This is a genomic window from Halorubellus amylolyticus (assembly GCF_034808145.1).
Classification (GTDB): domain Archaea; phylum Halobacteriota; class Halobacteria; order Halobacteriales; family Natrialbaceae; genus Halorubellus.
In genome coordinates this window covers 71,598-128,048 of record NZ_JAXHGM010000004.1, presented here as the reverse complement: position 1 = coordinate 128,048, position 56,451 = coordinate 71,598, and the positions used below count along the sequence as shown (strand labels likewise).

Sequence of the window (56,451 nt, the reverse complement as noted above, 5' to 3'; positions counted from 1 at the left end):
TCCTCGATCCCCGCGAGCGCCGACTATCCCGTCCTGAACCTCGGGCAGGCCGCGACCGTCACGCTCTACGAGATGCGGGAGGGGACGGTCCGCGAGACCCAGCACCCCGACCGGGAGCGCGAACGCGCCAGCGAGCAGGAGATCGAACGGCTCTACACGGAGTTCGAGGGCGTCCTCGACGCCATCAACCATCCGGAAGCGAAGCGCCGGAAGACGACGCGGATGATACGCCGCCTGCTCTCGCGCACCCACCCGACCGAGCGCGAGGTGTCGACGCTCACCGGTATCTTCCGGCGCGCGAGCGAACGCCCCGAGCGCGACGACGACTGACCGCGAGACCGGTCCGAGCGGCCCGTCGCTTTACGGTCCTCGGGCGCGGACCTGTGAGTGTATGAGCGAGACAGCGGTGCGCACGCTCGCCGAACACGTCGGCCTGGCGGCGGCCGTCCTCGACGCGGACGGCCGTATCGCGTACGCCAATCCCGCGTTCGAGGCGGCGTTCCCGGCGACGGTCGGCGCGGACGTCGGTACCATGCTCGCCGACGCGACCGAGCAGGCCGCGGGCGTGGACCGCGTCCGCGACGCGATTACGGCGGTCGTCGGCGACGGCGTCGACGAGGCCGAGGCGGAACTGACGGTGACGGCCGACGTCCCACGCGTGTACCACTTCAACGTCACTGCGGTCGACGACGCGGACGCCGCGGCGGTCCTCGAAGCGTGCAACGTCACGGACCGACTGGAGAGCACGCCTCGCGTCGGCACCATCCTCGGCCGTATCTCGGAGTCGTTCTACGCGGTCGACGACGAGTGGCGCATCACGTACTGGAACGACAAGATGGCCGAACGCACCGGCGTGCCACCCGAGGAGATAATCGGCGAGGTCGCGTGGGACGTCTTCCCCGGCCTCGACGGTAGCGAACTGCAGGCGCGCTACGAGGCGGCGATGGCGTCGGGCGAGCCGACGACGTTCCGGACGCACCTCCCCGACCCCTTCGACTACTGGGTGGAGGCGCGCGTCTACCCGGACGACCACGGGATGAGCGTGTTCTCGAAGGACGTCACCGACGAGGTCGAACGCGAGCGCGAGCTCGAACGCTACGAGACCATCGTCGAGAACGCGAACGACGCCGTGATGATGAAGGACCGCGAGGGCCGGTACCGGCTCGCGAACGACACCGTCGCGGAGTACACGGGCCGTGAGGCCGCAGCTATCGTCGGGCGGACCGACGTGGAACTGTTCGGCCCGGACGTCGGCGGCCGCATCCGGGAACGCGAACGCCCCGCACTCGACGAGGAACGACGCGTCACGTACGAGGAACGCATCCCGATGGACGACGGCGACGTCGTGTTCGAGACGACGCGCATCCCGTTCTACGAGGACGACGCGCTCGCGGGCACCATCGGTATCTGTCGGGACGTCACCGAACAGGTCGCGTACGAGGGGCGGCTCGAAGCGCGCTCGGAGAAGCTCGAACTCCTGAACCGCATCCTTAGACACGACATCCGCAACGACATGACCGTCGTCCTCGCCGTCCTCGACCTGCTCGCCGAACACGTCACCGACGACGAGGGCGCGGACCTCGTCGCGGAGGTCGGCGAGCGCGCCCAGCACGTCGTCGACCTCACCGCGACCCTCCAGGACCTCATGACGGTCGTGCTCGACGAAGCCAACCACCTCCAGCCCGTCTCGGTCGCGTCCGTCGTCGAGGACGAGCTCGCGGACGTCGACGCCGCGTTCCCGCGCGCCATCACGCGCATCGACGGCGACCTCCCCGACGTCGCGGTGCGCGCGAACGAGATGCTGCACTCGGTGTTCCGGAACCTCCTGAAGAACGCCGTCCAGCACAACGACCGGGACCTCCCGGAGGTCGTCGTGTCCGCGACCGCGACCGACGACGTCGTGACGATCAGGGTCGCCGACGACGGCCCCGGTATCCCCGACGACCGAAAGAGCGACGTGTTCGGTCGGGACGAGAAGGGCCTGGAGTCCTCCGGGACCGGCGTCGGCCTCTACCTCGTCGACCGACTCGTCGACGAGTTCGATGGGAGCGTGCGCGTCGAGGACAACGACCCGCGCGGCGCCGTGTTCGTCGTCAAACTCCCACGGTGGACCGAGGACGCGCCTCTCGAGACACCCTGACCCGGTCATCGAGACCGGCCGGGCTGCTCGCCGAGACCACCCGATTCACTCGGCGGTCACGCGCGAGCCTGGATCTCCTCGCGCAGCACCTCGCTGACGAGGTCGCCGTCGGCCTTCCCGCGGAGTGCGCCCATGCACTCGCCCATGAGCGCCGAGAACGCACCCATCCCCTGCTCGTCGACCTGGCCGGCGTTCCGTTCGACGACCTCGACGACCGCCTCGCGGACCTCGTCCTCGGCGACGCCACCGAGGTCCTCCGCCTCGACCGCCTCCTCTGCCGACCACGCCGGATTGCGCGCGAGCGCCGACAGCAGGTCCTCCAGGCCCTCGTTCGGGACGTCGCCCGCGTCCACGAGCGCGACGGCGTCCCGGAGGTGCGAGTCGGTGAGCGCGCCCGTCGGCACGTCGTCGCGACGGAGCGCGGTGAGCGTCGACTCGAGCGTCGTCGCCGCGAGCGTCGGGTCGACGCCGTCGTCGTCGACGAGGGACTCGAACAACGGCATGTACTCGCCGTACGCGACCTGCTCGGCGACGCCCGCGTCCAGCCCGTACTCGTCCTGATAGCGGTCGACCTTCTCCGTGAGCAGCTCCGGTTCGTCGACGTCGCTCGGGTCGAGGTGCACCGGCGGCACGTCCGTCTCCGGGTACATCCGGGCCGCGCCGGGGAGCGGCCGCAGGTACCGCGTCGTCCCGTCGTCGTTCGCGCCCCGGGTCTCCTCGGGGACGCCCTCCAGTGCGGTGCGTGCGCGGTCCGCCGCCGCCTCGACCGCGTCCCTCGCCACCTCGGCGCCGGCGGCGACCATCGCCACCGCGTCCTCGCCCCCGGCGTCCACGGCGTCCCGGAGCGCGTCGACCTCCTCGTCGGTGACGCCGTACGCCGGCAGCTCGTCCGTGTGGAAGATACCGCCCGCACCGTGGCGCTTCGCGTGGTCCGACAGCTCCGTCCCGAGCCGCCGGTCCGGCTGGATCTCCTCGCCGACGATACCGTCGAAGCCCTCGAGACGCACCGCCCACACCTCGCCGCCGGAATCGAGCGCGCCGCGAACGACGCCGCTGTCCGTGTCCGCGAACGTCTCCGTCACCTCGACGGCGTCGCCGACGCTGGCGTCGCGCTCCCGGAGCCGGTCGCGCTGGTCGAGCAACGCCACCTGCCGGCCGACCTCGTTCCGCACGATGTCGTCGATGTCGTCCAGGCTCTGCACGCCCTTCACCTCGACGCGCGCCCCGTCCGCGACCGAGATGTTCACGTCCTGCCGGATCGTCCCCAGCCCGCGCTTGACGTGCCCCGTCGACCGCAGCAGCATCCCGATGCGCTCCGCGGCCTCCCGCGCCTGCTCGGGCGAGGAGATGTCCGGCTTCGTCCCGATCTCCACGAGCGGGATACCCAACCTGTCGAGCGAGTACGTCACGCCGTCCTCGCGCTCCTCGACGCGCTGCGCGCTCTCCTCCTCGAGCATCAGGTCCGCGACGCGCACCGCGCCCTCGCTCGTCTCGATCTCGCCGTCGGTCGCCACCTGCATCGACCGCTGGAACCCGCTCGTGTTCGACCCGTCCACGACCAGCTTCCGCATCACGTGCGCGACGTCAACCGGCGTCATGTCCATGAGCTGCGCGATCTCCAGGACGACCGACAGCGCCTCCGAGTCGACGCGGGCCGGCGGTTCGTCGTCCTCCTCGACGAGACACGTCGTGTCGTACGCGAGGTACTCGAACACGCGTTCGACCTGGCTCTCCTCCAAGGCCGCCTCGTCTATCTCGCCGAGCTCGCTCTTCGTCGGATGCAGGTAGCGCTCGAACGAACGAACCGATTCCTCGGGCTCGCGAAGCTCCGTCGGACACGAACAGAACAGCTTCGTCGCCGTGTCCAACTGCTGGTGTATCTCCAGGCCGGCGACGAGTCCGAGCTCGTCGTAATCGTACTCGGTCATTACGAGAAGGTCCGCGGTCGAACGGTAAAAAACCGTCCAGTTCCGGCCGGGGTCGCCTTCGCCACAGCGGCGACCCCCTGCTCGGTGACTGCGACGACGGCCGCGCTCGTTGCGTCGGCCGTGGTCGTCCCCGCGTCGGCGCGTGCCAGCACTCGCTGTCGACGTGCTATCGCCGTCCGGGTCGTGCGCGGTCGGTCGTGTGGTCGGCCCGGGCGCGGGCTCGTCGACGTCGGTCGCGTCCGCCGGTCACTGCGTCGCGGCGCGGATGTCCTCGATGCGCTTGATGTGGTCGCCGATTCCCTGTCCCTCGCAGTCCTCGGTCGGGCAGGTATAGTGCCAGCCGTCTCGCGTCGCCGCGGACTCGCGGAATCGCTTCCCGCATACCTCACAGAAGAGGTCGGCCTGCTCGCAGGTGTCTCGGTGAAGTTCGAGCGCGAGTTCTGTGGCGAAGCTCTCGTTGCAGTCACGGCAGGTGTGCATGGCTGAAGTATCTCACTCGCAGGTAATAACACCCGTGGATTGTTCGGGTCCACGGCGGCGTTCGGTTACGATTCGTAAGTCGACGCCGTCGGTCGTTTCGAACCCGTCGGGTGCGACAATCCGTCACTCATAAAGCTTTCTCCGTCGCGACTGGTTGCATCGGCGTCCGCTCGCACCGGACCAGGGACGTCGCGACGTCGACAACACGTAGAAACCCCAACTGTTAGGAGCGGCGCGCTCTCCGTTCCTGTCGATGCGACGTCGACGTCTCCTCGCCTCGCTGGTCGCCGCCGGCACCGCCGGCTGTCTCGAACTCGAATCGGCGGAGTCGACCGCCGCGCGTCGGACGACGGCGCGCACCCGCGCCACCACGCGACCCGCCGCCGGAGACGGGACCGGCGAGGCGACGAACGCCGAGGAACCGACCGACGAAGAGACCACGACCGAGGAGCCACGCGAGTACACCGAACCGGCGTGGACGTTCGCTCCCGAGGGCGAACTCGTCCGTCCACCGGTCGTCGTCGACGACGCCGTCGTCACCGCCGCCGAACGCGAGCCAGCGTACGCGCTCGATGCCGAGAACGGGAGCGAGCGGTGGACCACCGACGCGGACGTCGCCGGGCGCCGGCGTCCGGTCGTCGTCGACGACACCGTCGTCTTCTCGAACGTCCGAGGGATGACCGCGGTGGCCGCCGGCGACGGCCGGGAGCGCTGGCGCGCCGACGCCAACATCTCGTCCCGGCCCGCGGTCGACGGACGCACGCTGTACGCGTACGGCTTCGAGTACAGCCAGGAACTCGCCGCGGTCGACGTCGACACCGGGAGCGTCCAGTGGTCGCGCGAACCCGAGTCGGGCCTCGGCGGCGCACGGTCGACGGTGTTCGTCGACGGCGTCGTCGTCGACACCCACTACAAGGACGCCGTGTACGGGTTCGACGCCGCGAACGGCGACCAGCTATGGTCGTTCCCGAACCCGAAGGACGGCACCGAACCCATCGACCTCGCGACCGACGGCACCCGCGTCTTCGCCACGTACAGTAACAGCACGAGCGGCGGCGCCGGCCCGCTCGTCGCGCTCGACCCCGCCGACGGCTCGCTGCAGTGGTCCCAGCACGAGGACGGCGAGACCCTCGAGAGTTCCCCGTATCTCGTCGCGCACGACGACACGCTGTACGTCAGCCACACTGGACTGCACGCCGTCGACCCCACCAACGGGTTCACGAAGTGGTTCAACGAGGACGTCCACGGTATCGTCACCCCGGCCGACGGCACGGTCTACGTCGGTTCCGGAGGCCACGACGGCGTCGTTCTGTACGCCCTGAACCCCGAGACCGGACGCATCACCGGGCGAGTGCACGCAGCGTACGCCGACGCCTGGGGGCTTCGACCGGCCATCGCGGACGACCGCGCGTACCTCCTCGAGACGACCGCCGACGGCAACCGGCTCGCAGCCTACGACCTCCCGAACTGAGACGCGGTACACGACCGCGGGCGCGGCGTCACGCGACGGCGTCGAACGCGCGAACCGCCGTCGGCGACGGCGCGACGAACAGCGTCCCGCCGGCCACCTCGAACCCGAACAGATCGTTCGTCTCCGCGGAGAACCGACCGATCATCTCGCCGTCGCCCGTCGTCGCGTCGACGCGATGCACCGCGGTCTCGGTCCCGAACCAGACCGCGTCGTCGTCGACGGCGACGAGTCCGTTCGCGCTCTCCGGAACGTCGTAGACCCACGCGATGTCGCCGGTCTGCGCGCGGACGGCGACGAGGCCGCCCATCGACGTCGGAACGTAGAGGACGTCGTCCCGCAGCACCAACCGGTCACCGGGAGAGCGACCTTGGAACCGGTCGGCGCCGTCGGGTGGCCGAGACTCCCACTCGACGGTGCCGGTGTCCACGTCGAACGCGAGGACGCGGTTGTAGACGGGAACGTACGCCGTCCCGTTCCGAACGAGCGGCGTCATCGCCGGGTGGCTCTCTTCGGACAGCCACCGTCGCGTCCCCGTCTGGAGGTCCTGGCACTGGACGGTCGGCCCGCCGGTCGTCCCGAAGACGACGACGTCGTCTCCGGGCGGGGAGAGCTCGCTGACCGCGTTCTCGGTCTCGACCCGCCAGCGCTCCGTGCCGTCTGCCGCGTCTAGGCACACGACCGCGCCGCCGTCCCCGCGCTCCTCGCCGAAGACGACCGACGACGACCCCGTTCGAACCCCCGAATCGAGGTCCGTGCCCGCGTACCGCCAGCGCTCGCTCCGGGTCGCCAGGTCGATGGCGACCACCTGGCCGTCTTCGGTGCCGACGAAGAGGGCGTCGCCCTCGACCGCGAAGTGACGGACGTGGTCGTCGGGGTGCGGCTGCCACCGCTCGAACCCTCGGGCGCGGTCGAGTGCTATCACTCCCTCTTTTGCCACGAAGACGTCGTCGTCGTGGACCGCCATGCCGCTCGCGTACTCCGGCCCCTTCCAGCGACGGTCGAGCGCGTCCGCGTCAGCGAGCAGCGGCGCGTTCGGCGCCGTCGTCGTCTCCTCGGCGGCCGTGGTGGTCGCTGCGGGCGCCGTCGTCGACGCCCCGGTCGTCCGTGTCGCCGTTCGCCGTGTGGCCGTGTCCTCGCCCGCGAGCCGCAGGCAGCCTGCCGTCCCACCGATACCAACCAGTGCCAGGAAACGACGCCGTCTCATCGTCCGATGCCTCGCCACGGCACCGCTAAAAGGTTGGCTATCCGTCAACTGACGCGACCGGCGCGACCGTCTCGACGCCGCGCCGACAGTCGGGAGCGCTCAGTCGTCGCCGAGGATGACGCGCTCGGTCATCGCGACCGGGTCCAGGACCTCCTCGACCTCGTCCTCGTCGAGATAGCCCTTCTCGAGAACGACCTCCTTCACGGTCTTGCCCTCCTTGAGCGCGGTCTTCGCGACCTCGCTCGCCTTGTCGTACCCGATAGCGGGGTTGAGCGCGGTCGCGAGCGCCATCGACTGCTCGACCTGCTCCTCGCAATGGGCCTCGTTCGCCTCCAGCTTCGCGACGAACCGGCGCGCGAACGTCTCGCTCGCGTTCGACAGCATCTCCGCGGACTCGAGGAAGTTGTGCGCGAGCACCGGCTTGTAGAGGTTCAGGTCGATCTGGCCCTCCGCGGCACCCGCCGAGACGGCGGCGTCGTTCCCGACGACCTGCTTGTGCACCTGGTTCACGGCCTCGGCGACGACCGGGTTGATCTTCCCGGGCATGATAGAGGACCCGGGCTGGTTCTCGGGCTGCTCGAGCTCGCCGAGCCCGTTACGCGGCCCCGACGCGAGCAGGCGGAGGTCGTTCGCGATTTTGTTCAGCGACCCCGCGACGGTCCGCAGCGCGCCGTGTGCTTCGCTCATCGCGTCGTGCGCGGCCTGCGCCTCGAAGTGCGAGTCGGCCTCGCGGAACTGGACGCCCGTCTCCTTCGTGATGTACTCCGCCGCGAGTCCGGGGAAGTCCGGGTGCGTGTTCAGCCCGGTGCCGACCGCCGTCCCGCCGAGCGCGAGTTCGGCGAGGTGTTCGCGGACGTTGTCGACGCGCACCAGGCCCTTCTCGACCTGCGTCCGGTAGCCATCGAACTCCTGCCCGAGCCGGATCGGCGTCGCGTCCTGGAGGTGCGTCCGTCCGGTCTTCACGACGTCGTCGAACTCCTCGGCCTTCTCGTCGAGCACGTCGCGGAGCGTGTCGAGCGCCGGGATGACGTCCTTCTCGACGGCTTCGAGGCTCGCGACGTGCATCGCCGTCGGGATGACGTCGTTACTGGACTGGCCGTAGTTCACGTGGTCGTTCGGGTGGACGACGCGGTCGCCGACCTCCGCGCCCTTCAGTTCCGCGGCGCGGTTCGCGATGACCTCGTTCGCGTTCATGTTCGAGGACGTCCCCGACCCCGTCTGGAAGACGTCCACGGGGAACTGGTCGTCGTGCTCGCCCGCGATGACCTCGTCCGCCGCCTCGACGATGACGTCGGCGGTCTCCTCGTCGAGGAGGCCGAGGTCGCGGTTCGCCTGCGCGGACGCCTTCTTCACGACGCCGAGTGCGCGCACGAACCGTCGGCCGAACGAGATGCCGGAGATGGGGAAGTTCTCGACCGCGCGCTGGGTCTGCGCGCCCCAGTACGCGTCCGCCGGTACCTGCATCTCACCGAGACTGTCCCGTTCCGTACGGTAGTCCTCGTCGTCTGCCATACGCGAAGCGTCGACTCGCCCGGCGTAAAAGCCATCGGTCCGCGGCAGCCGGGACGCCCGCGTCGACAATCGCTGCGCTACCGTCCGCGATTAGCGACTGCCCTCGTCGACGGCACCGCCGGCGGTCTGGGCGTTACGGTCGGACGCCCCTTCGACGATTCCGCTCATCCGCGTCGGCTCGACGCGAACGATGCGGAACTCGACGTCCGTCGCCGGCCGCTCGTGCACCTGATAGTACGGGATGTCCAGTCCTTCCATCGCCTCGACCATGGCCGCGTCCAGCGAGTCGGAGCCGAGGGTCTCGGCACTTCCCTCGACGACGACGCTCTTCCAGCCGTCGTCGGTGTCGGCGTACACGACGAACGACAGGTGGTCGGTGTCCTCGAGGTACCGCCGCTTCTGGCTCCCGGGCGCGAACCCCATCCGGAAGTAGATCGCTTCCTCGTCCTCGTCGAACGTGTACGACACGGGGATCGCGTACGCGTCGCCGTCGCTGGCGAGCGCGAGGACGCCCGTGCCGTGGTCCTCGAGGAACGATGCGATGTCGAGCGCGTCCATGCTGGTGGCTTGCTTCCCGGACATGCATGCTACTTGGTACCGCGACACAATAACCGTGCCTCGTCGTTCCCGACTCCTGGGACTCACTCACCGGCTCGCGCACGCGCCGGCAACCGGTCCGACTGCAATCACCGGCCCAACCGCCTCCACCAGTCCGACCGGCCGCACCGCTCCCATCGGTCGACCGCACCAACCATCAGAGAACCGCACGCGGAGTGCGTAGGAGTCAGCGTAACACAACCCTTTTCGCTCGCTCGCCCCGACGAACGCGCATGGACGAAGACGCCATCCGCGACGCGCTCCGGGACGTCACCGACCCGGACCTCGGCGACGACATCGTCTCCCTCGGCCTCGTCAACAGCATCGACGTGGACGACGACACGGTCCACGTCGACCTCGCCCTCGGCGCCCCGTACTCGCCGACCGAGACCGGTATCGCCGACGCCGTCCGCGACGCCATCGGGACCGTCGACCGCGAAGTGAACCTGTCCGCGAGCATCGACACCGGCGTCGCCGCGGACGACGACGTCCTCGCGAACGTCGAGAACGTCATCGCCGTCGCCTCCGGGAAAGGCGGCGTCGGGAAGTCGACGATGGCCGTCAACATCGCCGCCGGCCTCAGCGACATGGGCGCGCGCGTCGGCCTGTTCGACGCCGACGTCTACGGCCCGAACGTCCCCCGGATGGTCGACGCCGACGAACCACCGGGCGCGACGCGCGACGAGACCCTCGTCCCGCCCGAGAAGTACGGGATGAAGCTGATGTCGATGGCGTTCCTCGTCGGCGAGGACGACCCCGTCATCTGGCGCGGCCCGATGGTCCACAAGGTCCTCACGCAGCTCTGGGAGGACGTCGAATGGGGCCACCTTGACTACATGGTCGTCGACCTTCCCCCGGGCACCGGCGACACCCAGCTGACGCTCCTCCAGACCGTCCCCGTCACGGGGAGCGTCATCGTCACCACGCCCCAGGACGTCGCGCTGGACGACGCCCGCAAGGGCCTAGAGATGTTCGGGAAACACGACACGAACGTCCTCGGCATCGCCGAGAACATGGGGACGTTCAAGTGCCCGGACTGCGGCGGCCAGCACGCCATCTTCGGCGAAGGCGGCGGCGAACGGTTCGCTGACGTCCACGACATGCCGTTCCTCGGGAGCGTCCCGCTCGACCCCGACGTCAGGACCGGCGGCGACGAGGGCGCGCCCATCGTCCTCGACGATGACTCCGCGACCGGCGAAGCATTCCGCGAGATCGCGCGGAACGTCGCGAACAACACCGGCATCGTCCGCCGCCGCGAGCACACCACGCGAACCTCAGCGAGCCGCTGACGCATGCCCGGCGACGATACTCCCAGCGATGACGCCGGCAACGACGCTTCCGGCCAGGACGCCGACGCGGAGCCTCCCGGCCGAGACCCGAGCGTCGACGCCGACGCGAACGACGACGGGCTCGAGACCGACCCCGAGCGCGCCGCGCTCCTCCGCGAGATCGCCGACGACGTCCGCGGCGACACCAGCGAATCCGAACAGCTCGCGAACGTCCTCTACCGGACGAGCGACATCTACGCGCCCGACGAGGACACCACGCCCGAAGAGGTGATGCAGAACGTGAAGTTCATCCTCGAGGTCAAGGAACGAGGCGGCCTCGGCCGCTGAACCGCCCGGCGCCGTCCACCACGACCGCAGTCAGTCCGCGGCCGGCTGCGGGCCCGTGCGCTCGACGACGAAGTCGCAGTGCTCGCCGCCCTCGAGCTGGCAGGGCCCGTGCCGTATCTCGTAGGACTCGCCGTAGTGGTCCGCGACGCCGTCGATGATGCCTTCCGCGAGCATACAGAGCTCGCGGTCCGAGCCGTACCTGACGACGGCGGTGTCCTCGTCGACGCGCTTCGCGCGGAGCTCCGGGGGCGTGAAATTCGACAGGCGCTTCGCGCGCAACGCCTCGTGGATGTACGTCTCCACGTTCGCGAGCAGATCCAGGCCCGTCCACTCGCCCTCGACGTGAACGCCGTAGGTCTCCACGAGCGGGCCGACGATGTACCCGCCGAACGCGTACAGCAACTCGCCCTCGGACAGCTCGGAGAGCTCGGTCGCCGCGTCCACGAGCGCCAGCGCCTCCGCGTCGTCGTACTCCGACACCGGCACGTAGAGCTTCCCGCCCAGGCCGGCCTCCTCCTGGATCGCGCGCCACGTCGCCTCGTCGTACGTCTCAACTACGAAATCCTTCATCGCCTTCATGACGATTCCGTGCATTCCTGGCCCGGTCGACGGACCGTCCACGCAAGGAACGACCGCCAAGAGACATAGGTCTCAATGGCCTCAGCTGCCCGGGTACGAACGTGTTCGGCTCGGCGTGTCTCTCGAGGAGCCCCCGCGAGGACGCTGGTCGTCGTCGTCGACCGCGTCTCGACGACCCCGGGCCGGGCCCGCGACCGTCGGAATCCTGTGGACTTATCGGCGCGAGACGCCTTCGTGGAGCCGTGGACGCGAACCAGCTGGAGACCTCGAACCCGTTCGGGATGGACGAGGAGTGCCGGAACTGTCCCGCCCTCTGTGAGACCCGCGAGCACGTCGTCCACGGCTACGGCGACGTCGGCGCGGACTTCCTGTTCGTCGTCGACGCGCCCGGCGCGGGCGCCGACGAGTCCGCCATTCCGGCGTTCCACGACGCCGGCGGCGAACGCTTCCGGCGAGTCCTCGAACGCTGCATGCTCTGCGCGAGCGCCAGCCCCGAGGCCGAACCCGACCTCTCGAACGCGTACGTCACCTCCATCGCACGCTGCCATCACCCCGACCGCGACCCCAGCGACGAGGAGGTCGGGAACTGCGAGCCGTACCTGAACGCCGAACTCCGCATGATCAACCCCGAGATACTCGTCCCCGTCGGCGAACGCGCACTCGCCGAGCTCGCCGCGGAGTACACGACCACGCCCGCGAGCGAACTCTCCGTCGACGACCACCACGCGACGAGCGTCCGCGGCCGCGGCTTCGAACTCGCACCCATGAAGGCGCCCGCCGCGATGACCGACGACGACGAACAGGCGTTCGTCGAGTTCTTCGCCGAACTCATGGCGTCTGACTACCGCCAGACGAAGGGGCGCCAGGAACGATAGCTCGGCGAGCCGTCACCCGGCGTCGACAACCAGTCCGTCGTCTACCAGTACGTCGTCGTCTTCGTGAGCGCGCCGACGCGACCGAGCGCGACGACGCCGACGGCCACGACCACCACCAGCCCGGAGACGGCGCCGGTCGAGACCACGCGGAAGTCGCCCGCACGCAGGCCGAACGCGGCGAGCGCACCCACGCCACCCAGTACGACGAGGAGCGACCCGAGGAACCCGAGGAGTCGAAGTCGATTCATACCCATCGGTACCGTCAGCGCGGACATAAAACGGCGGGTTGAAGGACGGCGCGACCCGACGCTCCGCCATGACTCTCGTTGCCGTCCTCGCGGACCCGGCACGCCCCGGACTCGTCCTGCCCTCGCTCGTCGACGACGGCCCGCTCGACGCCGACGAGGCCGCCGACCTCTACGAAGCGAGCCTCCTCGACACCGTCGCCGCCGCCGCCAACTCCGGCGCGAAGACGCTCGTGAACTACCGCGGCGACGACACGCTCCCCGACGAGCACGTCACCGACACGCCCGCCGAAGCCGAGGTGCGTGCGCTCGCGAGCGAGGTCGTCGACCTCGGCGCCGACGACGTCCGGTTCGAGGTTCAGGTCGGGTCGACGTTCGACGCGCGCGTCGGGAACACCGTCACGCACCTCCTGCGCGACGACCCGGACGTCTCCAGCGTCCTCGCGACCGACGCCGTCGCCCCGCTGCTCGGTCGGAAAGACGTCGACTCCACGAGCATGAAGCTCCGGCGCTCGGACGTCGTCATCGGCCCGAGCACCGACGGGACCGTCTGGGGAGGCGCGTTCAACGACTCCATCGACTTCGACGGCGCGTACACCACGCCCGCCGTCGAGACGCTCGCCCAACGCGGCGTCGACGCCGGCCTCGACGTCGGGTTCGCACCCACCTACCCCCGTATCGACACCGTCCCCGGCCTCCGCACCACCGTCGCCCAGATCCGCGCCCGCCAGCGCGCCGACCGCGCCGTGCCCACGGCGACCGCCCAGGTAATCGGTTACCTCGGCCTCGCCGTCCGCGACGGCGACGACGGCGCCGAACTCGTCCGCGAGTGACCGCCCGAGAGAACACCGCCTAACCGACAGGCCTAATGGCGTTCTCGCAGAAACACCGACCGAGGTGGGATGGCAGAGCGGCCTATTGCGCCTGCCTTGAAAGCAGGTGGCGTCAGCCTCCTGGGTTCGAATCCCAGTCCCACCGTTCTCCACGCGAACGAGCTCGCCGAGCGGCAGCGATCGCGTGGGCTCGTGAGCGCACTCGAGAGCCACGTGTGTTCAGGTGCACTGGATCTCGCGTTCGAGGGTGACGGTGACGGCGTCGCCGCTGGCGTGGATGACGACTGTCTCCCCGCAGGTGACGTTCTCGATGGTCGCGCTGGTGGTGTCGCCGCCGTCGAGCGAGCCGTCGCCGGGTGTCAGCGAGGTGCTGTCGCCCTCGTCGGTGGCGGTGACGGTGGTCAGCGCTATGTCGCCCGGGAGCTGGTTGGTGACGGTCACGGTAGCGGTCGTCGTGTTGTTCGTCGCGTTTCCGGTGACCGAGACGCCGAGGTACGCGCTCTGGTCGTCGGCGACGTCAATCTGGACGCTACGGTCGAGGCTGGCCGCGGAGAACGCACTCGTGCCTGCCGTCGTCGCGAGGACGACGAGTGCGGCTGCGAGGACGAGCCAGCCGCGGCGCGTCACGGGTCTCGCACCTCCGCGGGCCGTTCGCGCGCGCCGAGCCGCATCCGATAGTAGTTGTCGTAGCAGTGCCCGACCGCGGACACGAGCAGTGCGACGGCGAGGAACAACCCGCACGCCCCGGGCGACACCCACGAGAACGGCGGCACGCCGAAGGACGTACCGGCCACGGCAACGAGCGCGACGACGGAGAACCCGAGGTAGTACACGCCCCACGGGACGTCCCCGCCCGTGAGCGAATCCACGTAGAAGTTCTTCCGCGCCGCCTCGTCCGAGAGCGACACCCGCCCGCGCTGCGCGTCGAACTCGATGAACCCGTAGTCCGCCATCTTCGACAGGTGGAACTGCCGGAGCGCGTTCCGCACGCGCTTTCGCTCCCGATGATCGAGCTTCTCGATCGGCTTGTCGTACTCCCAGCTCGCAACGCGCTCCGCGAGCTCGCTCACCGACAGCTCGCGGTCGGCCTGCTTGAGCGCGTGAATCACGAACCGCCGACGCTGGTTACTCAGCATCTCCAGAACCGCGTCGCGAGAGAACGTCGCCGACGTCGGCCCTTCAGCGTCCGCTGTCCCCCCGACAGCGGACGACGACGACTGCGTCTTGCTCATCGCCCTTCACTCTCCCCAGACGTGGTTCCTTCCCGATACCGCAAGCCAAACAAGAACTGCTTCCCCCTCATGCCGGAGAAACCCACGCAAGACGAGCAAATTGTTATACAGACAATATGCAAGACTGCGGTTCGTTCCAGAGAGCTCGCGCGCAATCCGGTTCAGCGCTCACACTCCTTGGGAGCGTACGCCGTCGAGTGATTCTGCTGTCCAACCAGTTACCGAGCAGTTCCCACGGACTGATCACTCCGTTCAGGGCCATCTGCGGTAATCTTTCCGCAGTAGGGCACGTCTGTCACACCCACATGCAACGTTCGCAATCCGACTGACGGTCTGTGCGGGTAAGCCCAATCGCGATTGCACCGTCGCGTGATACCCTCCGCGATTTCACGCCCTGTATATTCCAATACTGGACCCCGTTCACGTTGGAAACACGCGCTCCGCGACAACGTGGCACACCTAATCTGGGGAACGAGGGGCGCGAAAAAACAGATAACAGAACTATGGACCGCAGAAAATTCATGCTCGGACTTGGATCGCTCGCCGCAGGCGGCGCGGCCGCAATGGGGACCGGTGCGTTTGGAAGTGTTGAGGCAACGCGTACGGTCAACGTCGATGTGGTGGGTGACCAGTCAGCTTACCTGGGACTGGATGCTGACTCACCCTATGCGAAGAACGTTGGCAAGCAACTGAAGCTGGACTTCGGGCCCAACGGACATGGCGGTCAAGGAGTTAACGCGGATGCGGTGACTTCGTTTGATGGAGTCTTTCGGATGGACAACAACGGGCCGAACGAGCTCGACATCACGATAGACAAATCTGGGTTGGCGAACCCCGATAAGTGGCATTTCGTCCCGAAGGAAGTGTACGACGAGTACAGTGGCAGCTACCCCGAAGACAGCTTCTATCCAAGCTGGGACAACTTCGGGGGGTACGAATCGACCAACGCGAGTGGCGGTGGACTCAATCCTGGCGACTCGACGCTAGTCGGTGTGGCAATCGACACCCGGGACAAAGGAAGTCTGCCGGGTGGTGAAATTCGGTACGCCGTCACGGATGCCGATGGCCCGTACGGGAGCAACTAGACATTCCAACAACTGGACCGACCGCATCCGACTTACTTCCTTTTTCGCCCGACGCATAAGCCTAGTTCTGCGTCCTCGCCTTCTTCTGAAACCTCTGTATAACAATGCCTCGCAGGTCCATCGGTACTCTCGTTATGGGGTTGAGGAAGACGGGATCGGTAGTTCTGCAGATCATGCTTGTCTTTGCCGTAATCTCACTACTCGCTGGAGCGGCCCTTGGTCAACCTATCCTACTGAGTTACGTCGAGACCGAGAGCATGTCTCCGACGCTCGAACCGGGTGATGGGTTCATCGCGGTACCGGCACAAATCGAATCTTCCGTGGCAGAAGGCGACGTCGTCGTATTTCGTGCAAAGGAACTCCACGGTGGTGGACTAACCACACACCGGGTCGTGGACGAGACCGAACAGGGATTCATCACCAAAGGAGATGCGAACCCCTTCACTGACCTCGAAAGCGGGGAACCACCAGTCAAGCGCGCGCAAGTCGTTGCAACCGCTCTTCAGATTGATGGGGAAGTACTCGTCATTCCGTACCTCGGTACAACCATTGAAACGACACGCTCGCTGTTGTCGATGGTACAAGCTCGGCTCTCTGCTGCCTTGGGGATGCCTTCGCTGCTCGGGACCGGGGGGCTCGCGTACCTGCTCTTTGCGGGGACCGTGCTCTGGTATGTGCTGGGAGAGTGGCGCGCCGAGAGTGATAACCAACCGGACCGCGTGACGTCACGGAGGACGGGTATCGATGGCCGGGTCGTGATAGGAACCTTCGCAGCTATTCTCGTCCTAGGGGCGACGGCAGCGATGGTCGTACCCGCGGGTACCCAGCAGTACGAGGTCGTGAGCGCAGAGTTCACGTCCGAGCGTCCGAACGTCATTCCGATGGGCGAGTCGAAGAGCCAGCGGTACGCGGTCGGGAACGGCGGGTTCCTCCCAGTCGTGACGTATCTTGAACCTGCGAGCGATGGCGTCGACGTCGACCCGCAGGAGTTGTACGTGGAGGGTAAGAGCGTGGTGAACGCAACTGTGACCTTACACGCACCGCCGGAGACCGGCTACTATCGGCGATTCGTGGTCGAGCACCGCTATCTCGCTGTCCTCCCACAGCCCGTGATACGGGGACTCTACCAGATTCACCCGTGGGCGCCTATCGTGAGCATCGACGCGTTGATTGCGGTGCCCTTCTACCTCGTCGGCGTAGCGCTCGTCGGCGGCGGCCGGATTCGTGACCGGTCACGCGATTCCGAGCGTTCCATATCGAGCCGTATTCGCCGTTCGCTGAGGCCGTAGCGATCTCCAGATAACATTTGATCCTATCTAAGAACAGGTTCTCACGGCTGTTGGTCAGCGTATTCAAACTGTTTTCAGAACGTCGAATTGTCCACCGTAACGTTCCTGGACCCACTCGTCGAGGACCTCGTCTAACTGACTGTCGGCGGTCTCGAGGTCCGACGCGTCCGTGGAGGCAAGCAGTCGCCACTGTTCTTGGGTGTCGTCGAAGCCGAGTGCGTGGGCGGTGCCGCCGGTCTGCATCTTGACCGCGTAGATGTCGACCTCGCCCCCGGCGGGGATGCCACCGTATGGTGCGATCCGCACCCCTTGCTCGTCGAGCGTGGCGATGTCCTGTTGCCCAAGCGGTCTGGTCGGGAGGCTCGTGATGGGTCGCATTGGAAGAATCGTACGCTACGCGAAGACTGCCAATCACAAAGTTATAGACACCAAACGAGTTGAAACGCTTGCCACAATGGGGCCTTCCCAGCGACGAAATCACGGGTCAGTGTGTAGTGACGATATCTCTTGATTCGGTTCGGCAGGACAGACCCTGCTCAGGAATCGGCCTGTATACCATTATTCGGCTATCGACCGAGTTAGAACCCGCCGCAAACAGTGTTTGTCGGCGCTCTCCCGGATATAACAGGCTTGTACGGCTTCAAATCCGTTGGATAACTAATTGACTGCGCCCTGAACAGGGCGGTCATGACTGATCGTTCGCTGCGGATTCGTGCGCTGCTTGATGCGCAGTTCGCGGTGATCGTGGCGGTCTTGGTCGTGTTGGCGCTCACTGGTGGATGGGTGGTTTATACGACGCACGTTGAACCGGGGACTGAGGGCGTGGAGCAAACGGCGTCGTCGTGGGAGACGGCGAGCGAGTTCCAGCATCACGCTGTCGTGACGGCGGTGAATCCGCTGTACGAGGTCGGGTCGAACCTTACCGGTCGGTCGGTGTACTTCGCGGAAGTGACGCCGCGGTTCGAGGGTGCTTACGAGTACTCGTATGACGCCACCGGCGATGGGGAGTTGAACGCGTCGGTCGAACTGGCGGTGGTGATGCGTGGCGTCGAGCAGGCGGATCGGTCGGAGAACGTCACCGTTGTATGGGAGCGAACGCGCCGGCTGAACGCAGAGCACTGGGAATCGCTGTCGCCAGGGGAAGCGGTGTCGGTGCCGTTCTCGGTGAACGCGACGAAGCTCGCGAACCGCACCGGGCAAATCGAGCAGAGTCTCGGTGAGCCCTCGGACGAGACCGAACTGTTCCTGCGCGCGACGGTCAACGCGTCGGGGTCGGTGAACGGGCAGTCGGTCGAGCGGTCGCGAGTTCACGCGATGGCGCTCGCGTTCGGTGGCGGAACGTATCGCGTGCGTGACGCAGGCCCGAACGTCGAGTCGTTCGAACGCACCGAGACGGTGTTTCGCGAGCAGTCCTACGGTGTGGTGCGGGCCGCTGGTGGCCCACTCCTGCTGCTGGCTGGCTTGGGCGGACTCGGCGTGCTCGGGGTCGCCCGGCGACGCGACCGAATCGCTCTCTCGGCTGCGGAGCACGAGCGCCTCGCGTACCTGGACGACAGGCACGGGTTCGACGAGTGGATCTCGGAGATTGGGTTGCCGCCGCAGGCGTTCGAGCTTCCGACGGCCGAGGCGTCGTCGCTCGGCTCGCTCGTCGACTTTGCGATCGATACCGACAACGGCGTCGTGGAGGCGCCGGACGAGGAGGCGTTCTACGTCGTGCACGACGGGTATTTGTACGAGTATCGGCCACCCGACCTAGACGAGGAGGAGGGTACTGAATCGAGCGTCGAAGCCGACGACCCTGAGGTTGTCGACCTCGACGAATCTCGGTTCGAGGACTTCGAACGGGACGTCGACGAGGAGGAGGTGCCGTCCGGGGTCGCGAGCGACGGCGCGGAGGACTGACGGGCCGGGTCGATAGCGAGCGCCGTCAGTTAGTCGTCGCTCTGGCCGTAGGATTCGAACTGCTGGAGGACGACGTCGAGCTGGTCGTCGGTAAGTTCGTGGGGCTCGCCGCCGATGGCTTTGGCGCGGAGGTAGAGCTCGCAGAGCGATTCGACGTGGTGGGTGTTCTCGATGGCGGTGGGGAGGTCGGGGCCGGTGACGACGAGGCCGTGGTTCTCGATGAGGGTCGCCGTCGAGTCGGCGTCACGCATGGCGTCGACGGCGTTCTTCGCGAGGGCTTCGGTGCCGTAGGGCGCGTACTCGGCGACGGGCACGCGTTTGCCGACCGCGACGATCATGTAGTGGATCGGGGGGAGTTCCTCGTGGAGGGTGGCGAGCGTGGTGGCGTACGGCGAGTGCGTGTGGACGATGGCGCCGGGGTCGTCGAACCGGTAGATGTGGCGGTGCATGGGGACCTCGCTGCTGGGGTCCATCGCGCCGTCGAGGTGCTCGCCGTCCATCGAGAGGACGGGGACGTCCGAGGTGTCGAAGCTGTCGTAGGGGACGCCGGTGGGCGTGATGGCGAACGCGTCGCCGTCGCGGACGGAGAGGTTCCCGGTGCGGCCGGGGGTGAGCGCGGCGAGCTCGGGGGCGTGATGGACGACGGCGTCGCGGATGGCGTCGTGAGTCATAGCAGGACGTCGGTTACGGCCGCGAAGTCGTGAATGTGGTGGTCTGGCGTCATGCGGCCGTCGAGGTCGTCGTGTTCGCGCCGTGGGTCGAAGAGGACGGTCTCGAGGCCGACGGCGTTCCCGCCTTCGATGTCGGCGGTCGGGTTGTCGCCGACGAACGCGGCGTCGCTCGGGCGCGTGTTCAGTTGGGCGAGCGGGTCGGTGAACATCACGCCACTGGGTTTCTCGCGCCCGGTCTCCTCGCTCGTCAGGAGGAGGTCGACGTACGGTTCGATGCCGAGGTGGTGTATCTTCTTCAACTGGATGCGCGTGGTGAGGTTCGTGACGATACCGACGTCGACGTCGGCGTTCTGGAGCGTGCGGAAGACGGATTCGACGTGGTCGTAGATCTCCATCTCGTGGACGTACGCGTCCCAGTACGCTTCGCCGAGTTCGAGCGCGTGCTCGGACTTGTGCGTGCCGGTGTGGATCTGGATGGCGCGCTTGAAGTACAGGAAGCGTTCGTGCGCGCTGGCGGTACCGGCGAGCTCGCGCTTGGTCTCGCGGCGGCCGTCCTGGTAGAGCGTCTCGAAGGATTCGCGGTCGAGGTCGTACCCGAGTTCGAGTGCGGTGCGCCACGCTTCGCGTTTCCCCGCTGCGTTGCAGGGCGCGTACGGGTAGAGGGTGTCGTCGAGGTCGAAGAGTACGACGTCAGTCGGCATACTTCCGGCGTTGACCGAGGGAACGATTAGGTTCTTCGGACCGCAGCGGTCCTTTCGTTCGGGTCGTCGGTGTTCGTGCACGCGTCGAGGGTTGCGTTTCGATGCGGTTCGGTCCGGGCTTGATGTAATCGCTGCGGCGGGTGTGCTAACGGGTAGTTACTTGCGTAACGGCAAGTTACTTTTTCGCATGGTTTCCGGGGGTGTTTCGGGTAGTGGTCGCGTCGTGGTGGTGGACGACGAGGAGCGGGTCGCGGACGTGTACGCGACGTTCCTGTCTGACGAGCACGACGTCGAGGTGGCGTACGACGGCGACGCCGCACTCGACGTCGTCGACGCGGACGTCGACGTCGTCCTCCTCGACCGTCGGATGCCGGGGATGCACGGCGACGAGGTCCTCGACCGCCTCCGCGACCGCGGGTACGACGGTCGCGTCGTCATGGTGACCGCGCTCAACCCCGGGTACGACGTCGTCGACATGGCGTTCGAGCAGTACGTCTGCAAGCCCATCGCGCGCGAGGAACTCCGGACGGTCGTTCGACGCGAGTTGCTGCGGTCGAACTACGACGACGCGCTCCAGGAGTACCTCCGCGTGCAGTCGAAGGTGACGACGATCGCGGAGAACCACCCGGACCCGGCCGCCGTCGAGCATCCGCGCGTGCGAGCGCTCCGCGAGCGCCTCGACGAGATACGGGACGGCCTGCTGGAGACGCTCGTCGAGCACGCCGAGCTCGAGTACGAGTCCGAGAGCGGCCCCGTCGTCTGAGCGACGCGGGGGTTCGAGAAGCGAACGCTCTCTCAGCGCGTCCAGTCGGTGTCCAGGTCGAGCGCTCGGTCGACGAGCGCGTCGTCGTAGACGTCCCCGGTCTGGTCGGGGTGACGGGCGTGGATGGTGCGGACCGTCTCGACGGTGTTCGCGAAGTTCTTGAACGTCGCCTCGTCGACCATCTGGCCGTCGACGGTCACCGCACCGGTGCCCTCGGCCTTCGCGGCGTTGAACCGCTCTATCTTCGAGACGTCCCTGTCGAGCTCCTCGGGCGTCGGCATGTGGATGCGGTTCGCCTGAACGGTCTGCTTGGGGTAGAGGCTCCAGGAGCCGTCGAGGCCGACCGCGGCCTCGCGCTCGACCTGGTCGGCGTACGCCGGAGCGTTGTAGTACGTCACGCCGGCGCGTTCCTCGAAGAGCTTGTCGAACGGCCCGCCGACGGCGACGACGTCGTTCGCGCTCGCCTCGTTCGAGAGCGCTTCCAGGAGGCCGTCCCAGCGCGGGCGGTCGCCGTCGATGGCGCGCCCGCCGAGTTCGGCGGTGTAGTCCACGGGCCCGAAGACGAGGCCCGCCAGGCGGCCGCCGCCCTCGGCGTCGTCGTCGCCGAGCATCGCGATCTCGCGGAGGTCCGACCGCGCCGCGGCGGTCTCGACGATGACGGCGAGCTCCATCGAGCCCTCGGGGAGGCCGGCGGCGGTCTCGGCGCGTTCGAGCACCTCGATCGCGCGTTCGACGTCCGCCGCGCGGCCGACCTTCGGGACGACGACGCCCGTCAGTTCCTCGCCGACCGCTTCGAGGAGCGTCCGTATCTCCTCCTCGCCGCGGTCCCGGAGCGTCGCGTCGTCGTACGCCCACTGGACGCGCGGCCATATCTCGCCGGAGAACGCGACACCGCCGTCGAGCCGGTCGATGGTGTTCTCCAGCCCCTCGGCCTTCATGTCCGGGGCGGTCCCGTCCTCGAGGTCGGGGACGAGCCAGTCCGGGGCCTGGAAGCCCTCCGAGGCGAGCGCGGAGTCGAGGTACTTCGCCGTGTTCTCCTTGGGGACGGCGGCCGGTGCGGTCTGGAAGGTGCGTGCGATTCTCATCTGTATCAGTTGCCTGCGTTCGTCGTCGAGCGTCTCTGTATCCGTGCGGTCCGGGTCCCCGAGTAGACGGGGTCGTCGTCCTGGTTGAACGCGACGTGCTCGAACTCGACGGTGCCGTAGCGTTCGTCGGCGTCCTCGTCGCGGGCGTCGCGGACGTGCGTGAAGCAGTACACGGTGTCGCCGGGCGTGACGAACGTGTGGAAGCGCTCGTCGTCGAACCCGACCTCGCGCCACGTCGCCTCGTCGCTGCGGGCGTTCCCGAGCGCGGTCGACCGCGTCACGTCGCCGTACGCGACGAGGTCGCCGGACGGCGAGTCCGCCATGACGTTCGCGTCGTGATGCTGCTTCGCGGTGTTCAGCGTCATCAGCGGGAGCTGGCTGACGGTGACGGCGTCCATCGTCCGCCCGCGCTCGTGGCGGTACGCGACCGCCGCGTCGCCCCCATGCGTGTCTTCGGTCGTCGCGAGCGCCGCCGCGAAGTCCTCGAAGTGCCCGCCGTCAGGTTCGACGAACGTCCCCGGGAGGCCGAGATCACGGTCGTCGGTCTCGGGAGGCTCGTCGACGGACTCGTGCTCGCCGCCGTCGGCCGCGGGCGGGTTCCGGCGCGGGATCATGTTCGTGCGTTCGTAGGAGAGCAACCGGTCGCCGGTGTCGGCGTCGACGCCCTCCGTCCGCCACGTCACGATGCCGTAGTTCGGTCGCGAGGAGGACGTCGCGGTGTCGAGCACCTCGCTGCGGACCTGGAGGGTCGTCCCGAGGTCGACCGCGTCCGCGTGGAACCGGAGGTTCGTCCGGCCGAGGAAGTACCCGCCCTTCTCCGAGAGATCCTCCACGGTCGGCCCCATCACCGCCGCGGTGACGTAATCGGGGTGCGCGGGCACCGAATCGAACCCGCGGTCGCGGGCCGCGTCCGGCCGCCAGTACGCCGGGTCGTGGTTGAGCGTCTGCCCCGCCCACGTCTCGCTGGCGTGACGCGTCAGCGTCAACCCGGGGTCGTGCTCGAGTTCGTCGCCGTCCGCGAAGTCCTCGAAGCAGTTCCCCTTCGCTTTCGTTGCGGCGCGGTCGAGTGCCGCGCGGAACGTCTCGCCGTCGGAGAGTTCGAAGTCGCCTGTCATGTGCTGGAGTCGGTAGCCGTCTGCATCAATCGTCCGCGACCGCTCTGGTCGTCGCCTCGGCGTCGTCGCGAGCGAGCGCGCGCCGCATTTCGTTCTCGACGACCATGTAGCCCTCGTCGAACCCCATCCCGGGTTTCGCGAGCACCTGGAAGGCGTCCGTCGCGAGGGCGACGTGCGCGCACGCCCGGGCCGACGTCACGGTCTCGTTGCACGTCCCGCCGAGGTACGCGCGAACGTCCGTGCCCTCGCAGTACCGGACCGCCTCGCCCGACCGCTGGATGCCGCCGAGGTCGGGCGTCTTCACCTGGACGACGTCCGCGGCGCCCGCGTCGACGAACGCCTCGACGTCCTCGAACGTGTTGCACCACTCGTCCGCGACCAGGTCGACGTCGACGTCGGCGTCCGCGAGCGCGTCCCGGAGCTCGGTCATCGCGTGGATCTGCTCGGCGCGCCCGCCGACGTCCATCGGGCCCTCTATCTGTATCGGGTGGTCGCCCGCCGCCTCGCCGAGCGACCCGAAGTAGTCGACGACCTCGGCGCGGTCGTAGGGCGCACCGAAGACGTCCCCGATGACGCCGTACACGTCCAGATGGAGGCGCGGCCGGTAGTCGTCGGGCCCGAGTTCGCTCGCGCGGTCCGTGAGCCACGCGACGTACTCGCGGAGCCCCTCGCCCTCGGCGCCGAGCTTCTCGACGCTGTTGAACAGCCCGTGCGGGAGGACGGGGACGCCCTTTATCATCATCTTCTCGGCGTTCACGTACCGGTCGTCGCCGGACTGGCCGAACACCGGAACCGGCTCCGTGGCGGGCGTCGTCCCGAGGTGGTCGGCGAGCGTTCGCGCTCGCGTCCCGCCGTTCGCGTGCGCCGCCGCCGCCAGCAGCGCCTGGGACACGCCGTACCGGACCGCAGTATGGAGTTGCTCCCGGTCGTCCTCGCCCGGCATCGCGGCGAGCTCGGCGACGTTCGTCCCGAACTCGCTCGCCGACCGACCCTCGAGTGCGTCCGCGACGCGGTCCGCGACCACCGTCTCGTAGCGGTCCGCGCGGAACAGCGGGTCGCGACCGCCCGCCCCGGAGTACTGCACTGCACAGCAGTCCCCGGAGACGGTCGTCCCGTCGCTCAGGTCGAGCTCCACGGTGAGGGCCTCGCCGGCCTCGCGGACGGCGTCGAACCCCTCGGTGACCGGGTCGCCGTCGTACGCGAACCCGTCCTGGGTCGCACCCCGCTTGATGGCGCGCTGGTCGTCGAAGAAGAACCCCGAGACGGTGGGGACGGCGCGGACGCGCTCAATCCGCACGCGACTCACCTCCGTTGGGCGCGGCGGCATCGTCGCCGGCCGCGTCACCGCCCGGGTTCGGGCGCCCGATGAGGCGACCGTCGCTGATGGCGTCGACGTCGTCAGCGACCATCTTGAACGACCGCTCCCGCCCTTCCGTTCGCGCGCGCTCGTCGAGGAAGTTCCCGTGGATCTCCTTGACGTCGTCGCTGACGTCGAGCTCCGCGAACTCGAAGATGCGGACGCGGCCGTCGTCGTCCCGCGCGGGAAGCACCGCGCCCATCGCGGCGTCGCTCGGCGCGAACGGCACGTCGAGCGCCCCGGAGGCGAACGCGTCGACGACGCCGAGTGCGACGTCGCCGTCGCCGTGCGCCTCGACGGTGTCGACGAGCTCCATCGCCGTGCGCTCGATGAGCTCCTGCTCCTCGTCGACGCCCTCGAGAGTGATCGCTTGCTCGCGGACCATGTCCAGCATCTGGCGGGTCGTCCGCAACCCCGCGGCGTTGGCCTCCTTCGTCGGGACGCCCTGGAACTCCTGGGGCGACTTGGTGATGACCTTGTCCGGTTCCGCGACCGCCGCGGTCGTCCCGCCGAGGCCGATGACGCCGTTCGCGCGCGCCTCGTCCGGCGGGAAGCCACCCATCCACTCGTGGAAGACCGTCGTCACCTCGACGCTGTCGTCGAGGTACTGCTCGCCGAGGTTCTTGAGCGCGCGGAGCGCGGCGACGTCCTGGACGAGGTTCCCGACCTGCCCGTACCCGAGCGTCAGCGAACGGACGCCCTGCGTCGCCGCGAGCTTCCCCTCGACGAGCATCACCGCGATGGCGATGCTCGGCGGGACGAGCGTCCCCGTCAGCGGCCCGAACGGCTCGCGGTTGATGGTGATACCGCGTTCTGTGTACGCGCCAGCGAGCCGGTCGACGAACTGCCAGTGCTCGATGGTGTCCGCGAGCGAGTTCTCCTTGCAGTAGGGGATGTTGTAGCTGATTGGGCCGCCCTCGAAGCTCTGGAACCCGCCCGCGAACGTGATCGCCGCGAGCAGTCGCGCGTCGGGCGTCCCGTGCCGGACCTCGATGGGGGCGTCGAGCGCCTCGACGAGCTCCCGGCAGCGTTCGACGCCGTGGTTCACCGCCGGGAACCCGTTCAGTGCGGCCTTCCCGGTCTCGCGCGCCTCCTCGAGTCCGGTCTGGGCCTTCTCGTATTGGTTGTCGCGCGTGTACGAGTCGATGGTCGTGGGCAGGAGGTCGGCCTGCCCTTCGTCCTGGAGGTGCTCCAGGAGCGAGACCTGTTCGTCGAGACGGGCGACGCCCGCTCGCGGCTGGAGGAGCGGCCGGTCGGCGTCCTCGAGGACGTCAGCGAACCGCTTGCTGGCGGGCAGGGATTCGTGAAACTCGACGGCTTCCTCGAAGTCGACGGCGCCGCCTGTCGACCAGTTCCCGCGGACGTCCGCGTCGGTGCGTCGCAACTGCTCGGCCGGGATGCGTTCGTCGCGTAACATCCGGGATCAGGCGGTGACGCGTTCTGTATCGCGCTCGCTGTGCGCGCAGTCCATCTCGAGGGCGCGGATCGCTTCCTCGGGACCGGTCTCGCTGTCGAAGACGCGGTCGAAACCCATGTCGCGGAACGTGCGTCGGGTCTCCTCGAAGTCGTTCTGGCCGACTGCGAGGTTCCCGCCGATGTACGTGACGGTGTCGACGCCCGCTTCCTCGAGGGTCTCGTGGAAGCCGCGGCAGTCCTGCTCCGCGTGACCGTAGAGCGAGGAGACGAGTACGGCGTCGGCGTCGTGGGTAGCTGCGGACTCGGCGAACTCCTCCTGGGAGGTCTGGACGCCGAGATTGTGAACCTCGAACCCTGCTGCGGAGAGGGCCTGCTCGAGGATGGTGATACCGACGACGTGCGCGTCGGACCCGATGACACCGAGAGTGACTGTCGCGGCCATGTACTCGCTTAGTTGGATGAACAATAGTTAAAGATAATGGTCTATCATGATAATATTCCTTATACACGTTGAAGGGTGCGTTTGAGAATAAACCACACCATCATTATCTATTGGGAAGGTTTTTGCGTGACGGCGTCCACGGACGCCTCATGCCAGGACGCGACGCCGGCGACGAGCCGGCCTCGACCCGCGCCGACAGCCACACCGAGCGCGACGCCCCGACCGGGACCACCGGCGACGAGGGCCCGCTCTCGGACCTCCGCGTCGTGGACCTCACGCAGGTCCTCGCCGGCCCGTACTGCACCATGCTCCTCGCCGACCTCGGCGCGGACGTCGTGAAGGTCGAACGCCCCGGCGGCGACCTCATCCGCTCGAACCCCCCGCACGTCGACGACGCCGCCGACGAACCCTACGGCGGCTACTTCCAGAGCGTCAACCGCGGGAAGCGCAGCGTCGAACTCGACCTCGGCGACGACGACGACCGCGAGGACTTCCGCTACCTCGTCGAATCTGCCGACGTCGTCGTCGAGAACTACCGCGCCGGCACCATGGAACGCCTCGGCTGCGCGTACGAGGACCTCCGCGAGCTGAACCCCGAACTGATCTACGCGAGCATCCGCGGGTTCGGCGACCCACGCACCGGCGAGACCCACCGGCAGGGCCAGCCGAGCTTCGACCTCGTCGCACAGGCGCTCGGCGGCGTCATGGAGATAACCGGGCAGGAGGACGGTCCGCCGACGAAGGTCGGCCCCGGAATCGGCGACCTCTTCACCGCCGTCCTCGAAGCCGTCGGCATCCTCGCCGCCGTCCACCGCCGCGAACGCACCGGCGAAGGCAGCTACGTCGACACCGGCATGTACGACGCCATGGTCTCGATGTGCGAACGCGCCGTCTACCACTACTCGTACGACGACGACGTCCTCACGCGCCAGGGCAACAGCCACCCGACGCTGTTCCCGTACAACGCCTTCGAGACGGACGACGGCCACGTCGTCATCGCCGCGTTCTCCGACGGCCACTGGCACGAACTCTGCGAGGCGATGGACCGCCCCGACCTCGCCGCCGACTACCCCGACGCCGCCAGTCGAGTCCGCGCCCGCGACGACCTCCGCCCCCAGATCGCGGAGTGGACGCGGACGCTGACCGCGGACGACATCGTCGACCTGCTCGACGGCCGCGTCCCCGCCGCACCCGTCCAGGACGCCGCGGACGTCTTCGACGACCCGCACGTCCACGACCGCGGGATGCTCGCGGACGTCGAACAACCGGGCGCGGACCGCGACGTCACCGTCGCCGGCTGCCCGATCAAGTTCGGCGACGCCCCCACCGGGCCCCGCGGTCGCGCCCCACTGCTGGACGAGCACCGCGACGAACTCCTCGGCGACCGCGAACGCCCGCGCGCCAGCGGCGACGACTGAGCGACCCCCTGACAGTCCCGCTATTTCTCGTTCGCGGACGTACGTCCCACCATGCACGCCAGACACGTGACCGTCGACGGCCTCGCGTGCAGCAACTGACTTCGGCGACGCGGCTCCGAACACGGACCCGCCGGTTACACCGTCGCGCGGTCGACGAACTTGTAGAACCGACTGGAGTCGACCCCTGGGTCCTCCTCGGGCTGGTAGACGAACGCCAGCCCCTCGCGTTCGAACGTCGCGAAGAACTCGCGCCACGGGACGACCGTGAACCGGTCCATCTCCGGGAACGAGAACCGGAGGGCGCCGTCACCGTTCGCGCTCGCACGCGCCGGGTTCGCGTTTCGCTGCTCGGCCCACCGACGGATCGTCTCGTGGTTCGTCGTCGCATCCCCATGACCACCGGCAGGAGAGACGGATTCGGACATTCCTACCCGCGTCTTCGACCCTCCGACGCCCAAGTCACCGGCCAAACCCCCTAGGTCATCCGACAGTCGACGTGACCGTGGCAGTCAGTAAGCCCCGCGACAGTCGACGTGACCGTGCAGTCAGTAAGCCCCGCGACAGTCGGCGGCGTCGTCGGGGAGAGAAACCCTTTTGCGCCTTCCATCCGGACGCTCTCGTATGACCGACTGGCCGTTCGACCCCGACGGAGACGAAGGCAGCGAGGGCATGCGGAAGTACGGGATGGCAATCCTCGCGAAGCGGCTCGACGAGGACGAGGACTTCCCGCTGAAGGCGGCCGACTTCGTCGACGAACACGCCGACGAACCCGTCCGCCTGAACCACCGCCGCGTCGTCAGCGTCGCCGACGTCTTCGAGCACGTCGACAAGGACGAGTTCGATGACATCGTCGACTTCCACAAGACCATCGGTCGCGCGATGCGCTCCGGGGACTTCTGGGAGTACCAGCCGAAAGCCGGCGAGTCGAACATCAAGCCGGCCTGACGGCGGACTCCTTCCAGCACGCGTCAACGACCAGCGACCACCCAGCCGTCGGCACGCGAGCGAACGACGTTCGTCGCGTTTAGGGTGACTTAAGCCGCCGGCTCCGCTACGTCCCGCCAACGTGACGAACACTCAGGTCACTCTCTTCCAGATCGATAACTACGGTCCCTGGACGGTCACGCCCGAACCGCGCCGGGAGGTCGACCTCCAGACGCTGCAATCCCGCCTGTACGCCGACCTGTCCCAGCTCGTCGGGAACCGCGGTGGGTACGTCTTCTTCACGCGGTTCGACAACATGATCGCGGTGACGAACGGGCTCGACGACGCCGACCTCGAGCTCATCCAGGAGTCGGTGCGGAACCGCTACCCGGTGACGTTGAGCGTCGCGACCGCGACCGGGACGACGCCCGCGCAGGCGCTCGTCGACGCGACCGAACTCGTGCAGGACCACGGGAGCGCGCAGGACAAGTCCCGGCGCGAGGTGCTCGCGGGGCGAACCATCGCCGGCGACCATCGACGCGAGGACGACGTCACCATCGCGCACTTCGACGTGGTGGACGCGACCGGCAAGTACACCGACGAACTCGACGCCTTCGAGACGTTCACGCACATCGAGCAGGGGTACGCGTCCCTCATGCGGCACCTCTACACCGAGTACGACGGGCTCGCGTTCTTCGTCGGCGGCGACAACGTCATCGCGACGGTCCCGGACCTCGCCGAGAGCGAGTATCGGGCGGCCATCGAGCACGTGCAGGCGGACGCCGACGTCGAGCTGCAGGTCGGCGTCAGCTCCGACCGGACCGCACACGAGGCGGGGATGGACGCCAAGCACGCGCTCGAGGACTGTCGCGCCCGCAACACGACCGTCGAGTTCCACTAGACGGCACCGAGACCGCACCGAGACGGAATCGAGACGGCACCGCCGCGCACGCCGGCGGTCACGGCGACGTCGACGCGCCGTCCGCGACGAACGAACGTCTCGCGTGACCCACTCTCCTGAGGGACGCGGACGCACTCCGACCAGCGCCGCGCCGGTCGGTTTCCGCGCCCGTATAAGCTGGAACGGGCTTAAGTCTGCTGGAGGTAGCTTTTAGAACGGTCGTGCCAATCGTTCACGTATGAATGCGGACGTGTCGATTCGCGACGTCGCAGCCAGGAACTTCGTCGGCGTCACGGAGACCGACTCCGTGAACGGCGCGGCGAAACTCATGTACGAGGACGACACCAGTTGCGCGGTCGTCCTCCGCGGCTCCGAACCCGTCGGTATCGTCACAGAACGGGACGTCGTCGGGCTCATCGCCGAGGACGGCGACCCGATGAACACCGAGGTGAGCGTCGTGATGAGCGAGCCCGTCGTCACCATCGACGCCGAGGAGTCCCTCGCGCTCGCCGCCGAACGCATGGGGACCGAGAGCATCCGTCATCTCGTCGTCACCGCGGGCGAGGAACTGTTCGGCGTGCTCGCCGCCGACGACGTCCTCGGTGCGCGCTCCGCGACCGCACCCGGGAACGCCGAGCCGACGGCCGGCGACCTCGTCGAGAACGGCGGGATGCCGGTCGCCGACGACAGGAGCCAGCCCGCCGAGGACGCCACGTACGACCCCCAGAGCATCTGCGAGGTCTGCGGATCGCTCAGCGACACGCTCACCGACCGGAACGGCCAGCTCGTCTGCGACAACTGCCTTGACGTCTGAGGGCGACTCACCGCTGCCCGACGTCGGCTCTCCCGTCGTCGCCCGTCGCTACTCGACGTCGGCTCCGGGCCGTCGCTGTCTCGACGCAGCCGCCCGAGTCGGCACGCACTGGTCGGTCGGCCAACCCCGCCGGTCGGCCGCCCATTTATACACTCGGCCCTGGAACGGCCGGATTTACCCGTTCGAGAGCCATCGGAACCACCCCACGAAACGGTGGTGGTGGGGTCAGACTTATTACACCCGCCTTTGTAAGAGACTCACATGGCACGGAACGTGCGAAGACGTGACGTACTGAGTGGCATCGGCGCGGCCGGACTCGCAAGCACCGCAGGCTGTATCGGCGGACTCGGCGGCGGCGGCGGTGGCCCCGACATGCTCACGGTCGTCGGCTACCCCGAAGACGGCATCCAGCTGTTCCGGGACTTCTACAGTTCCTACGGCGACGACACGGACATCCTCATCCCCGACGGCCTCCGCGACGGCGACCTGCCAGGACAGGTCGGGAACGACATGAGCAACATCACCGGCACCGCACCCGCCGCCGGCGGCCCGAACCAGGAGGCGTTCACGTCGCTGTTCGAGGACGAGTACGGCGAATCCCCCGGCGTGTTCTCGACGCAGTCCTACGACTCCGTCGCCATCGGCATCCTCGCGAACGCCGCAGCCGGCGAGAACAGCGGGACCGCCATCCGTGACCAGATGCGCAACGTCGCCAACCCCGGCGGCATGGAGGTCGGCGTCGAGAACTTCGTCGAAGGCGTCGAAGCCGCCGCCAACGGCGAGGACATAAACTTCCAGGGGACGTCCAGTTCGGTGAACTTCGACCAGAACGGCGACCCGGCCTCCGCCGCGTACGCCATCTGGAACTTCATCGAGGGCGGCACCGAGAGCCAGGAGGTCCAGCAGTTCCAGGGCGCTAACCCCAAGGGCAAAGGCCCGAGCGCGGACGATATGCCCGGCGGCATGGGCCGCGAGATCATGGTCGGCATCCTCCTCCCGGAGACCGGCGCGCTCGCGTCCACCGGCGCCGACATGATCCGCGCAGCACAGCTCCCCGCGATGCAGGTGAACGAGAGCGACATCGACATGGAGGTCACGACGCAGCTCGAGGACACGGAGACGAACTCCCAGTCCGGTGTCTCCGCGGCGAACTCTCTCGTGAACGCCGGGTTCCCGTACATCTGCGGGAGCGCGTCCTCCGGTGTCAACGTCCCGGTCTGCCAGGAGGTCCTCATCCCGAACGAGGTCGTCGGCTGCTCGCCGTCCTCGACGGCGCTGTCCGTCACGAACCTCGAGGACAACGACTACGTCTTCCGGACGGCACCGTCGGACCGCCTCCAGGGTCGAGTCATGGCGCAGGTCGGGAGCGAACGTCTCGAAGCGGAGAGCGCCGCGACGCTGTACGTCAACAACGACTACGGCCAGCAGCTCTCCGAGCGGTTCTCGGGCGTGTTCGAGGACGAGTTCGACGGCGAGGTCTTCCGCCAGGTCGCGTTCAACCAGGGCGAATCCTCGTACAGCTCCGTCGTCAGCGACGCGATGAGCGCACAGTAGGCGCGCGACACCACGCAGGCACGCGAATCACGCCGATTTCTTTCGACACCACGGTCGACAGCGGCGCAACCGGCTGAGCGAACCACCGGTGCTGGACCGTTATCACGTCGTTCACGAACTCGCTCGACGTTTCACGGGTGAACGGTTCACAGCCGGATGTTACGTGCGGGTAACGCGACGGCCAGTCCCTGGCGGTCGGTGTCACGACCGGATTACTCGTCGGGTCGGGTGATCGCGTCCACCCGGTGACGTCGTCGAGCCGGTCGAGTAAGCCGCGATGATGCGACGACCATCCGAGGGGGTCGGGCGTCGATGCGACGACCAGCAGCTCGTCGCTCACCGACTCGACACGCCGCGGTCGCGTCTCGGGACGCCCGCGATGGCGTGAAATCGGTAGCAGGGACGTACCTCGACCGCCCGGATTCGGGGTCGGTCGTCAGCGCGTCATAACAAAGCGACGAGCGCCACGCGTGCTTATCCGTGCGTTCACAATCCACATCGACGAAGCTGCTCGCCGTGGTACTCGCCGTCGCCCTCGCCGGGAGTACCGTGGCGTTCGCCACAGTCATCGACTCGAATCAAGCCACAGACAGCCACGAGGTGAGTCAGGACACCACGTACCTCCGCGTCGCGCACGCGTCGCCCGACGCGCCCGCCGTGGACGTCCGCGTCGAGAACCAGACGGTACTCTCGAACGTAACCTTCGGGGACGTCAGCGACTACCTCTCACTGCCCGCGGGGACGTACAACGTCTCCATCGTCGCGAACGGCACCGAGACCGCGGTGTTCGACGGGGCGGTCACGCTCGAACCGCGGACGGTGAGGACCGTCGCCGCCAGCGGTGAGGTATCCGAGGACGCCAACGCGTCCGACACGGCCTTCGCACCCGCCTTGTTCGACGACGACGCGTTCACGCCCGGCGCGAACCAGAGCGCGCTGAGCGTCGTGCACCTCTCGCCGGACGCGCCCGCCGTCGACGTCACCGCGGCGAACGGGAGCGTCGTGCTCGCGGACAACGTCACCTTCCGGAACGCCTCGGACTACGTGTCGGTTCCCGCCGGGAACTACACCGTCGAGATCAGGCCCGCGACCGCCGGGAACAACGAATCGGTCGTCGCGACCGCGAACGTCTCGCTCGACGGCGGACAGGCGTACTCCGCGCTCGCAGTCGGCTACCTGGACACCGAGGCCGCACCCGCGGACACGCCCTTCCAGGTGCTCCTCACCGAGGACGCCTCGCTCACCGTCTCCCTCCCGTCCGACGACGAGATGACGGGGAACGAGACGACTGAGACGACGACCGGCGGAGAGACGACGACCGCCGGAGAGACGGCGACTGAAGGAGAGACGACGACTGCAACGACCGCCGGAAACGAGACGACGGTCGCGTAGAGCCGACCGTCCGCGGTCGGTCTCCACCGGCGCGTGGCCGGTGGTTCCGGTTCGTTCGAAGGGCGGTGACGGTCGCTATCCGCCGAGGAAGTCCTGTCGGACCTGCGGGTCGTTCAGGAGCGTCGTCCCCTCGTCCTCGTAGCGGTTCTTCCCGTCGACGAGCACGTACCCGCGGTCGCAACGCCGCAAGGCCTCCTTCGCGTTCTGCTCGACCATCAGAATCGCCGTCCCGGCGTCGTTGATCTCGTCGATCTTGTCGAACATCTCCGCGACGAGGTCCGGCGCCAGTCCCGCGGACGGTTCGTCGAGCAGGAGGAGGTCCGGGTCGAGCATGAGCGCGCGACCCATCGCGAGCATCTGCTGTTGCCCGCCAGAGAGCGTCCCCGCCTTCTGCGTCTGGCGTTCATCCAGGATGGGGAACCGCTCGAACACCTCGGCGAGCGAGTCCTGTGGGACGTCGTCGAGTATGTACGCGCCCATCTCGAGGTTCTCGCGGACCGTGAGCGTCCCGAACACGTTGTCGTTCTGCGGGACGTACCCGAGCCCGAGGTGGATGATGTCCTCCGGACGCATCGCCGTGATGTCGTTCGTCCCGAACTGCACGGAACCACCCATGTGGCTCGTCAACCCGAACACGGACTTCATCACCGTCGACTTCCCCGCGCCGTTCGGCCCGACGATGGTGACGTACTCCTCGTCGTTCACGTCCATGTCGACGCCCGTCAGGATCTGGAGGTCGCCGTACCCCGCGTCGAGGTCGCGCACGGAGAGGATGCTCTCCTCGTAGAGCGTCACGTCGGTCGCCGCGCTCGTCGCCGCTCCACCGTCCGGCTGGAAGCCGCCGGCGGTCGCGTCCGACGCTGACTCGCTCGGCGTCGATCCGTCCGTCATACCTCACCTCCGAGGTACGCCTCGATGACGTCCTCGTTGTTCCGTACCTCCTCGGGCGTTCCCTCGGTGAGGATGCGCCCCTGATGCATGACGATGACTTTCTCGCAGTTCTGCATGATGAGATCCATGTCGTGCTCGACGATGAGGAACGTGTACCCCTGGTCGCGGAGTTCGTGGATGTGCTCCAGAAGCCGTTCCTCGAGCGTCGGGTTGACGCCCGCGAACGGCTCGTCGAGCAGGAGCATCTCCGGGTCCGTCAGAAGCGCGCGCGCCATCTCCAGGAGCTTGCGTTGCCCGCCGGAGAGGTTGCCCGCGTACTCGTTCGCGAGGTGCTCGATGTCGAAGAACTCCAGGGTCTCCCACGCGCGCTCGAGGATCTCCTCCTCTTGCTTGTTGACGTCGCCGCGCGCGAACACCGACCGCCAGAGCGTTTCGCCGCGTTGATGCATCGGTGCGACCATCATGTTCTCCAAGACGGTCATCTCCGAGAGCTCGCGTGCGATCTGGAACGTCCGCACGAGTCCGCGTTCGGCGACCTCGTACGGCTCCAGGCCCGTGATGTCCTCGCCGTTGAACTCCACGACGCCGGAGTCGGGCGTGTACGTGCCCGTGATACAGTTGAACGTCGTCGACTTCCCGGCGCCGTTCGGACCGATGAGGCCCGTCATCGAGCCCTTCTCGATCTCGAAGCCGGCGCCGTCGACGGCGGTGATACCGCCGAACGTCTTCCGGAGGTCACGGACCTTCAGCGGGACGTCGACCATGTCCGCGGTCCCGGAGACCGCGTCCAGATCGACGTCCGCGTCGGCGTCCGGGACCGTGACACCGTCCGAGTCGCCGTCGGGCGCGTCGGAGGGTTCGGCGTCACTCATTGGTCCTCACCACCGTCGGTCGCGGTCTGCTTCGCGGGGCGCGTGAGCGGGATGCTCGACGCGGCCTCCTTCCGATGCCCGAGCAGGCCGTCGGGCCGCCGATGCATGAGCCAGATGAGGACGACGCCCATCAGGAACAACTGCAGTTGGCGGATGGAATCGAGCGTGTACAGGAGCATCGGGAACACGTCACCGCCACCGAGGGGTGCCATCGCCGCGCCGAAGCTCGACGGCGCCTCGGGGTTCCCGAGCACCGTCTCGACGATGTTCTTGAAGTACCGCGGGCCCTGGAAGAGGAACGCGGCGAAGATGGCGCCACCCATGACGCTCCCGGTGTTCGACCCGGCGCCGCCGATGATGAGCGCGATCCAGATGTAGAACGTGATGCGTGGCCGGAACGTGTTCGGCGTCACCGACCCCTGCGTCCCGAACCAGAGGATGCCGATGAGACCCATGAGCGCGCAGCCGACCATGAACGACTTGATCTTGAAGACGTTCGTGTTCTTCCCGAGCGCGTTCGTCACGTCCTCGTCCTCGCGGACGGCCTTCAGGACGCGACCGAACGGCGAGCTCCCGATGCGCGTGATGAGCACGTAGAACACGCCGAGGACGAGCAGGAGGACGAACGCGTACGCGAAGTTGTCCACGACGGGCTTCGGGTTGTTCGGGATGGCGGTCCCGACGGCTTCGACGATGATGCCGAGGTAGACCTCCTCCCATAACCACCCGCCTTGTCCGGTCACGAGGTCGAACGGGACGGACGCGGTCCGGACGAACACCTCGAGCGGATCGCCGTAGTCGAGGATGATGCCGTCACCGCCGCCGAGCCCGACCTTGTAGCCGGCGAAGTTCGCGCTGCTCAGGCTGTCCGAGAGCAGGGAGAACCGGACAATCTCGGACAGAGCGATGGTGACGATCGCCAGGTAGTCCGCGCGTAGCCTGAGCGCGGGGAGTGCCGCGATGAGGCCGAGGAGTGCGGCTGCGGCCATCCCGCCGGCGATACCGACGAGGAGCGGCAGCCCGAACCCGCCGACCTCGGCGGCGCTCGTGCCCGAGCCGAACACGGGCTTCGAGAGGATTCCCGTGACGTAGACACCGGTCGCCATGAACCCGACGATCCCGATGTTGAACAGGCCCGTGTACCCCCAGTGGAGGTTCAGCGCGAGCGCCGACATCGCGAACACCGCGATCCAGAAGCTCAACTGACCGAGCTGGTTCATCAGCCCGCGGAACGGCAGGCCGATGACGACGCCGCCGATGAGGTACAGCGCGAACACGCCGACGAGGAGCGTGAGGAGCATGTACGAGTCGTTCCGGAAGTCGATGCCGAAGAGCACCGACTGTTTCTCCTCCTCGCTCTGCCCGTATCCTTTCTCGTCGCCGTTCTCGGTCTCGCTCATGCTGTCGACCTCCCTGAGAACAGTCCCTGTGGACGCGCGACCAGGACGAGGATCATGACGACGAACGCGGCGGCGCGAGCGAACCCGGACGGGATCCAGATGACCGCCGTCGACGCGGTGAGGCCGATGACGAGTCCGCCGAGGATCGCGCCGTACACCGAGCCGATGCCGCCGAGGATGACCGCTGCGAAGATGAGCAGGAGCAGCAGCCAGCCGTCGTTCCAGGACAGCGTGCCCTTCCAGAGGACGAACATGTAGCCGGCGACGCCGGTGAGGCCGCCGCCGATGATCCACGTCGAGCGGATGACGCGCTCGGTCGGGATGCCCGTGATGCGGGCGAGCGATTCGTCGTCGCTCATCGCGCGCATCGCCTTCCCGAGCTTCGTGCGCTGCAGGAGGAGGTGCACGCCGAGCATGAGACCGCCGGCGACGACGATGAGGAAGCCGTCGTGGAGCGTGACGGGGACGGTGCCGTCGAGGACGAGCGGCCGGACGTCGGGGACGGTCCCGGCGTCGGTCGTCCCGCGCGTGTCAGAGCCGAAGACGAACAGGATGAGGTACCGGAGCGCGAACGCCACCCCGATGCTCGTGATGAGCAGTGGGATGCCGCCGGCGTCCCGGATCGGCTTGAACATGAACCGGTCGATGAAGAGCGCCAGGGCGACGGTGAGCGTCCCGGCGACCACGAGCCCGGCGATGACGGCGAGCGGCGTGTTCACGACGTTGATGCCGAGGGTGCCGCCGAAGACGGAGCCGCCGGCGCCGACGAGTGCGAGCGACCCGATGTTCGCCTCGGCGCCGAAGCCACCGGCGATGAGGTAGGTCACGGACCACCCGGAGAACGCGCCGGCGGTGATGTAGTCACCGTGCGCGAAGTTCGCGAAGTTCAGGATGCTGTACGTCATCGAGAGCCCGATACCGGCGAGGCCGATGTAGAGCCCACGCATCAACCCGTCCCAGATGAGCCCGAGCATGCCGGATACCGCCAGCTCTCCCGTGAGGAGCTGACGGATCATGTCCAGCAGGAGGACGACGCCGATGAAGATGAGGGCGGCTGTCATCGGCTTCTCGACGATGAGCTCTCTACCTCTCGTTACTGATTCTGATGCTCCCATGTGTGTGGCTTACAAGGAAAGCGCGACAAGGAGATAGTTAAGTCTTGCCCGACCTACCAGATTCGATGGATATGGATTCTCCGACGGGAGGCGTCCGGTCGGCGTGTCCGTCCGACCGTAGTCGTCCGGTTACTACGTCGGGTTTCACTCGTTTCACGACCACGTCACGATTCAGGAACTACGACGAATCAAACATCCGTTTATAATAAAACAGACCGTTTCTCTGGGGTCTGGGGATGCTAGAGTATTGCCGCCAAACGCCGGGATTGAATCCCGTACGCCGGTCCCCTCCCCTGGAACGCCATGGCACACGCCGCATCTATTCAGGATGTTGTCACACCCCACGAGCGTTCCACTCGTTTCCTGGCACGCGGTAACGAACCGCTCCTGTCGAACAAAGAAAGGTCTTTCACGGGCCCCCTCGGAACCCCAACCATGCCGTTGGAGACCCTGGACGACGCCACCCTCGACGGTGCCGCCGTCGCGGTCCGCGTGGACGTGAACAGTCCACTCACAGCGGACGGCGCGCTCGCCGACGACGCGCGCCTCCAGGCCCACCACGATACGCTCGCAGAGTTGACCGACCGCGGCGCCCGCGTCGCCGTCCTCGCCCACCAGGGCCGCCCCGGCGGCGACCAGTTCTCGCAACTGCGTCCGCACGCCGACCGGTTCGACGAACTGCTCGACGCTCCCGTCTCCTACCTCGACGCGACCTACAACCAGCAGGCGCGAGAGACCGTCGACGCCCTCGAACCCGGCGAAGTGGTCGTCCTCGAGAACACGCGGTTCTACAGCGAGGAGTACATGGAGTTCGACCCCGAGGTCGCCGGCGGGACGCATCTCGTCGAGGGGCTCGTCCCCGTCCTCGATTACTACGTGAACGACGCGTTCGCCGCCGCGCACCGCTCGCAGCCGTCGCTCGTCGGCTTCCAGCAGCACCTGCCGAGCTACATGGGTCGGGTGATGGAGGAGGAGGTCTCCGTGCTCGGGAACGTCGATGACACCCCACGCCCGCGCGTGTACCTCCTCGGCGGGGCGAAGGTCTCCGATTCCGTGGACGTGGCGTGGAACGTCCTCGAATCCGGGATGGCCGACCAGGTGTTGACGACGGGCGTCGTCGGGAACGTGTTCCTGCTCGCCGACGGCGTCGACATCGGCGACGCCTCCTCGGACTTCATCTACGACCAGGGGTACTGGGAGGAGATAGATCGCGCAGCGGACCTCCTGGACGCGCACGGCGACCGCGTGCGGTTCCCGCAGGACGTCGCCGTCGAACGCGACGGTGACCGTCACGAACTCGGGCTGAACGCGCTCCCGAGTGCGGACGGCGAGGCGGCGATGGACGTGGGGAGCGAGACCATCCGTCTCTACCGGAGCGTCCTCGAGTCCGCGGAGACCGTCGTCCTGAACGGTCCAGCGGGCGTGTTCGAGGACGAGCTGTTCGGTCGCGGGACGCGCGAGCTGTACGCGGCGGCGAGCGAGGCGTCGTACAGTATCGTCGGCGGCGGCGACACCGCTGCGGCGATCCGGAAGTTCGACCTGACCGGGTTCGATCACGTGTCGACGGGTGGCGGGGCGTGCCTCCAGATGTTGACGGACGGCGAACTACCGGCGGTCGAGGCGTTGCGGGACGCGCCGTCGGTGCCGGAGGCGTAGATGCGCATCGAGCCGGCGCGCGCTCGCGACGTCGAGGCGCTCGCTGACGCGTGGGTGGCGCTCGCGGCCGAGCAGCGCGCGCACGGCTCGCACCTGGAGGCTGCGGCGAACCGGGAGCGGATCCGTGAGTCGATGGCCCATCACGTCGTCGAGGAGTCCTGCTTGGTCGCTCGTCGCGCGGACGCGTCGGACGGCGACGGGTCGGGGGGCGACGACGGGTTCGTGGGGTTCGTGACGTTCTCGGTGGACGGTGGTGGGTACGAGCTGGACGCGACGCGCGGGACCGTCGAGAACCTGTTCGTGCGAGCGGGTTCGCGGGGGGCGGGCGTCGGTGCGTCGTTGTTGTCGGCGGCGGAGGACGCGCTCGCTGCGCGTGGCGTGGACGTGGTGAGCCTCGAGGTGCTCGCGCGGAACGGTCGCGCTCGCGAGTTCTACGACCGCGAGGGGTACGTCGAACAGCGCGTCGTCGTCGAGAAGCGAGTCGATGTCGAAACGGATACAAAGGGCAACCTCGGAGAGTGAACCACGCGCCAGGAGAGCATGGGCGGTTCATGCACTCGACTTGTAATCGAGACTTCGGGGGTTCGAATCCCCCTCCTGGCTCTTCTGTCGCGAACGACGGTGAGCGACGACGAGCGAGGGGATTCGAGCCCTATCGGTCGCGGGTAGCGAACGACGTGAACGAGCACGTCTGATTCCGGTTCGAATCCCTCCTCTGGGTCTGCTGTTCTGGGAGCGTGTGCCTGTCGAGGTCGGATGGGTGTTGCTGGGGTTCGTGTCCTGGGTTCGCGTCGTGTCAGTGGTGGATGCTAGACCTATTGGTGTGATACCAATCCGCACGATGGCTGGGTGGTTCGTGGGGTGTGTCGACGCCGACGTGTCGGTTTTCGTTCCGGTCGCAACGGTGATATCGCCCGTGGCTCGGGGTCCGTCGACGGGTCCGTTGATGCCTGTTGCGGAACGACCGTCGTTCCGGCGCGGTTCGTAACTCACGTACATCCATCAGAAGATAGAACTGTGGTCGCGGCATTTATGAAGCATTGCCTCCATGGGTCGAACGTGGCAGCAAACGACGGACAAGAGGGAGGTGGTCCACCCGATGGGGGGCTCGAGGTCCTCGTCGTCGACGACGAGTCGCGCCTGGCGGACCTGTTCACCGCCTGGCTGACGACCGAGTACGAGGTAGAAGCCGCCTACGACGGCGAATCAGCACTGGAACTGATGAGCGAGTCCGTCCAGGTCGTCCTCCTCGACCGACGGATGCCCGGGCTCTCCGGCGACGAGGTCCTCGAAGAGATCCGCGACCGCGGCTACGACTGCCGCGTCGTGATGGTGACCGCCGTCGACCCCGACTTCGACATCATCGAGATGGGGTTCGACGACTACCTCGTCAAGCCCGTCTCGAAGGACGAACTCATGGAGATCGTCGAGAGCGTCCAATCGCGCTCCACGTACGAGAACGACATCCAGGAGTACTACGCGCTCGTCTCGAAGAAGAGCCTCCTCGAGTCCGAGAAGTCCGAGCGCGAACTCGCAGACAACGACGAGTACCAGGAGCTCACGGCGCGCGTCGACGAACTCCGCGGGCGCGTCGACGACGCGGTCTCCGGGATGGAGGACCACGACGACTTCGTCGGCGCGTTCCAGGACCTCCCCGGCGAACAGTAACCGACGGACGCGATCACTCTCCCTCACGCCGTTTCGACGTCGTCGAACTCGAACCGAGCGCCGCCGTCTTCGCTCTCCACGACGTTCACCGTCCAGCCGTGCGCGGACGCCACCTCGCGAACCACCCAGAGGCCGATGCCGAGGCCGTCGTCGCTCGTCGTGAACTCGGAGTCGAACGCGTGCTCGCGGATCTCAGCGGGCATCCCCGGGCCGTCGTCCGCGACGTAGAACCCCGTTCGCCTCGGCGTGTCGTCGCCCCCGAACTCGAACGCGCTCCCGTGGTCGTCCGCGAGCGGGCCGACGGTCACGGTGACGCCGGGATTCCCGTTCTCGACGGCGTCACCGGACTCCGTCCTGGTGCTCGTGGAACCGTGTTCCACGGCGTTCCGGAACAGGTTCTCGAACGACCGCAGGAGCCGCGACCGGTCCGCTCCGAACCGGAGGTCGCCCTCGACCTGGAGCGTCGCGTCCGCCGTCTCGACGTTCGACCACGCCTCGCGCGCCAGGCCGACGAGTTCGATGGGTTCGGTCTCCGTCACCGTCTGGCCCTGTCGTGCGAGCGCGAGGACGTCCCCGATGATGTCCTCCATGCGGTCGAGGCCGTCCTTGACGTGCCCGAGGTAGTCCGTGACCGACTCGTCGCTCTCCTCTCTCGCGAGATCCAGGTAGCCCTGGGAGACGCCGAGCGGATTCCGGAGGTCGTGACTGACGATGCTCGCGAACGCCTCCAGGCGCTCGTTCTGCCGTTCCAGTTCCTCCTCGCGGCGTTTCCGCTCCGTGATGTCGCGGACGACGCCGACCGTTCCGCGGAACTCGTCGTCGTACGGCAGGAGCGCGATCTGGACCTCGCCCGGGTACGGCTCGCCGGACTTCGGACGGACCTGCACCTCCTTGGTCTCCGCCGTCATCTGGTTCCGGTCGTACATCGCGCGGACGAGCTGCCGGCCGGCGTCGACCGCGTCGTTCCCGAGGATGATGGAGATGTGTTCGCCGAGCAACCCTTCGCGGCTGTACCCAGTCATCTCCATCAGGCCGTTGTTCACGGTCATGAAGTGGCCGTCCGAGTCGAGCGCGTACATGCCGTCGCCGACGGTCTCGACCAGTCGCTCGTATCGTTTCAGGATGCGTTCCTGCTGGTCGATGCGGCCGCGTATCGCCATCGTGTCGAGGACGTACGAGACGGTCCGCGAAATCTCCTCGACGCCCGAGACCTCCATGTCGCTGAACCCGTCGGGGTGCTTCGAGTACACGCCGAGGATACCGTAGAGCTCGTCCTCGACGTAGAGCGGGGCGACGAGCGCGCTCCGACAGCCGCGGTCGCTCGCCGCCCGCCGCCACGGGACCGACAGCTGGTGGTCGTCGACGTCCTGCACGACCTGTATCTCGCGCGTGCTGAGCGCGCGGTCGACGACACCGCCGGTGCCGACGGGGAACGTCGTGCTCACCGGCCAGTCGTCGATGCCCGCGGACACCCACGGGACGACTTGGCCTTCACCGCGGTCGTACTCGCCGATGAACGAGAACGCGTACCGGCCGCCGAGCGTGAGCTGCTCGCAGACCGCGGCCTCGATGTCCATCGGGGACTCCGCGTCGACGAGCGCCCGCTTGACGTCCCGGACGACGTCCTCGGGGCGGTTCCCGCCGGGTGGGGTGGCGTCGCCACCGCCGGGCGTCCGGACGACGGAGTTCGCGACCCAGCCCGCGAACGCGTCGTCGCTCCCGGGTTCGCCGATGCCGTCCAGGTACTCGACGACCTCCATGATGGCGGCGCCGTCGCCGCGCTCGGTCTCGTACTCCGCGACGACGAGGAGCGTCAGCTCCGGGTGGCGTTCCCGTGCCGCCTGCAGTATCGCTGGTGCGGCCTCGACGGTCTCCAGGTCGGTGACGACGCAGTCCGGGTCGCCCGCGGCGAGCTGGTCGATGATGCCCTCGAACCCGGCTGCGGTCTCGACGTCGACGTTCGGGTACGACCACTCGAGGGGCGCGGCGAGGCGGTCCCGTCGCTGGGCGTCGTTGCTGATGACGAGGACCGAGTTCGTCCCACTCATCTGGTCAACTCCCTGTCGGGGCTGTCGTGCGACGATGCCCCACGCTACCTACCTCCACCCTTGACCATTCCGGGTAATAATGCTTGCCGTTGCCTCGGCGACCGGACGGGAGGCGGCCGTCGTGCCGCGTTCAGGTACCGGGCCGCTGGCCGTAGATGAGGTTGCGCTGGACCTCGCTCGCGCCCTCGTAGATGACGGGGACGCGGACGTCCCGGTACACCCGGGAGATGCGGCGGTCGGTGAGGACCGACCGGCCACCGTGGAACTGCATCCCCTGCTCGGCGCAGTCCACCGCGGTCTCGGTCGCCTTCACCTTCGCCATCGCCGCCCAGTACCCGGCGTCGTCGTGCGCCCGAACCTTCTCCGCGGCCCGCCACGTGAGCGCTCGCGCGCTCTCGAACTCGACGAGCATGTCGGCGAGCCCGTGCTGGACGGCCTGGAACTCGCTCACCGGCCGACCGAACTGCTCGCGTTCGTGCGTGAAGTCCCACGCCTCCTCGATGGCGGCGGCCGCGAGCCCGAGGCCGTGTCCGGCGACGATGACCCGCCCCATGTTGAAGAACTCGGCGAGCATCAGGAAGCCGTTCCCCTCGAACCCGATGAGGTTCTCCTCCGGGATGCGCGCGTCGTCGAACGTGATGTGCGCCTGTTTCGACGCACGGAACCCCATCTTCTCGGGGATGTGCTCGGCCTCGTACCCGTCGATGTCGGTGGGGACGATGAACAGCGAGTGATTCCCGTATCGATTATCCGAATCGTCGGTGCGCGCGTACACCGTCAACCAGTCCGCTTCGACGCCGTTACCCACCCAGTACTTCTCGCCGTTGAGGACGTACTCGTCGCCGTCCTTCTCCGCGAACGTCGCGATGCTCGACAGGTCGCTCCCGACCTCCGGCTCGGACACCCCCAGCCCGGAGATCTGGTCGCCTTCCGCGACCGGCCGCAGGTACTCCTCCTTCTGCTCCTCGTTCCCGTGCTCGTAGACGATCTCGCACCCGAAGCTCGCGAGCTGGAGTGTGAGTGCGATGCCGGCGTCCGCGCGGTAGAACTCCTCGGTCATCGCGAGGATCTCCGGGACTTCGAGGCCGCGGCCGCCGTACTCCTCGGGGATGTCCTGCGCGACCAGTCCCGCCTCCTGGCCGGCTTCGAGGATGTCGTGCGGGTAGTCGCCCGTCCGGTAGTACTCCTCGGCGTTGGGCGCGATGTGCTCCTCCGCGAACGCTCGCGCCTCCTGCTTGATGTCGCGAGCTTCCTCGGGGACAATGCTGTCGTCTAGCAGTTCCATACGTCGGCTTCGGGCCTCGGATACAAATACGGTCGGGCCGCTCGCGCCCCGCCTCGACAGAAACCGACAGCTCGTTTCCACGCTGTTCAACGGGAGACTGTAGCCCGCCTAGATAAACAAACGCCTCGTTCACTAGTTCCGGGACACCCGTCGGTCGAGCGGCCCCGCTCGCTCGTCGACCGGCCGGCCCGATTCCTCAGCCGTAGGTCATCGCGTACGCGTCGCCGTCGTACGTGAACGTGAGGCCGCTGCCGTCGGGGTCTATCCAGGCGACGGTGCGCGCGATATCGTCGGGTTCGGTGTGGTAGACGACGGCGTCGACGCCGGTCGTGGCGGCTCGAAGTTCGACGATGGCGTTCCGGAGCGCGTCGCGCTGGAGGACCTGCTCGGTGACGAGGGGGGCGGCGTCGGGGGCGTCGTCGCGCTGGACGCGTTCGAGGTGGAGGGTGGCGACGGCGCTCTCGTCGGCGGTGGTGTGGAGGTGCCGGACGCCGTCGCGGTCGGTGGTGTGGTCGACGGCGCCCGTGGCGTCGACGCGCGGCGGGTTCCCGACGACCGTGAAGAGGGCGGCGGTCGGCCGGTTGCCGTAGTTGCTCGGGCCTGCCGGCGAGAGCGTCGCGGGGTACGCGAGCGCGTACTGACCCTGCCCGAGTCCACCGACGGCACGCCGGTCGTCGTCGTCCGGTGCGTCCGGGTCGGTGTGGAGGGAGAGGGCGAGCGTCGACGTCGTCCCGGGATAGACGGCCCGTTCGCCCCCGTCGTTCGCGGAGCCAGCGAGCGGTGCGATTGGATGCCAGCGGTCGTCCACGAGCTTGTACAGCGCCCACACGCTCTCGTCGACGCGGACGCGCCGGTACGACTGGTTGCGGAACGTGAACCGCGCCGTCGTCGACGGCAGCCCGACCTGCTCGCTGCGCGGCCGGAGGAACAGGTCGGTGTCGGCGTCGGCGTCGTGATACCAGCGCGTGCCCTCGAACCCAGGGAGTGACGCGACGTCGGCGTCCGCGTACGCGGAATCGTAGGGGGGTTCGCGGTCGAACGAACAGACCGAGAACCGCCAGCCGGCGTCGGCCTCGAACAGGTACGTGCCGGGCTGGAGGCAGCGGTCGCTCGCCCACGGCGTGACGAGGTAGTACTCGCGCTCGACCGCGTCGCCCGGCGAGAGCGTCCGCGTGCCAGTGGTCGCGTCCTCGGGGCCGACCGGGAGCTTCGGCCGCCAGCACGCCTGGTCGCGGCGGACGAGCGCGTCGAACTCGACGCCGGCGCGGCGCGGCACGAGGAACATCGGGCGTGACCCGCCGTCCTCGGTCTCGTGGACGCCACGGTACGCACTCAACGGTGGCGTCGACCCGACGGGGAGTTCGACGGGCGCGTCGGCGCTCGGGAGCGCCTGCACGCGGACGTAGACGCCCGCTGGCGCTTCGGTCGTCGGGCCGGCCGTGAACCCGAGCGTGACCGCGACGTCGTCCGGGATGGCCGTCGGAGTGGTGACGGCGACCCGGTGGTCGTCGTATCCGGGGACGGCGAACCCGCGACTGACGCCATCGGCGGGTGGTTCGAACGTCATCTCGGACGTCGGTTCGGCCGTGGTGTCGGACACCGCGAACGGCTCCCGCGACCGGTCGCTGTCGTCGGGCAGCGAGCAGCCCGCGGTCGCGGACGCCGAGGCGGTGAGGGCGGCGAGGAGGGCGCGGCGGCGCATACGCAACCCGTTCGAGCGCCGGCCGAAAAAGCTTCGAGGTCGACGGCCGCGCACTCGACCGACCCAGCCGACCGAACGTCGGGAGCGGACCGCCGGATGCGCGTTCGTTCGGCGCCCGGCGCTCAGTCGTCCTCGGGCGCGGCCTCGTCGGGGACCTTCCCCTCGACGAGGCTCTCGTCAGCGTACTCCTCGCGGAGCACCTTCTTGTCGAACTTCCCGGTCGCGGTCTTGGGGACCTCCTCGATGAAGAGGACGTCGTCGGGCACCCACCACTTCGGGTACTCCGCTTCGATGGTCGCGAGCACTGCCTCCTTCAGCGCGTCGCCGTCGACGCCCTCCGACGGGACGACGAACGCGACCGGTCGCTCCTGCCAGCGCTCGTGGGGCACGCCGATGACGGTCGCCTCCGCGACGTCGTCGACCGCCATCAGCGCGTTCTCCAGTTCGACGCTCGAGATCCACTCGCCGCCGGACTTGATGACGTCCTTCGCGCGGTCGACGATCTTCACGTACCCGTCCTCGTCGACGGTCACGACGTCACCGGTCTTCAACCACTTGTCCTCGAAGTCCTCCTCGTTCGCGTCCGGCCGCTCGAAGTACTCCTGGGTCACCCACGGGCCCTTCACCCAGAGTTCGCCGAAGTCCTCGCCGTTCCAGGGGACCTCGCTGCCGTCGTCGCCGACGACCTTCATCTCCAACCCGGGCACGAGCAGACCCTGCTTCGCGCGCTTCGCGTAGCGCTCCTCGTCGCTCAGCTCGTCCATCCCGGGCTTGAGGTGGCTCGCGGTGCCGAGCGGACTCATCTCCGTCATCCCCCACGCGTGGAGGACGGTGACGTCGAACTGCTCGTCGTACGTCTCGACGAGGGATTCCGGCGCCGCACTTCCGCCGATGACGATGCGGTCGAGCGACGACAGGTCGACCTCGTTCTCCTTCGCGTACTCGAGCAGGCCGAGCCAGACCGTCGGGACGCCCGCGGTCACGGTCACGCCCTCCTCCTCGATGAGCCGCGCGACGTCTGCGGGTTCCGGCGACGGCCCCGGGTAGACGTGCTTCGCGCCCGCCGCGGTGCACGTGAACGGGAGTCCCCACGCGTTCACGTGGAACATCGGGACGAGCGGCATCACGACGTCGTCCGCACCGAGGTCGAGGCCGGACTGCGGGAGCGTCGCCATCGTGTGCCCCCACAGCATCTCCTGGGTGTACTCCACGCCCTTCGGTTTCCCCGTCGTCCCCGACGTGTAACACATCCCCGCGGGCTTGTCACCCGACAGTTCCGGCCAGTCGTAGTCCGTGTCGTACCCTTCGACGAAGTCCTCGTAGTTCGTCACCGGGTCCAGCGACGTCTCCGGGGTCTCGCTGCTCGTGACGACGAACTGCTGCACGCCCTCGAACGCCTCGTCGTCCGCCGCAGCCTCCAGCTTCTCGACGAGCGAGGGACTGACGAACAGTATCTGGTCGTCGGCGTTCTCGACGATGTACTGGATGTGGTGGTCGGGCAGCAGCGGGTTGATCGTATGCAGCTGCGCACCCATGCTCGGGACGCCGAAGTACGTCTCGAAGTGCCAGTGGTCGTTCCAGCAGAACGTCGCGACGCGGTCGCCGTCCTCGATGCCCGCGTCGTCGAGCGCGTGCGCGAGTTGCGCGACCCGGCCCGCGTACTCCTCGTACCCGTAGCGTTTCTGCCCCTCGAGTGTGCGCGAGACGATCTCGCGGTCCGCGTAGAGTCGTTCGGCGCGCCACAGGAACGGTCGAAGGGTCATCGATGAGCCTCCTGGCATACCATGCACTCCACCCGGCAGCGGCTTGTGCTTTGCCCACACCCCGCGCGGTTGCCGGCACCGGAACCCGGCGTCGCTCCGGCCCTCGCTCGCTGCGGGCGCTACTCGCAGGAGTCCGGTCCCACGGCGGCGCCGGCGTCGGTTATCGTGACGTTCGTGGACGGGGTCGCGTCGCCGCAGTCGACGAGGCCGACGGCGAGGTACGTCCGCCCGTCCGGGTCGCCGTCGTGGACGACGTAGACGAACCGCGACCCCGTCTGGCTCGCGTCCGCGCTCGCCGTCCCGTTCGGGAAGACGAGAATCGCTTCGCGAGACGTGTTCTCTGGGACGAGAACCGTGGTCACGGTCGCGAGCGCGTCGACGTCGTCGGGACGCTGCGTCGTCGTCGTCCCGTCGGCGCGTTCGATCTGGACCGTCGCGTCGCTCCCGACCTGGTACACCTCGACCACGACGGTCCCGCCGCGTTCGTTCGAGACCGAGACCGTCTCCGCCGGCGGGCCACCGAGGAGGGCCAGGCCGGCGCCGGCAACGAGGAGGACGAGCAGGGCGGCCACGACGAGTCGCGGTCGGTTCACGAGCCCCCTCGACGCCTCACCGGCGTAAGCTTTTGGTGCACCGGCCGAAGTCGGGTCCGTCCGGCCACAATTCATACTTCGGCGGTCCGCGATGCGTCGGTATGAACGTCAGCGAACTGATGACGACGGACGTCGTCACGGTACAGGTCGACGACTCGATGTGGGACGCGACCGACCTGATGCTCCGGCACAGCGCGGGGAGCGCCATCGTGTACGACGGCGAGGCGCCCGAGGGCATCGTCACGCGCACCGACGCCCTCCGCGCCGCGTACCTCTCGAAGACCGCGCTCGGCGACATCGACGTGTCTCGCGAGATGAGCAGTCCGCTCGTGACGACGACCGCGACGACGAGCGTCGCGGACGCAGTCGACGAGATGGCCGCGAACGACGTCAAGCGCCTCCCCATCGAGGAGGACCTGGACGTCGTCGGCATCGTCACGACTACCGACATCGCTCGCGCACAGCCCGAGATTCTCGCCGCGTCGGCAGTCGGCGAGGACTGACCGCGCGACGGCGACGGTAGGCATCGCCGAGTCCGCCCGCGCAGCGGCCACCGGGCCGGCTGCGTCGGAACGGGAGGTCGCTATCTGCGGTGGCGGGGGTCGCCACCTGCCGCGGCGGAAACCCATTTGTCGGTTCGCCCCGCCACGTCGACCATGTACCTGCCCGACCACGCGTGGCCCGACCTCGGCGAGTACTTCGAGCGCGAGTCGCTCGCGCTCGTCCCCGTCGGCTCCACCGAGCAGCACGGCCCGCACCTCCCCGAGTCCACCGACCACGTCATCGCCGAGGCACTGGCGCGCGAAGCAGCCGACCGCGGCGACTACCTCTGCACCGCGCCCGTGAAGGTCGGCGTCAGCACGCATCACATGCAGTTCCACGGGACGATGAGCGTCGACCCGCCCGCGTTCCGCGACTACGTGGAGAGCCTGACGCGGAACCTCACCGCGCACGGTATCGACCGCGTCGTGTACGTGAACGCCCACGGCGGGAACATGCAGCACCTCCGCGAGGTCGGGCGCCGCCTCCGCGAGGACCGCGACGCGTACGCCGTCGAGTGGATGTGGGACGAGTCCATCCCGGACCTCGTCGACGACCTCTTCGAGCAGAACGGCCCGCACGGCGGCCCGAAGGAGACGGCGATGCTCCTCCATCTCGACCCCGAGAACGTCCACGCGGACCGGCTCGACGAGGCGCGCGACGGCGGCCGCGTGAACCTCGAAGACGGCGACCCGACCGTTCACGGGGCACGCAACTACTACGACGCCATCGACAACTCGCCCAACGGCGTGTTCGGCGACCAGACCGACGCCACCGCCGCGAAGGGCGAGCAGCTGTTCGACGCCGCGACCGACCAACTCGTCGCGCTCTGCGACTGGCTCGCCGACCGCGAGTTCGACGACCTCATGGCGAAACCCCACGTCGACTGACCGCTCGCCGCACCGAGCACGACGTGCACCGGCGCGCGTCGCCACCCTCGTGTTTCGAAACGAATATGACGGTTCTCCGGACAGGGTTCCCCATGGACGAACGCCTCCACGAACACGCGGAGATAATCGTCGACCACTGTACCAGCGTCGAAGACGGGGACAACGTCCTCGTGAACGCGCCGATGGAAGCCGAAGACCTCGCCGTCGCGGTGATGGAGAAGCTCGGCGACGTCGGCGCGACAGCGTCCCTGCAGCTCGGTTCGTCTCGAGCGCAGCGAGCGTACGCGCTCGCGATGGACGACGAGGACTGGGAGACGCCCGAGCACACGCTCGCCGCCGCGAAGGAGACGGACGTCTCCATCTCCATCCGCGCGGACCAGAACACGTTCGAGTCCAGCGACGTGCCGCCGGAGACGAACCAGGCACGGCAGAAGGAGATGCGGCCGCTGATGGACGAGATGATGGACAAGCGCTGGCTGCTCACGCAGTACCCGGCGCCGGGGAACGCCCAGGACGCCGAGATGAGCACGGAGGCGTACGCGGACTTCGTGTTCGACGCGGTGAACAAGGACTGGGACGAGCAGGAGGCGTTCCAGGCGAACATGGTGGAGATACTCGACGACGCGGACGAGGTCCGCATCGTCTCCGGGGACACGACGGACGTGACGATGCGCGTCGGCGGGAACCCGACGAAGAACGACTGGGCGGAGCACAACCTCCCCGGCGGCGAGGTGTTCACCGCGCCACAGCCCGATAGCGTCGAGGGCGAGGTCCTGTTCGACATGCCCGTGATGGTGCAGAGCCGCGAGATAACGAACGTCCGGCTCGTGTTCGAGGACGGCGAGGTCGTCGAGCACTCCGCGGACAAGAACGAGGAGGTCCTCACGAGCGTGCTGAACACGGACGAGGGCGCGAAGCGCCTCGGGGAGCTCGGCATCGGGATGAACCGCGACATCGACCGGTTCACGTACAACATGCTGTTCGACGAGAAGATGGGCGATACCGTCCACATGGCCATCGGGCGTGCCTACGACGACACGGTCGGCGAGGGGAACGAGGTCAACGAGTCCGCGGTCCACCAGGACATGATCGTGGACATGAGCGAGGACTCGCGCATCGAGGTCGACGGCGAGGTCGTCCAGCGCAACGGGACGTTCCGGTTCGAGGACGGGTTCGAGGAGGAGGCCTGACGCGTCGAACGGGTGCGAGGGGTCGAGGGGAGAGGTCGATTTTTTGCAGTTCGTTCGTGAGTGCGTAGGTGAGTGGTTGCCGCGGCGAGGCGCTTCGTTCCCGTAATATGTGGAACATTCTCACGGTTCTTGAATTGTGAGTCTCGTTGACAGACTGCGAGTAACATATAAAATTTCAGAAACTTATAGGTGGCTTGCTGGCAAGCGGTTACCCGATGGGTTCTATCACACGGCGACTGGTTCCAGCGCGCCTCCGACGGAACTACGCGACCAAGTTCTTCCTCGGACTGCTGCTGGTCACGGTCGTCGCCAGTGGAGTCGGCGGCTTCGTCTACGTGAACGCGGGCGAGCAACTCCAGGACGCCACGGAAGACGAACTGACGACGACGGCGTCCCTCCAGCGCGACCAGATAGACGAGTGGTACCGCGGGACGACGAGCGACATGCAGTCGCTCCGGGTGAGCGTGTCGACGATGCAGGGCCAGCCCGAGTTCTCGGGCGAAGCGATAGAGAACGCGCTCTCCGCGACCGTCGACAGACGCGAGCACGTCGTCGCCGCGTACTACGGCGACTCGCGCGACGGCGAACTCGAGATCACGTCGGGCGACCAGCGGTTCATGCAGATCGGTGGCGGGGGAGCGGGAACCCTCCGGGAACCGGTCCGGCAGGATGCGGTGCGGGCGATGAACGAGAGCGGCGCCGCGATCGGGACGACCGACCCGTTCCAGATCGGCGGCGACGAGACGCCGTACATGGTGTTCGCGACGACCGTGAACGGGAACCTGAACGAGACGATATTCCTCATCGCGGACGTGCGGTCGGTCAGCGAGGACTCCCTCCTCGACCAGGAGTCCGGCACGGTCGTTCTCACCGACAGCGACGGTCGGCTCCTGGGGTCGACCGAGGAGAACCACACGCCACTCGGCGACGCGACCACGGAGGGGTTCGACCCCAGTCGGGCCGCGATGCGGACCGGCGCTACCGAGTTCGCGCCGCGCGTCGAGATGAACGGGCGGGCGTTCGCGGTCGGCTCCGCGGTCGGCGAGAGCGTCCCGTGGACGGTCGCGACGCGCGTCCCGGCCAGCGACGCGTACGCGCTCCAGCACGCTATCTCGAACCAGATGCTGGTGCTCGTCGTGCTCGTGGTCGCGAGCCTCGGCGTCCTCGGACTGACGCTCGGGCGAAACACCGTCGGGTCCGTGCGCGACCTCTCCGAAGCCGCCGAACGCCTCCAAGACGGCGACCTGGAGGTGCGCGTTCCGACGGGGCGCGCCGACGAGATCGGTGACCTCGGTCGAGCGTTCGACGAGATGCGGGCGTCGCTCCGGGACCGCATCCGCGAGGTCGAGCAGGCGCGGACGGACGCGGAGGCCGCCCGGCAGGAGGCCGAGGCGATGCGTCGACACCTGGAGCGGAAGGCCGACGCGTACGAGGCGACGATGACCGACGTCGCCGAGGGCGACCTCACGGCGCGGCTCGACCCGGACAGTCGGTCCGACGCGATGACGTCGGTCGCGGCGGCGACGAACCGGACCCTGGCGGCGATAGAGGGCACGGTCGCGGAGGCGAAGTCGTTCGCGGCGGCCGTGGAGGCCGCGAGCGACAGTGCCGCCGCGTCTACGGCGGAGGTCGAGCGCGCGAGCGCACAGGTGACGGAATCCGTCCAGGAGATCTCCGTGGGTGCGGACCGCCAGCACGACGACCTCCAGTCGGTGACCGTCGAGATGGAGTCGCTGTCGACGTCGACCGAGCAGATCGCGGCGACGACGAACGACGTCGCCGACCGCGCGGCGGCGACGGCGAAAGCGGGCCGCGAGGGTCGGGCGGCCGCCGAGGACGCCATCGCGGGGATGGCGGACGTCGAGGCGGAGTCCGAGGAGGCGGTCGAAGCCATCGAAGCGCTGGAGGCGGAGATGGCGGCCGTCGACGAGCTCGTCGAGTTCATCGCGGACGTCGCGAACCAGACGAACATGCTGGCGTTGAACGCGAACATCGAGGCGTCCCGCGGCGCGAGCGGTGACGGTGACGGGAGCGGGGAGGGGTTCGCGGTGGTCGCGCAGGAGGTCAAGGACCTCGCGCAGGAGACCCAGGACGCGGCGGCGGACGTCGAGGCGCGCCTGGAGCGCGTCCGCGAGGAGACCGACCGGACCGCGACGGAGGTCCGCGCGACGAAGGAGCGGGTGGCGGCGAACGCCGAGGACGTCCGCGCGGCCGCGGCGGCGCTGTCGACGGTCGCGGAGCACGTCGAACGGACGAACGAGGGCGTGCAGGAGATCTCGGCGGCGACCGAGGAGCAGGCCGCGAGCGCGGAGGAGGTCGTCGCGATGGTCGAGGAGGCGACGACGATCAGCGAGGAGACGAGTGCGGAGGCGGAGACGGTGGCGGCGGCCGCCGAGGAGCAGACCGCGAACCTTTCGGACGTCTCGGGACGCGTCGAGCACCTCGCGTCGCAGGCGCGGGCGCTCTCCGAGCATCTCGCTGCGTTCGAGGTCGCGGACGAGGGGGTCGACGTGGACGCGGAGTCGGCGCCGTTCCAGGTCGGCTAGCCACCGGCGCGGTGAGAGCGGGAGCGGTCGTGGTTCGGGAGTGCGCGCGAGCGTGTGACCGGTGACTCTCGCCCCGTCAGCACGCCGCCATATTCTCACAACTAATCTAAAGATTATTTTGGATAATATTATGATTAAATTTTCTCCCAAGCCAGTGGTTCTACATAGCTGGAGATCGAAGTACGTTTGTCTAGTCGACCCACCCGGGTACCCATTCCGCGATATATATGTACGAGTGGTCAGTTTGCGCGGCCGATGGGATTGATGGGGCGAATCTTGCCGGACGCGATCACGGACAGTCTCCGAACGAAGTTCCTCGTCGCCGGGGTGGTGGTCGTCCTCGTACTGGGCGGCATCGGTGGCGCGGTCTACGGCGCGGTGAGCCAGAACATGAGCGAGGACGTCAGGACCGAGTACGTCGAGGACGCCACCGTCCAGAGCCAGCATCTCGAATCCACGATAGGTGGCCTGGAACGACGTGCGACGACGCTCACACGGATGGAGCCGGTACAGAACGACGTCACGGGTGATGCGGACGTCCTCATGCGGAACGCCGAGGAACCGTCGTACGTCGCCGCGGCGCTGTACGTCAACCGGGCGGACGGTGACACGTTCGCTCGCGCCGGCAAAGACTGGGGGCTGTTCAAGCCGAACAGCACCGACCTGACCGACGAACACTTGCAGCGCGTGAACGAGACGCAGGGGGAGACCGCCGGCGAGGTCGGCGTCTCCGACCCGGTCGTCCTGCAGAACACGAACCAGCCGGTCGCGTTCCTGTCGACGCCCGTCGAGGACCACCCGAACCGCTCCATCGTGCTCGTCGTGGATCTGGCCGAGCTCTCGCGGACGAGCCTGCCGGCGACCGCTGACGGCTCGTACGCCGTCGTCGACGACGAGGGGACCACCATCCTCTCGCAGCGCGAGTCCGAGATCACGGCGTCCGACCAGCTCGTGAACGCCGGACTCGACCTCTCCAAGTCCTTCGACCGGCTGGAGAACGCGAGCGGCGTGTCGACGGTCGCCGGCGTGTCGAGCGTGGACGGCACCGACTGGTACGTGACGCGACGGACGACCGCCGAGCACGCGTTCGCCGTGCAGTCGTTCGTCGAGCTCGGCGTCGCCGGGATGCTCGGCGCGCTCGCGCTCGTACTCGGCATCGTCGGGATGACGCTCGTCCGCAGCACCGTGTCCGACATCTCGTCGCTCTCGGAGGACGCGCGCCGGCTTCGCGAGGGCGACCTGGAGACGGCCGTCGAGGTCGACCGCCGGGACGAACTCGGCGAGCTCGGTGACGCGTTCGACGAGATGCGCGTCTCGCTCGGCGACCAGATCGCGGAAGCACAGGCGGCGCGCGAGGAGGCCGAGGAACGCCGACGCGCCGCGGACGCGTTCAGCGAGCACCTCAAGGAGCGCGCGGAGTCCTACAGCGAGGCGATGGACGCGTGCGCCGACGGCGACCTCACGCAGCGCCTCGAGGGGTCGTCGGAGAGCGAGGCGATGACCGCGGTCGCGACGTCGTTCAACGAGATGCTCGACGACCTCGAGGAGACCGTTCGGGCGGCCCGCGAGTTCGCGGCCGCCGTCGAGGAGGAGTCCGGGAGCGTCGCGACGTCGACCGACGAGGTCCGGAAGGCGAGCGCACAGGTGACCGAGTCCGTCCAGGAGATCTCCGTTGGTGCCGACGAGCAGCGCGAGAAGCTCGAGGCGGTGAGCTCGGAGATGGAGAGCCTGGCGACGACCACCGAGGAGATCGCGGCGTCCGCGAACGAGGTCGCGGACACGGCCGCGCGGTCGGCTACCGTCGGCCGCGAGGGCCGGGACGCGGCCGAGGACGCCATCGAGAGCATGGAGGAGATCGCGGGCGAGACCGCCGACGCGGTCGAGGAGATCGACGCGCTGGAGGCGCAGATGCGCGAGGTCGACAAGCTCGTGGAGTTCATCAGTGACGTCGCGCACCAGACGAACATGCTGGCGTTGAACGCGAACATCGAGGCGTCCCGCGGCGCGAGCGGTGACGGCGACGACGGCGGGTTCGCGGTGGTCGCTCAGGAGGTCAAGGACCTCGCGGCGGAGGCGAAGGACGCCGCGGAGGACATCGAAGGGCGCCTTGAGCGCATCGACGAGCAGACCGAGCGGACCGCGGCGCAGGTCCGGGACGTGAACGAGCGCGTCGCGGCGAACGCCGAGGACGTCCGCGCGGCCGCATCGGCGCTCGACGAGGTCGCTGACCACGCCACCGAGACGAACACGGGCGTGCAGGAGATCTCGGCGGCGACCGAGGAGCAGGCGGCGAGCACGGAGGAGGTCGTCGCGATGACCGAGGGTGCGACCGAGATCGGGCATCGGACGGCGAGCGAGGCGGAGACGGTGGCGGCGGCCGCGGAGGAGCAGACCGCGAACCTCTCGGACGTCTCCAGCAGCGCTGACCGCCTGAGCGAGCGCGCGTCGGACCTCTGGAGCGCACTGGAGGCGTTCGAGGTACACGACGGGCAGGCCGACGACGGCCGCGGTGACGACGGCGACGACGACCCGGGAACGGACCCGTTCGAGACGCCGACGCCGTCGACCGACGGCGGCGTCGACCCGTTCGACACGGAGTAAGCTGCGGGTCGCTGCTGGCGGTCGGTCAGAGACGCGGTTGCTGCTGGCGGTCAGTCAGCGGACGCGGTTGCTCTGGCGGTCAGTCAGCGGACGCGGTTGCTCTGGCGGTCAGTCAGCGGACGCGGTTGCTCTGGCGGTCAGTCAGCGGAC

Annotated in this window: 51 protein-coding genes, 2 tRNA genes and 1 pseudogene (1 of these 54 cut by a window edge); 27 read left to right on the top strand and 27 right to left on the bottom strand. The window is 68.0% G+C overall.

The annotated features are described in order from the left end of the window. Positions 1–330, top strand: partial view of an RNA methyltransferase gene (locus SM754_RS11805; RefSeq protein ID WP_323676437.1) — the final stretch only. The gene continues 477 nt to the left of window position 1, outside the view; 330 of the gene's 807 nt are visible here — the last part of the coding sequence; the start codon falls outside the window, past its left edge; it ends in the stop codon at positions 328–330. Between the two features lie 61 nt (positions 331–391). After that, positions 392–2,140 carry a PAS domain-containing protein gene (locus SM754_RS11800; RefSeq protein ID WP_323676436.1) on the top strand — a complete coding sequence of 583 codons (1,749 nt, stop codon included), beginning with the start codon at positions 392–394 and terminating at the stop codon, positions 2,138–2,140. Between the two features lie 56 nt (positions 2,141–2,196). On the opposite strand, the gene gatE is transcribed toward SM754_RS11800, so the two are convergent. Both gatE and SM754_RS11790 read right to left on the bottom strand, forming a co-directional pair. Continuing rightward, complete coding sequence (gene gatE, locus SM754_RS11795) at positions 2,197–4,068, bottom strand: Glu-tRNA(Gln) amidotransferase subunit GatE (protein ID WP_323676435.1); 1,872 nt, start codon at positions 4,066–4,068, stop codon at positions 2,197–2,199. A 246-nt stretch (positions 4,069–4,314) separates the two neighbouring features. After that, positions 4,315–4,548, bottom strand: a complete 234-nt coding sequence (locus SM754_RS11790) for a transcriptional regulator (RefSeq protein WP_323676434.1) — start codon at positions 4,546–4,548, stop codon at positions 4,315–4,317. Positions 4,549–4,801: 253 nt separating this feature from the next. Here SM754_RS11790 and SM754_RS11785 point away from each other — a divergent pair, with 253 nt between their 5' ends. Next, positions 4,802–6,019, top strand: coding sequence for an outer membrane protein assembly factor BamB family protein (locus SM754_RS11785; RefSeq protein WP_323676433.1), 1,218 nt, complete (start codon positions 4,802–4,804; stop codon positions 6,017–6,019). 28 nt (positions 6,020–6,047) lie between these two features. Here the strand turns inward: SM754_RS11785 and SM754_RS11780 are convergent, their stop codons facing one another. The 3 genes from SM754_RS11780 to SM754_RS11770 all read right to left on the bottom strand — a co-directional run bounded on the left by SM754_RS11780 (position 6,048) and on the right by SM754_RS11770 (position 9,317). Continuing rightward, positions 6,048–7,223, bottom strand: a complete 1,176-nt coding sequence (locus SM754_RS11780) for an outer membrane protein assembly factor BamB family protein (protein WP_323676432.1) — start codon at positions 7,221–7,223, stop codon at positions 6,048–6,050. A gap of 99 nt (positions 7,224–7,322) precedes the next feature. After that, positions 7,323–8,735, bottom strand: coding sequence for a class II fumarate hydratase (locus tag SM754_RS11775; protein WP_323676431.1), 1,413 nt, complete (start codon positions 8,733–8,735; stop codon positions 7,323–7,325). Positions 8,736–8,825: 90 nt separating this feature from the next. Continuing rightward, on the bottom strand, positions 8,826–9,317 hold the full coding sequence (locus SM754_RS11770) for a pyridoxamine 5'-phosphate oxidase family protein (protein ID WP_323676430.1): 492 nt from the start codon (positions 9,315–9,317) through the stop codon (positions 8,826–8,828). Positions 9,318–9,565: 248 nt separating this feature from the next. Between SM754_RS11770 and SM754_RS11765 the strand changes: the two genes are divergently transcribed. Beyond that, on the top strand, positions 9,566–10,621 hold the full coding sequence (locus SM754_RS11765) for an Mrp/NBP35 family ATP-binding protein (RefSeq protein WP_323676429.1): 1,056 nt from the start codon (positions 9,566–9,568) through the stop codon (positions 10,619–10,621). A 3-nt stretch (positions 10,622–10,624) separates the two neighbouring features. Beyond that, positions 10,625–10,948, top strand: coding sequence for a DUF7976 family protein (locus SM754_RS11760; RefSeq protein ID WP_323676428.1), 324 nt, complete (start codon positions 10,625–10,627; stop codon positions 10,946–10,948). A 30-nt stretch (positions 10,949–10,978) separates the two neighbouring features. Here SM754_RS11760 and SM754_RS11755 read toward each other — a convergent pair whose 3' ends face one another. Beyond that, the gene (locus tag SM754_RS11755) at positions 10,979–11,542 is read right to left on the bottom strand and encodes a heme NO-binding domain-containing protein (protein ID WP_323676427.1); all 564 of its coding nucleotides are present in this window, start codon (positions 11,540–11,542) and stop codon (positions 10,979–10,981) included. Between the two features lie 227 nt (positions 11,543–11,769). On the opposite strand from SM754_RS11755, the gene SM754_RS11750 reads away from it, so the two are divergent. Then, positions 11,770–12,402 (top strand): uracil-DNA glycosylase, encoded by a 633-nt coding sequence (locus tag SM754_RS11750; RefSeq protein ID WP_323676426.1) that lies wholly within the window; start codon positions 11,770–11,772, stop codon positions 12,400–12,402. Between the two features lie 41 nt (positions 12,403–12,443). On the opposite strand, the gene SM754_RS11745 is transcribed toward SM754_RS11750, so the two are convergent. Then, complete coding sequence (locus SM754_RS11745) at positions 12,444–12,650, bottom strand: hypothetical protein (RefSeq protein WP_323676425.1); 207 nt, start codon at positions 12,648–12,650, stop codon at positions 12,444–12,446. A gap of 68 nt (positions 12,651–12,718) precedes the next feature. On the opposite strand from SM754_RS11745, the gene SM754_RS11740 reads away from it, so the two are divergent. Both SM754_RS11740 and SM754_RS11735 read left to right on the top strand, forming a co-directional pair. Further along, positions 12,719–13,480, top strand: a complete 762-nt coding sequence (locus SM754_RS11740) for a hypothetical protein (protein WP_323676424.1) — start codon at positions 12,719–12,721, stop codon at positions 13,478–13,480. A 63-nt stretch (positions 13,481–13,543) separates the two neighbouring features. Further along, positions 13,544–13,625 (top strand) — tRNA-Ser (locus tag SM754_RS11735). 74 nt (positions 13,626–13,699) lie between these two features. Here the strand turns inward: SM754_RS11735 and SM754_RS11730 are convergent. Then, positions 13,700–14,107 (bottom strand): hypothetical protein, encoded by a 408-nt coding sequence (locus tag SM754_RS11730; protein ID WP_323676423.1) that lies wholly within the window; start codon positions 14,105–14,107, stop codon positions 13,700–13,702. Next, positions 14,104–14,712, bottom strand: coding sequence for a DUF7344 domain-containing protein (locus SM754_RS11725; RefSeq protein WP_323676422.1), 609 nt, complete (start codon positions 14,710–14,712; stop codon positions 14,104–14,106). The genes SM754_RS11730 and SM754_RS11725 overlap by 4 nt, the downstream gene beginning before the upstream one ends. A gap of 521 nt (positions 14,713–15,233) precedes the next feature. On the opposite strand from SM754_RS11725, the gene SM754_RS11720 reads away from it, so the two are divergent. Beyond that, positions 15,234–15,797, top strand: coding sequence for a hypothetical protein (locus tag SM754_RS11720; protein WP_323676421.1), 564 nt, complete (start codon positions 15,234–15,236; stop codon positions 15,795–15,797). Positions 15,798–15,931: 134 nt separating this feature from the next. Continuing rightward, positions 15,932–17,086 carry a signal peptidase I gene (locus SM754_RS11715; RefSeq protein WP_501993781.1) on the top strand — a complete coding sequence of 385 codons (1,155 nt, stop codon included), beginning with the start codon at positions 15,932–15,934 and terminating at the stop codon, positions 17,084–17,086. Positions 17,087–17,149: 63 nt separating this feature from the next. Here the strand turns inward: SM754_RS11715 and SM754_RS11710 are convergent, their stop codons facing one another. Further along, a complete protein-coding gene (locus SM754_RS11710) occupies positions 17,150–17,464 on the bottom strand; it encodes a DUF7964 domain-containing protein (protein WP_323676419.1) in 315 nt (104 codons plus the stop codon). Positions 17,465–17,773: 309 nt separating this feature from the next. Between SM754_RS11710 and SM754_RS11705 the strand changes: the two genes are divergently transcribed. After that, a complete protein-coding gene (locus tag SM754_RS11705; RefSeq protein ID WP_323676418.1) occupies positions 17,774–18,988 on the top strand; it encodes a DUF5305 domain-containing protein in 1,215 nt (404 codons plus the stop codon). A 29-nt stretch (positions 18,989–19,017) separates the two neighbouring features. On the opposite strand, the gene SM754_RS11700 is transcribed toward SM754_RS11705, so the two are convergent. Together SM754_RS11700 and SM754_RS11695 are read right to left on the bottom strand one after the other, a co-directional pair. Continuing rightward, positions 19,018–19,659, bottom strand: a complete 642-nt coding sequence (locus SM754_RS11700; protein WP_323676417.1) for a ribulose-1-phosphate aldolase — start codon at positions 19,657–19,659, stop codon at positions 19,018–19,020. Then, a complete protein-coding gene (locus SM754_RS11695; protein WP_323676416.1) occupies positions 19,656–20,360 on the bottom strand; it encodes a ribulose-1,5-bisphosphate 5-phosphatase in 705 nt (234 codons plus the stop codon). Before SM754_RS11695 ends, SM754_RS11700 begins: the two co-directional genes overlap by 4 nt. A 187-nt stretch (positions 20,361–20,547) precedes the next feature. On the opposite strand from SM754_RS11695, the gene SM754_RS11690 reads away from it, so the two are divergent. Continuing rightward, complete coding sequence (locus SM754_RS11690; RefSeq protein WP_323676415.1) at positions 20,548–21,123, top strand: response regulator; 576 nt, start codon at positions 20,548–20,550, stop codon at positions 21,121–21,123. Between the two features lie 32 nt (positions 21,124–21,155). Here SM754_RS11690 and citE read toward each other — a convergent pair whose 3' ends face one another. From citE to glmS, 5 genes are read right to left on the bottom strand one after another with little or no spacing between them, the layout of a single operon-like run. Further along, positions 21,156–22,208, bottom strand: coding sequence for an L-malyl-CoA/beta-methylmalyl-CoA lyase (gene citE / locus SM754_RS11685; RefSeq protein ID WP_323676414.1), 1,053 nt, complete (start codon positions 22,206–22,208; stop codon positions 21,156–21,158). A gap of 5 nt (positions 22,209–22,213) precedes the next feature. After that, positions 22,214–23,323, bottom strand: coding sequence for a 2-methylfumaryl-CoA hydratase (gene mch, locus SM754_RS11680; protein WP_323676413.1), 1,110 nt, complete (start codon positions 23,321–23,323; stop codon positions 22,214–22,216). Between the two features lie 25 nt (positions 23,324–23,348). Further along, the gene (locus tag SM754_RS11675; RefSeq protein WP_323676412.1) at positions 23,349–24,620 is read right to left on the bottom strand and encodes a methylaspartate ammonia-lyase; all 1,272 of its coding nucleotides are present in this window, start codon (positions 24,618–24,620) and stop codon (positions 23,349–23,351) included. Continuing rightward, positions 24,610–26,097, bottom strand: coding sequence for a methylaspartate mutase subunit E (locus tag SM754_RS11670; RefSeq protein WP_323676411.1), 1,488 nt, complete (start codon positions 26,095–26,097; stop codon positions 24,610–24,612). The genes SM754_RS11675 and SM754_RS11670 overlap by 11 nt, the downstream gene beginning before the upstream one ends. A 6-nt stretch (positions 26,098–26,103) precedes the next feature. Further along, positions 26,104–26,538, bottom strand: a complete 435-nt coding sequence (gene glmS / locus SM754_RS11665; RefSeq protein WP_323676410.1) for a methylaspartate mutase subunit S — start codon at positions 26,536–26,538, stop codon at positions 26,104–26,106. Between the two features lie 149 nt (positions 26,539–26,687). Here glmS and mct point away from each other — a divergent pair, with 149 nt between their 5' ends. After that, complete coding sequence (gene mct / locus SM754_RS11660) at positions 26,688–27,956, top strand: succinyl-CoA:mesaconate CoA-transferase (RefSeq protein ID WP_323676409.1); 1,269 nt, start codon at positions 26,688–26,690, stop codon at positions 27,954–27,956. A 134-nt stretch (positions 27,957–28,090) separates the two neighbouring features. Here mct and SM754_RS11655 read toward each other — a convergent pair whose 3' ends face one another. After that, a complete protein-coding gene (locus SM754_RS11655) occupies positions 28,091–28,381 on the bottom strand; it encodes a hypothetical protein (RefSeq protein ID WP_323676408.1) in 291 nt (96 codons plus the stop codon). Between the two features lie 196 nt (positions 28,382–28,577). Here SM754_RS11655 and SM754_RS11650 point away from each other — a divergent pair, with 196 nt between their 5' ends. The 5 genes from SM754_RS11650 (at position 28,578) to SM754_RS11630 (ending at position 33,541) form a co-directional block, all read left to right on the top strand. Continuing rightward, positions 28,578–28,901, top strand: a complete 324-nt coding sequence (locus tag SM754_RS11650; RefSeq protein WP_323676407.1) for a DUF5785 family protein — start codon at positions 28,578–28,580, stop codon at positions 28,899–28,901. 121 nt (positions 28,902–29,022) lie between these two features. Continuing rightward, on the top strand, positions 29,023–29,781 hold the full coding sequence (locus SM754_RS11645; RefSeq protein ID WP_323676406.1) for a GTP cyclohydrolase III: 759 nt from the start codon (positions 29,023–29,025) through the stop codon (positions 29,779–29,781). Positions 29,782–30,019: 238 nt separating this feature from the next. After that, complete coding sequence (locus SM754_RS11640) at positions 30,020–30,595, top strand: CBS domain-containing protein (protein ID WP_323676405.1); 576 nt, start codon at positions 30,020–30,022, stop codon at positions 30,593–30,595. 261 nt (positions 30,596–30,856) lie between these two features. Next, entirely contained in the window at positions 30,857–32,149 is a 1,293-nt protein-coding gene (locus SM754_RS11635) for an ABC transporter substrate-binding protein (RefSeq protein ID WP_501993780.1), read from the top strand. Between the two features lie 480 nt (positions 32,150–32,629). After that, positions 32,630–33,541 carry a DUF4397 domain-containing protein gene (locus SM754_RS11630; RefSeq protein ID WP_323676403.1) on the top strand — a complete coding sequence of 304 codons (912 nt, stop codon included), beginning with the start codon at positions 32,630–32,632 and terminating at the stop codon, positions 33,539–33,541. 75 nt (positions 33,542–33,616) lie between these two features. Here SM754_RS11630 and SM754_RS11625 read toward each other — a convergent pair whose 3' ends face one another. The 4 genes and pseudogenes from SM754_RS11625 to SM754_RS11610 all read right to left on the bottom strand — a co-directional run bounded on the left by SM754_RS11625 (position 33,617) and on the right by SM754_RS11610 (position 37,651). After that, complete coding sequence (locus SM754_RS11625; protein ID WP_323676402.1) at positions 33,617–34,432, bottom strand: ABC transporter ATP-binding protein; 816 nt, start codon at positions 34,430–34,432, stop codon at positions 33,617–33,619. Continuing rightward, positions 34,429–35,304, bottom strand: coding sequence for an ABC transporter ATP-binding protein (locus SM754_RS11620; protein WP_501993785.1), 876 nt, complete (start codon positions 35,302–35,304; stop codon positions 34,429–34,431). The genes SM754_RS11625 and SM754_RS11620 overlap by 4 nt, the downstream gene beginning before the upstream one ends. A 2-nt stretch (positions 35,305–35,306) precedes the next feature. Then, positions 35,307–36,605 (bottom strand): annotated as a pseudogene (locus SM754_RS11615) (branched-chain amino acid ABC transporter permease); the annotation flags it as partial. Between the two features lie 95 nt (positions 36,606–36,700). Further along, positions 36,701–37,651, bottom strand: a complete 951-nt coding sequence (locus SM754_RS11610; protein ID WP_501993784.1) for a branched-chain amino acid ABC transporter permease — start codon at positions 37,649–37,651, stop codon at positions 36,701–36,703. Between the two features lie 603 nt (positions 37,652–38,254). On the opposite strand from SM754_RS11610, the gene SM754_RS11605 reads away from it, so the two are divergent. The 4 genes from SM754_RS11605 (at position 38,255) to SM754_RS11590 (ending at position 41,143) form a co-directional block, all read left to right on the top strand. Beyond that, positions 38,255–39,475: a phosphoglycerate kinase gene (locus tag SM754_RS11605; protein ID WP_323676399.1), complete on the top strand. Its 1,221-nt coding sequence runs from the start codon at positions 38,255–38,257 to the stop codon at positions 39,473–39,475. After that, complete coding sequence (locus tag SM754_RS11600) at positions 39,476–39,997, top strand: GNAT family N-acetyltransferase (RefSeq protein ID WP_323676398.1); 522 nt, start codon at positions 39,476–39,478, stop codon at positions 39,995–39,997. 7 nt (positions 39,998–40,004) lie between these two features. Then, positions 40,005–40,078 (top strand) — tRNA-Thr (locus tag SM754_RS11595). A 456-nt stretch (positions 40,079–40,534) separates the two neighbouring features. After that, positions 40,535–41,143 carry a response regulator transcription factor gene (locus SM754_RS11590; RefSeq protein ID WP_323676397.1) on the top strand — a complete coding sequence of 203 codons (609 nt, stop codon included), beginning with the start codon at positions 40,535–40,537 and terminating at the stop codon, positions 41,141–41,143. Between the two features lie 23 nt (positions 41,144–41,166). On the opposite strand, the gene SM754_RS11585 is transcribed toward SM754_RS11590, so the two are convergent. The 5 genes from SM754_RS11585 to SM754_RS11565 form a co-directional block, all read right to left on the bottom strand. Next, positions 41,167–43,191: a hybrid sensor histidine kinase/response regulator gene (locus tag SM754_RS11585; RefSeq protein ID WP_323676396.1), complete on the bottom strand. Its 2,025-nt coding sequence runs from the start codon at positions 43,189–43,191 to the stop codon at positions 41,167–41,169. Between the two features lie 130 nt (positions 43,192–43,321). Continuing rightward, positions 43,322–44,476 (bottom strand): acyl-CoA dehydrogenase family protein, encoded by a 1,155-nt coding sequence (locus SM754_RS11580; protein ID WP_323676395.1) that lies wholly within the window; start codon positions 44,474–44,476, stop codon positions 43,322–43,324. A 196-nt stretch (positions 44,477–44,672) separates the two neighbouring features. Beyond that, complete coding sequence (locus tag SM754_RS11575; protein ID WP_323676394.1) at positions 44,673–46,178, bottom strand: hypothetical protein; 1,506 nt, start codon at positions 46,176–46,178, stop codon at positions 44,673–44,675. A gap of 122 nt (positions 46,179–46,300) precedes the next feature. Beyond that, positions 46,301–47,959 carry a long-chain fatty acid--CoA ligase gene (locus SM754_RS11570; RefSeq protein ID WP_323676393.1) on the bottom strand — a complete coding sequence of 553 codons (1,659 nt, stop codon included), beginning with the start codon at positions 47,957–47,959 and terminating at the stop codon, positions 46,301–46,303. A gap of 101 nt (positions 47,960–48,060) precedes the next feature. Then, the gene (locus tag SM754_RS11565; RefSeq protein WP_323676392.1) at positions 48,061–48,534 is read right to left on the bottom strand and encodes a hypothetical protein; all 474 of its coding nucleotides are present in this window, start codon (positions 48,532–48,534) and stop codon (positions 48,061–48,063) included. 101 nt (positions 48,535–48,635) lie between these two features. Here SM754_RS11565 and SM754_RS11560 point away from each other — a divergent pair, with 101 nt between their 5' ends. The 5 genes from SM754_RS11560 to SM754_RS11540 all read left to right on the top strand — a co-directional run bounded on the left by SM754_RS11560 (position 48,636) and on the right by SM754_RS11540 (position 56,301). After that, on the top strand, positions 48,636–49,037 hold the full coding sequence (locus SM754_RS11560) for a CBS domain-containing protein (RefSeq protein WP_323676391.1): 402 nt from the start codon (positions 48,636–48,638) through the stop codon (positions 49,035–49,037). A 153-nt stretch (positions 49,038–49,190) separates the two neighbouring features. Then, positions 49,191–49,964, top strand: a complete 774-nt coding sequence (locus SM754_RS11555) for a creatininase family protein (RefSeq protein WP_323676390.1) — start codon at positions 49,191–49,193, stop codon at positions 49,962–49,964. Positions 49,965–50,056: 92 nt separating this feature from the next. Next, a complete protein-coding gene (locus tag SM754_RS11550; RefSeq protein ID WP_323676389.1) occupies positions 50,057–51,154 on the top strand; it encodes an aminopeptidase in 1,098 nt (365 codons plus the stop codon). A 215-nt stretch (positions 51,155–51,369) separates the two neighbouring features. Further along, a complete protein-coding gene (locus tag SM754_RS11545; protein ID WP_323676388.1) occupies positions 51,370–53,700 on the top strand; it encodes a methyl-accepting chemotaxis protein in 2,331 nt (776 codons plus the stop codon). 264 nt (positions 53,701–53,964) lie between these two features. Beyond that, entirely contained in the window at positions 53,965–56,301 is a 2,337-nt protein-coding gene (locus tag SM754_RS11540; protein ID WP_323676387.1) for a methyl-accepting chemotaxis protein, read from the top strand. Positions 56,302–56,451: the final 150 nt, after the last annotated feature.

Excerpts from the sequence above, each read along its gene's own strand:
- SM754_RS11670 (WP_323676411.1), bottom strand. The coding sequence starts at position 26,097 with ATGTTACGCGACGAACGCATCCCGGCCGAGCAGTTGCGACGCACCGAC.
- SM754_RS11790 (WP_323676434.1), bottom strand. The coding sequence starts at position 4,548 with ATGCACACCTGCCGTGACTGCAACGAGAGCTTCGCCACAGAACTCGCG.
- SM754_RS11715 (WP_501993781.1), top strand. The coding sequence starts at position 15,932 with ATGGGGTTGAGGAAGACGGGATCGGTAGTTCTGCAGATCATGCTTGTC.
- SM754_RS11625 (WP_323676402.1), bottom strand. The coding sequence starts at position 34,432 with ATGACGGACGGATCGACGCCGAGCGAGTCAGCGTCGGACGCGACCGCC.
- SM754_RS11570 (WP_323676393.1), bottom strand. The coding sequence starts at position 47,959 with ATGCCAGGAGGCTCATCGATGACCCTTCGACCGTTCCTGTGGCGCGCC.
- mct (WP_323676409.1), top strand. The coding sequence starts at position 26,688 with ATGCCAGGACGCGACGCCGGCGACGAGCCGGCCTCGACCCGCGCCGAC.
- SM754_RS11755 (WP_323676427.1), bottom strand. The coding sequence starts at position 11,542 with ATGCACGGAATCGTCATGAAGGCGATGAAGGATTTCGTAGTTGAGACG.
- SM754_RS11540 (WP_323676387.1), top strand. The coding sequence starts at position 53,965 with ATGGGGCGAATCTTGCCGGACGCGATCACGGACAGTCTCCGAACGAAG.
- SM754_RS11765 (WP_323676429.1), top strand. The coding sequence starts at position 9,566 with ATGGACGAAGACGCCATCCGCGACGCGCTCCGGGACGTCACCGACCCG.
- SM754_RS11690 (WP_323676415.1), top strand. The coding sequence starts at position 20,548 with ATGGTTTCCGGGGGTGTTTCGGGTAGTGGTCGCGTCGTGGTGGTGGAC.
- SM754_RS11635 (WP_501993780.1), top strand. The coding sequence starts at position 30,857 with ATGGCACGGAACGTGCGAAGACGTGACGTACTGAGTGGCATCGGCGCG.
- SM754_RS11560 (WP_323676391.1), top strand. The coding sequence starts at position 48,636 with ATGAACGTCAGCGAACTGATGACGACGGACGTCGTCACGGTACAGGTC.
- SM754_RS11575 (WP_323676394.1), bottom strand. The coding sequence starts at position 46,178 with ATGCGCCGCCGCGCCCTCCTCGCCGCCCTCACCGCCTCGGCGTCCGCG.
- citE (WP_323676414.1), bottom strand. The coding sequence starts at position 22,208 with ATGAGAATCGCACGCACCTTCCAGACCGCACCGGCCGCCGTCCCCAAG.
- SM754_RS11770 (WP_323676430.1), bottom strand. The coding sequence starts at position 9,317 with ATGTCCGGGAAGCAAGCCACCAGCATGGACGCGCTCGACATCGCATCG.
- SM754_RS11785 (WP_323676433.1), top strand. The coding sequence starts at position 4,802 with ATGCGACGTCGACGTCTCCTCGCCTCGCTGGTCGCCGCCGGCACCGCC.
- SM754_RS11650 (WP_323676407.1), top strand. The coding sequence starts at position 28,578 with ATGACCGACTGGCCGTTCGACCCCGACGGAGACGAAGGCAGCGAGGGC.
- SM754_RS11800 (WP_323676436.1), top strand. The coding sequence starts at position 392 with ATGAGCGAGACAGCGGTGCGCACGCTCGCCGAACACGTCGGCCTGGCG.
- SM754_RS11775 (WP_323676431.1), bottom strand. The coding sequence starts at position 8,735 with ATGGCAGACGACGAGGACTACCGTACGGAACGGGACAGTCTCGGTGAG.
- SM754_RS11555 (WP_323676390.1), top strand. The coding sequence starts at position 49,191 with ATGTACCTGCCCGACCACGCGTGGCCCGACCTCGGCGAGTACTTCGAG.
- SM754_RS11760 (WP_323676428.1), top strand. The coding sequence starts at position 10,625 with ATGCCCGGCGACGATACTCCCAGCGATGACGCCGGCAACGACGCTTCC.
- SM754_RS11545 (WP_323676388.1), top strand. The coding sequence starts at position 51,370 with ATGGGTTCTATCACACGGCGACTGGTTCCAGCGCGCCTCCGACGGAAC.
- SM754_RS11600 (WP_323676398.1), top strand. The coding sequence starts at position 39,476 with ATGCGCATCGAGCCGGCGCGCGCTCGCGACGTCGAGGCGCTCGCTGAC.
- SM754_RS11740 (WP_323676424.1), top strand. The coding sequence starts at position 12,719 with ATGACTCTCGTTGCCGTCCTCGCGGACCCGGCACGCCCCGGACTCGTC.
- SM754_RS11605 (WP_323676399.1), top strand. The coding sequence starts at position 38,255 with ATGCCGTTGGAGACCCTGGACGACGCCACCCTCGACGGTGCCGCCGTC.
- mch (WP_323676413.1), bottom strand. The coding sequence starts at position 23,323 with ATGACAGGCGACTTCGAACTCTCCGACGGCGAGACGTTCCGCGCGGCA.
- SM754_RS11745 (WP_323676425.1), bottom strand. The coding sequence starts at position 12,650 with ATGAATCGACTTCGACTCCTCGGGTTCCTCGGGTCGCTCCTCGTCGTA.
- gatE (WP_323676435.1), bottom strand. The coding sequence starts at position 4,068 with ATGACCGAGTACGATTACGACGAGCTCGGACTCGTCGCCGGCCTGGAG.
- SM754_RS11610 (WP_501993784.1), bottom strand. The coding sequence starts at position 37,651 with ATGCGTGGGCTCTACATCGGCCTCGCCGGTATCGGGCTCTCGATGACG.
- glmS (WP_323676410.1), bottom strand. The coding sequence starts at position 26,538 with ATGGCCGCGACAGTCACTCTCGGTGTCATCGGGTCCGACGCGCACGTC.
- SM754_RS11780 (WP_323676432.1), bottom strand. The coding sequence starts at position 7,223 with ATGAGACGGCGTCGTTTCCTGGCACTGGTTGGTATCGGTGGGACGGCA.
- SM754_RS11550 (WP_323676389.1), top strand. The coding sequence starts at position 50,057 with ATGGACGAACGCCTCCACGAACACGCGGAGATAATCGTCGACCACTGT.
- SM754_RS11720 (WP_323676421.1), top strand. The coding sequence starts at position 15,234 with ATGCTCGGACTTGGATCGCTCGCCGCAGGCGGCGCGGCCGCAATGGGG.
- SM754_RS11585 (WP_323676396.1), bottom strand. The coding sequence starts at position 43,191 with ATGAGTGGGACGAACTCGGTCCTCGTCATCAGCAACGACGCCCAGCGA.
- SM754_RS11655 (WP_323676408.1), bottom strand. The coding sequence starts at position 28,381 with ATGTCCGAATCCGTCTCTCCTGCCGGTGGTCATGGGGATGCGACGACG.
- SM754_RS11620 (WP_501993785.1), bottom strand. The coding sequence starts at position 35,304 with ATGAGTGACGCCGAACCCTCCGACGCGCCCGACGGCGACTCGGACGGT.
- SM754_RS11695 (WP_323676416.1), bottom strand. The coding sequence starts at position 20,360 with ATGCCGACTGACGTCGTACTCTTCGACCTCGACGACACCCTCTACCCG.
- SM754_RS11705 (WP_323676418.1), top strand. The coding sequence starts at position 17,774 with ATGACTGATCGTTCGCTGCGGATTCGTGCGCTGCTTGATGCGCAGTTC.
- SM754_RS11725 (WP_323676422.1), bottom strand. The coding sequence starts at position 14,712 with ATGAGCAAGACGCAGTCGTCGTCGTCCGCTGTCGGGGGGACAGCGGAC.
- SM754_RS11710 (WP_323676419.1), bottom strand. The coding sequence starts at position 17,464 with ATGCGACCCATCACGAGCCTCCCGACCAGACCGCTTGGGCAACAGGAC.
- SM754_RS11580 (WP_323676395.1), bottom strand. The coding sequence starts at position 44,476 with ATGGAACTGCTAGACGACAGCATTGTCCCCGAGGAAGCTCGCGACATC.
- SM754_RS11700 (WP_323676417.1), bottom strand. The coding sequence starts at position 19,659 with ATGACTCACGACGCCATCCGCGACGCCGTCGTCCATCACGCCCCCGAG.
- SM754_RS11640 (WP_323676405.1), top strand. The coding sequence starts at position 30,020 with ATGAATGCGGACGTGTCGATTCGCGACGTCGCAGCCAGGAACTTCGTC.